Raw genomic sequence first — 57,671 nt, 5'->3', positions numbered from 1 at the left:
ATGAGCAGCTTAAAGGCGATTCTCCGCGCAGATGGCGGGGTAAGAATTCCTCTTTCTTCATCATCATTCACCGTATCCATCATGAGCTTCTGTCTCCAGGCAAATTCAGGGTCCTCCATTCGTCTTCTCCAGTCAGGATCAGCATATAACGGCATTTCCTCTTTTTGTCGTGTAGGCAATAGGAAATCAACCGACGGAGAGGATCTGTGTGAGCCTCCTTTTGGTGCTTCTGACGATTCTCGCAAATGGCGAAGTCGCTCTAGTCGGCGTTGCTTTACTTTATCTTTTATAACCATAGAATCCCCTCCTCATAGACTTTCATTAGTACAGCCTATGTGCAGATGGACAAGATTATGTGAAAAGTCAGCCTTCGTACTGCTTGCAGCAATAGAAAAAGCCCGCGGCCTTGGTAAGGTCACGGACTTCACATAGATAAGCCATTAAAACAATTCAGGCGCGCGCTCCTGATGCAGCTTCACACTCATGACAAGGCCTAGTGAAAGCATATTGATTAGAAGCGAGGTCCCTCCATAACTGACGAAAGGAAGTGTAATACCGGTTAATGGCATAATGCCAATCATCATTCCAACGTTCTCAAAAATTTGGAATACGAACATAGATACAACACCAACAACGATATATGCGCCAGCAAGCTGAGAACTTTGAATAGAAATCAGAATCATACGATAAATAAGCAAGAAATAAATAAGCAAAAGTACGGCTGAACCACGGAATCCAAATTCTTCCCCTACAACAACGAAGATCGAATCCGAATAAGCGAAAGGAATGAAATTACTGTGAACAGAGGTCCCCTTCAAGAAACCCTCACCATCCAAACCACCAGAACCAATAGCCCTTATCGCGTTGCGTACCTGATAATTATCATCATCTGACACATCCTGCGGATAAAGGAACGTATCTATCCGATCCATCCAGTGACTGAAGCCGTATCCCTTAAGCATATCAAACAAAGGATCATGAAAATGTTTATATAGCGTAAGTGTCAGGAAACCTACTCCGGCCACGAGAAGGATACTTATCAAAACTTGTGTGTATTTGATATTCCCAATCCAAAGCATACCTATCAAAATAATAACAAAAATAATCGCATTCCCTAGATCCGGCTGTATGAGAACAAGCACGAATGGGAGAAACACAGCTACCCCTACAGGAATAATATCATTTTTCACCTGAAGCAAATCCCCGCCGCGTCTGGCAAGGAGGGCTGTAATGCAAATAATCAAGATTAATTTGACGAGCTCTGCTGGTTGGAATGTCAATCCTCCGGGAAGTTCAAACCAGCCGCGGGCACCGTGAATTTTTTTACCAAAAAAATAGACGGCAATCAACGAGACAATTCCAATCCCATACAAATACGGAGCAATTCGTATAAGTACACGATAATCGAATAAACTACAGGCTAGAAAAGCAACGAGTCCTACCCCATATAAAATCAGAATTTTCGAAATGCTGATGTTAATGGTCGGATGATCGACAGATGAGCTGTAGACCATCATTGTACTTATCACCATGAAGGCAAACAGAATGACAACAATTGGAATATCAATGTTTTTCAGTTTGGCAAACACAGAACAATCATCCTATTCCAATAAACTTTTTCATTCGTTTTACCCAGCCTGTTTTGTCCTCTAGCTGCATAAGAGGCACGGTATCGCCAACAATACGCCTAGCAATATTCCGATACGCAATGGCTGCGCGTGATGAGGGGTTCATCACCGTTGGTTCACCTAGATTAGCCGCCTTAATGACGTGCTCATCATCCGGTACAATGCCTAACAAATCTATTGCAAGTACAGAGCAAATTTCATCGATATCCAGCATTTCGCCTTTTTTCACCATTTGAGGGCGAATACGGTTAATAACAAGCTTCGGTGATGATATTTTCTCATTTTCCAAAAGGCCAATAATCCGATCCGCATCACGCACAGCGGCATTTTCCGGAGTCGTCACGACAATCGCTTTATCTGCGCCTGCAACCGCGTTCTTGAATCCCTGCTCAATCCCCGCCGGACAGTCGATAATGACATATTCGAAATCATTTTTGAGTTCCAAAATAATGGTACGCACCTGTTCCGGAGTTACGGCGTGTTTGTCCTTCGTTTGAGCAGCTGGTAATAAATACAGCTCATCAAATCGTTTATCCTTAATTAGCGCTTGCGGCAAACGACAACGACCTTCCGCAACATCCACAAGATCATAGATAATCCGATTTTCCAATCCCATCACGACATCCAGATTACGTAAACCAATATCCGTATCAACCATGCATACTTTCTTCCCCAGAAGTGCAAGTGCAGTCCCCAGATTAGCGGAAGTCGTCGTTTTACCAACGCCACCTTTACCTGAGGTGACAACGATAGCCTCTCCCATATTCCTCACCCCAGACACAGTTTATATGTTAAAAATAATTATTTAATTGGAGCATCCGGCCAAATCCGATGAAGCTGATGCAGCTTATCGATTTCCATTTTGCCTTCTTTGACATAAGCAAATTCCATGAAAGCCTCCTCGATCCCCCACTCATCTGGAGAACGACTGATGACCCCGGCAATTCGTAATTGTGTAGGCCGCATATGAGACGCAGCAATGATTGCTTTCTCGTCTCCGTCTAACCCTGCGTGAGCCATACCACGAAGTGAACCCATTATATAAATGTTCCCTGTGGAGGTAATGATTCCGCCTGGGTTAACATCACCTAAATAAAGTAAATCACCTTCGTTATGAAGGGTTTGTCCTGAACGAATCATTCCTCTTAGCGTTGTTATGGATACCTTGGGCTCCGGCGGAGCCTCCACCTTAGGCGGTTCACTCTCGATGGATTGAATCAAGAGATTCCCCTTCTGCTTAATTACAGCGCGAATCTCTTCTTTCTGCTCATCGGTGGCCTCACGGTTGCCCAGTTTGACATTCACATGAATAATCGGACCCGTTAATATTTGTTGATGCGTTTTCTCAAGCTTATGTTGCAGCTCTTGCAACAGCTCTTGCCAATCGCATGCGTCATTTAGTAAAAAAACTAGGCCATCTTTGACCCCTTTAATCATAACATGGTGCTTCGCTACAGACATAATGGCATGACGACCTCCCAACCTATACATTTCGGCCCTTGTTCTAAATTCTCCTGCTTATCGCCTGGAAAATTAATCTTCCTTCGCTGAAGCTGCAAGTCGTTTGCCTTCAAGCAGTTTGCGGATGGGAACGTAGCAAATCAAGGCCACAAGTAAATTGAATAGAACACTAGGGAGCATGTAATGGGTGAGAGCAAAATTCAAATCAACGGCAATCAGTTTGAATAAGCGGTTGATCCCATAGTTGAGAAACTCAAATATTAATAATCCTAAGCTTGTAATAAGCAAATTGTAAAAAATAAGATTGGGCTGCCTGCGCTGCGCAAGGCCTGCCAAATAGCCTACGAGCCCCATGCTGAAAGAGTAAACACCCAACATTGCTCCATAGTAAGTAAAATCGTGTAATAATCCGAACAGAAGACCGTAAAGAAGAGCCGCATGACGATGATGAAAAAGTCCAATAAACATTATGAATACCAAAGGTAAATGAGGTGTTACATAGACGATCGATTGCCAAGAGGCTGGCAGCAACCATACGACTAAACTGCCTTGAAGGATAAACAGTCCGAGCAGGATGAGCCATAACACATGTCTATTCATTTGCCCACTCACCTCATTTCACTTCCGGAACTTCAACGACAAACACTTCACGGATTCGGTTGAAGGATGCTTTCGGCTTCACCATGACCTTATACGTAATGCCGAATTCCCCAGGTCCAATCGAAGAGATCGTCCCAACTTCTATTCCCTTTGGAAATACCTGCCCTAAGCCTGATGTAATAATCGTATCGCCGATTTTCATATCGTCAGCATGTTCAACCTTATTCATCACTAGTTCCCCAAGCTTGGGATCATAGGATTCAATCATTCCGAATGGCTGTGACTCACTCCCTTTGACTGTAACGGCAATTGCTTTGGAGTTGTTGTCGGTATCATTGGTCTCCGACAAAAGCTGCACATTGGAGTGAAACCCAAACACTTTACTCACTCTGCCCACTAAGCCATCGACAGTCATAACCGCCATATTCTCCTTAATCCCATCTTTGTCACCCAAATTAATCGTTACGGTGCTATTGTAGGGGTCTGGATCAATCGTGACGACCTCGGCGATTCTGTACGTATAATTGTTAGCTTGACGCTGACGTTCTGTGAAACCAAGCTCATCCAACAGACGCTTATTCTGTGATTCAAGCTCATTCAACCGTTGCGTATCTCGTGCGTATTGCGTGAGCGTCAGCTTCAGCGTCTTGTTTTCTTCATAAATGACACGCAGCTGTCTGATGTCTTCGAAGAAACCCGCTACCTGCGCAGCGGGCTTATACAAGAGTCCTTGCGTCCATGATATCGAGTCTTTGACGAATTTCTCAGGCCATGTCATCGGCCCTCGATTCCCAAGTGTTAGTCCCATTAAAATAAAGAAACAGACTAAACCGGACATAAGAAAAATAAGTCGTTTATTTCCCATGAATTTAAACAAATTAGCACCTTCTAACGAAAATTAACCCTTATACCTTGAACCAGATCCTGATTTGTTTTTGAATAAGTGAATATTCTCTAATGCACGTCCCGTTCCAATCGCAACGCAATCGAGCGGATTTTCGGCAACCATTACAGGCATACCCGTTTCTCTTGCCAGTAGTCGGTCCAAATTACGAAGCAATCCGCCTCCGCCAGTCAGCACAATACCGCGATCCATAATATCCGCCGATAGCTCTGGTGGACATTTCTCAAGCGTGACCTTTACGGCCTCCACAATGGCACTTACCGTGTCAGACAACGATTCCGTAATCTCAACGGACGTTACACTGATCGTTTTCGGTAACCCGCTTACAAGATCACGACCACGAATTTCCATCGAATCGGCCTTCTCTGTATTAAGCGCTGAGCCAATTTCAATCTTCAGTGTTTCCGCGGTACGTTCCCCAATCATGAGGTTGTAGGTACGTTTAATATATTGAATAATGGCCTCATCCATTTCATCACCAGCGATACGAATGGATCGACTGGTTACAATACCGCCAAGTGAGATAACAGCAACTTCTGTCGTACCTCCACCAATATCAACAACCATACTCCCTGTCGGCTCCCAAACTGGAAGATCCGCTCCAATCGCAGCAGCGAAAGGCTCCTCGATCGTGTAGGCTTCTCTTGCTCCCGCCTGCTTTGTAGCATCTTCAACAGCACGCTTTTCTACAGCGGTAATCCCAGATGGCACACACACCATGACATTCGGATGACGCGGAAATAACCAACGCTGCTTCTGGGCTTGTCGAATAAAGTATCGAATCATCGTTGCAGTCGTGTCGAAATCGGCAATAACACCATCCTTCATCGGACGTACGGCACGGATATTCCCTGGCGTACGACCAATCATCTTTTTGGCTGATTCACCAACTGCTTCTATTGTTTTTGTATCTGTACGAAGGGCGACCACCGAAGGCTMCCTAACGATAATTCCTCTGCCTTTCACATAAACCAATGTATTCGCGGTACCTAAGTCAATCCCCAGATCTTTCGTAAAACCACCAAACATACAAACGGCTCCTTTCCTGTAGCGTGTTCTATTATATTACATAAAGCCTTGTTCCTTCAAACTTATAAATCTCTGATCTCCAATGATAACATGATCCAACACTTCAATACCAATTATTGCTCCAGCTTCTACTAATCGACCTGTCAGACTAATATCTTCCGGACTTGGGGTAGGATCTCCACTCGGATGGTTATGTACACAAATGATCGAGGCACTGCTTCGTTTAATCGCTGCACGAAAAACTTCCCTAGGATGGACAATCGACGCGTTCAAGCTGCCCATAGATAAGGTCTCTTGTGCAATAACATGATTCTTAGTATTTAGGAACAAGCAAACAAAGTGCTCTTTCTGCAAATAGCGAAGATCCTCGCTCATTAAATTGGCGATATCTTTGGGCGAACGAATCGTTATCCGCTCCTCATATGAGCTTTTGGCTAGTCTGCGTCCTAGCTCAATACCCGCAAGAATTTGAAGAGCCTTGGCATCGCCAATCCCCTTGATCTGCGTTAATTGATCCTTGCTCATATCTACAAGACTGCGCAGCCCCCCGCTTTCACTTAAAATCCGGCTTGCCAAATGAATGGCAGATTCCGCTACCGTTCCTGTCCGTAATAAGATAGCAAGCAGTTCCGCATGACTGAGCGCCCCCGCCCCCAGTTGAAGCATTCGTTCCCGCGGTCTCTCTTCGATCGGAACTTCTCGCAGCATCAAGCTTGAACTTTCCATGTTTTCCCCTCTTCCGTAATGTAGGTTATGTTACTTATTGCTATCCCATGCATGCGGGTACAAGCCCTAAAAACAACATAAAACCCCCGGATTGTGAGATCCGAGGGCTTCTAGGATAAAGATTCAGTATTCGATTTCGGGCATTCAAATGCCCTTATTTGTTCTAGCATACTGCCAATTGTATGACCTTCAAAGTAATGTTCCATTTGCTTCTCAGCATCGTTGAAAACTTTACCCATCAATTTATCCATTTTGGATGATATCATACAAGGCTTGGACTCATCACCAGAGCACCAGCTCGGCTTCAAAGTACCTTGACATGTCAATCGGTAAATCTCCCCAAGTGTGACTTCCTCAGGCTTGCAACTCAGTATAAAACCGCCACCGATGCCTTCCTTCGTTGACACATACCCTGCTTTTCGAAGAAAGCCCATAACTTTACGAATACGGGCAGAATGCGTTGATACATTAGCAGCAATTTCTTCACTAGTTGCCATATGATCAGGTAAGTGAGCTAACAGAACAAGGCTGTGGACGGCAATTGTAAATTCGCTGTTCATGGCAGATACCTCCCAGAAGAATGCGAAGTCATGTCGCTTACTGTTATTGTAACCGTTACAGATTACTCAGTCAATCTAATTACCCTATTTTGGACTAGAATGGATAGGCTTGGAAATGTCACTACAGAACTTGAATATTGAACGTCAGCAGCAAATCACTCAACAAGGAAAGTGGAAGTCCCACAACCGTGAAATAATCCCCCTCGATCCCGCTGATAATCGTTGCCCCTATGCCTTGAATGGCGTAAGACCCGGCTTTATCTTTGGGTTCCCCAGTAGCAATATAACGCAAAATTTGTTCATCTGTCATCGGCTTCATCCGTACGTGAGTCACGCTATGCGAGACTACTTGTTGACCCGTTGCTGCATCCACACAGGCAACACCACTGTAAACCTGGTGCACATTCCCTTGCAGACCTTTGAGCATGCGGAAAGCATCTTGCTCATCGGCTGGTTTGCCTAGAATTTCCTCGTTATACACAACAACTGTGTCAGATCCAATGATAATTCCATGCTGATCTTGAACTCCTAGCATCTCTCTGACTGCCCCCGCTTTGCGTAAAGAAAGCAGCTCAACGAGCTCCGCTGGCGTTATTTTTTGTTCGACGGTCTCATCCGCGTCACTCACACGAATAATATAGGGTAGTCCGAAAGATTGGATAAGCTCCTGCCTCCGCGGCGACGATGAAGCAAGAATTAGTCTTTGATGTTCTTTGGTTTGCACGCTCAACAACTCCTATTAATAATAATCCCACTGCTTAAACGTTCAAAAACTCACTAAAGTTTCCGATATAGGAGATAAGCTCCTACTAACCCAATAATGCTGCATAGGTTTAGCTTCACCAAAAGGTTGAATTCATATTTCACAACTTGTAAATCTGCTTTAGGTTCCCAAGAAATTTGAACTGATTTGGTTAAAAATGCGAGAGCAGGAACGGACGCCAGCAGCTGGCCGATAATAATCCCAGTAATTAACCCGACGATTAAAAAAATGATCAGTGTAAATGTGCTTTTCTTCATTCCTGTCATCCTCTCCAAGTATGTACAAGCACTATTATACGGGCAATCCCCTCTTTTTTCCATGCAAAATAAGCGACCGTCAGTTGAATTAATCGATGGTGATTCTTACCTGCTTACAGCCTAGTCCAATCCTAGTATTATAGTTACCGGAGGTAATTTCAACTATGACTCTACTCAAAAGACTGATTCTGTTCACTTTACTGCTCACGATTGCATTCCCTTACCAAGCCTTCGCTTACAAGGTCGTACTTGATCCTGGGCATGGGGGAAGTGATCCTGGCGCAATCGGTGTTGGTGGACTCCGTGAAACAGATGTCAATCTGGACATCACATTAAAGGTGCGACAAGCCCTTCTTGAACGCGGTTACGAGGTCGTCATGACACGCACCAACGACACCTTCTTATCACTCGCTCAAAGGGTTGCCTTCACGAATGAGCAGCAAGCTGACTTATTCGTATCCATTCATGCCAACGCACATGCGAACAGCAACGCTAACGGAACCATGGTGCTCTATTATGATAATGCGTACCCACAAGAAGATTACCCAGCAAGCAGTGCGATGACGCAATTAACGCCTTACAGTAAAGATTTAGCACAGCATGTGCAAGATGCCTTACTCGCGCAATCCGGTACCAAAGACTTAGGGCTGACTCCAAGCGCTGTCTACGTCGCCCGAATGGGAACGATTCCGAGTATTCTAGTAGAGACGGCTTTTCTCACGAATACTAGTGATGCAGCCCTACTTGCTAGCAGCTCTATGCGTTCTAAGATGGCACTCGGCATTGCCAAAGGGATTAGCAGCTATGAACCGCCTCTTTTTACCGACGTGCTTGTGCACTGGTCCAAAGCTGCTGTTCTTCGTATGAAGAATAAAGGCATTGTCGAAGGTGTCGGCAACAATTACGAACCAGACCGTGCGCTCACGCGAGCGGAGTTCCTCACACTGATGGATCGCGTATTTACGTTCAGCAAGCTGCCAGCTGTCTGCAGCACGAACGGAAGTGTAACTTCCAATGTTTATGGCTGCGGGTCTGACGGATCGAAAAGCTATTCGGATTTATCGACTTCTCATTGGGCAAGCGCCGTTTTTGCCAAAGCTGCCAAATTAAACTTACTACAAGGGTATGCCGATGGGACGATTCGACCTAATCAGGCGATTACACGCGGGGAAGTTGCTTATTTATTCAATCAGCTTCTACAAATGACATCACCAACTGCACAACCAACGTATACAGCCGCATTCGATGATGTACCGAAGTCCATGTGGAGCGCTTTAGCCATTCTAACTTTGAAGGATAAAGGCATCATTAATGGCATATCGGACACTTCCTTTAAGCCTGATCAAACGATGACAAGGGCTGAGATTGCCGCCCTGCTCGATCGTTACATCACGAAATAACAAGAAAGCCGTGTATCCCGGGCTCCGTAGAGTTCAGGGTACACGGCTTTCTCCTTATACTACACTAATCGTCTTAAGGAGATTTTTCTGAGCAATAATGTACTGCATCAAGGCTGACTGCGCTTGCCACATCAAGGCCTGAGATGGCGTTTTCTTGTATTCTTCCATCGATTGAACGGCACTATTAATCGCACTTGTCATCTTCGTCAGCAATGGCTTAACATCCTCACCCGCTCCGTTAGTCAGTCCTGTACCGAGCGTGATTAGCGCCTGATGTGAAGTACGAATCGACTGTAAGGAGACATCCGTAAGTGCTGTGGGCTTCGTCTCCACCAAATGGACAAGTGTGAGTCCACTCATTGCAGCGACAAGCTTGTCGCCCTCAGCAATATAATTGGGCAGGGACTCGGCTTTTGAGCCAGACCAACGAATACCCGTTACCGCTGGGAAATCCACATTTTTCATAAAAACCTCGATCGTTTTATCTGCAGCCTGCACGCCTTGTCTCAAGGCAATGGCGTCGTCCTTCGTCTTTGCAAAGCCTACAAACACAGTAAGTTTATCGGAATTATCCAATGCGGAAGCAAGACCCTTTTTATTGAGCGAATCCTGAACAGCCTGAGCGCCTTGAAGTGAACTGAACACCCCATTTTGCAAGAAGGTATACGATTTAGCAGGAATTTGCACAGCTGTGACAGCTGCTGTTGTTGCTGGGAGAGCTGCATCCCCTGTACCCATTTGTGTTTTGGTCGTGGAGGCAGAAGATTGTGTATTAGGCGATGGCACTGTAATTTTAGTAGGATTCGATGTGGCTATACTCGTGCTCGTATCTCGATCCGAGGAGAACATGGAGAGCACGAAGAAACCGAATGCGATTCCCGTTACCACTGCACCCGCCACAGATGTTGCTATGCGAATCCACGGCGCTCCGGATGACTTCGCATAACGAGTTCCAGTCCCCGGATCCCGGTAAGGCTCCTTGGATGTCCAATTGGACCATTCCTCTCGATTGTCCGTAGGCGCAGGCGCAGACGCAGGATCAGGCTCCCTCTCCTGCCGAATGACCGTTGTTGGAATTGGCGCATTTAGCTGTTCTCGAGATATTTGGGTTTCCCGAATGATGCGTTCTACACGCTCTCCTTCGGATTCAATCTGGCTATGCCAGCTCCCAAAATCAGTGGTGAACGTATTCAGTGCATGCGGTTCAAATAATGATTCTACTTGCTCTCTTTCTGCTTGGTCATATGGCGTTACTTCCTTCGGGCTGCGATCTATCTTCGGTTCTATCACTTTATACTCTTCTTGATAGAGCGGTATGACGTTCTCTTCTTGTTCATGCACCCTGGCTGCTCTGCGTGTGGATTCTGCTCCTTCTTTGGGGTCGAAGCGATATGTAATTCTACCTTTGTTCATTCTCATCCCTCACTCCTCATCATATATATGGCCCGAAACGGGTACAATGCCGTATCATCTTGTCCCAATCTTCTGTTACTAGAGTATGAGAGAGAGAACCATATTATGATTTATTCAAGAAAAAAAGACCGCCTCCAGCCTATTGGCTCAAGCGATCTTCTCTCTAGGAATGTGATTCGTATTTCTTGCGCAGTGATTTAGCTAACCCATCCGCAGCCTTCCAGATGTCTCCTGCACCCATGGTGAGAACGAGGTCACCAGGTTGAACATGGTCTATCAAATACGTCAGTACTTCTTCACGTGTGGCAATGTGCTGCACATTCGGATTGCTGTTGCTGCGTATCAACTCAACTAGTTTAACAGAGTCTACACCTTCAATCCGTTGTTCGCCTGCCGGTGAATAAATATCCGTAATGATTACTTCATCCGCTTCTAGGAAGGAGCGGCTAAACTGCTCGAACAAATAGTAAGTTCGCGTATAGCGTTGCGGTTGGAACACGGCGACAATACGCTTTTTCGTTGCTTTCGCAGCAGAAATCGTTGCTTGAATTTCCGTAGGATGATGCGCGTAATCATCAATGACCAAGATATTTTCAACTTCTCCGAGTACTTGGAATCTACGCTTAGCTCCACGAAACTCTTGAATTGCTTCCGCAATGTTCTCGAAAGATAGTCCTGCTTCCAAGCAAGTAATCACTGTCGCAAGTGCATTGTATACATTATGTTTACCAGGCACGGACAGGCTGACTTGGCCAAGTGATGAACCGTTACATTCTACCGAAAAGGTTACCTTGCGATCACCTAGTAAGATGTCACGTGCGATATAATCCGCTTTCGTCTCAATCCCGTACGTAATCACTTGACTTTGAATTTCTGGTATCATTTCGCGCAGGAACTCATCATCCTGACATACAATCGCTTTTCCGCCAGGTCTTACTTGGCTCAAGAATTGTTTGTATGCCTTCTTCAAGTTCTCGAAATCACCATTGTAATTCTCCAAATGGTCGGCTTCGATATTGTTCACTAACGCAAGGGTTGGGTGATATTGCAGGAAGGTGCCATCGCTCTCATCGGCCTCCGCAACCACATACTCTCCTTTCCCTGCTTTGGCATTGCTGCCAACGTTCATAATTTCTCCACCGATAATATACGTTGGATCCGTGCCGCAAATCTCCATTACCAAAGCAATCATGGAGGACGTTGTTGTTTTCCCGTKGGCGCCTGCAACAGCAATCCCTTTACGCTCATTCATCAGTCTGCCCAGCATTTGTGAACGATGAATAATGGGAATGTTTAGTTGCTCTGCTGCTTTCAATTCTACATCGTCTTTGGCTATTGCGGTTGAATATACAACAAGATCAGCACCTGATACATTCGCCGCCTGATGACCGATAAAGACTTGAGCGCCTTTGGCTTTCAATTTCTCAGTTAATTCTTGCTGAGCAATATCTGACCCTGAGACACGGTATCCCATCTCGAGCATGACTTTGGCAATGGCACTCATGCCGTATCCGCCGATTCCTATAAAATGTACGTGTTCTGCTTGACTCACGCCGTTCTCACCATCCTTTTTCAGAATCGGTTTGATAGGTTATCCAAGAACGAACATCAGAGATTAAATACAGCGTGCCGGATACGACCGCCAGATCATCCTGCTCAGTTCTATTTGTTAATAAGGTTAGAGCCTGCTTCCAATCACGTTCAACAACAATGTCAACCTCTAGATTCATCTCACGAAGAAGACCACTTGCGATGTCGGCGAGCAGGGAAGCATCCCCTTTTTTATGAAAATTTGCTTCTGTAATTATGAGCGTATCCACCAATGGTAGTATATGCCTTAAGTAGCCTGTATGATTCTTCGTAGCTAGCATTCCTATCATCATGTGAAGCTTCTTGTAGCTATACACATTCTGAAGTGCTGCAGCTAGCGTCGCAGCCCCCTCAGGGTTATGAGCCCCATCAATAAGGATGCGCGGCTCCTGTGAAACCATTTCCAATCTACCCGGCCATTTGGTTCCCACAAGCCCCTTCTGCAAATCTACGTCCTCCACGATAGTGGCGTAATATTGACGAAGAACCTCCAGTGTCATAACCGCTACGGCAGCATTCTTCAATTGGTGTTCACCATTCAATGTAATCGACAGATTAGGAATAGGTCGAAATGGTCCGTTAAACTGAAAGCTTTGATGATCTAGCTCACTGTTCACTTCGGTCAAGTTAAATTGATCGCCTAGCGAATACAGTGTCGCTTTCTTCGCCTTCGCCGTTTGATCGATAACGCTCCAAATCGCCGCAGGCTCCACCGCTGTAATAACGGGAACTCCTGCTTTAATGATGCCCGCTTTTTCAGCAGCTACGAGTTCTAGGGTATCCCCCAGGATATCCATGTGATCATGACCGACATTCGTAATCACGGTAACAATTGGATTCACGATATTCGTGCTATCCAGCCTTCCCCCGAGTCCGGTTTCCCATACTACATAATCGGGATACGCCACTTTCCCAAAGTATAGAATCGCCAGTGCCGTTGAAATCTCAAACATGGTTGGCGGACCTACCTCTGTGGCTGCAATCTCATCCACAATTGGCTTCATCTCATTTACTAAGCGAAGCAGTACATCATCCTCAATATCGGCGCCATTGACTTGTATACGGTTCGTATACCGCACCAAGTAAGGCGACGTAAACGAGCCCACATCATAGCCGCACGCTTGAAGCACGGAAGCAAGGTAAGCGCATGTTGAGCCCTTGCCATTCGTTCCGGCCACATGAATGAACTTCAGCCTGCGTTCGGGGTTGCCCAACTTCTCCATGAGTAGATGCATACGTTGGAGGCCCGGTTTCATGCCGAGCTTCTCCATCCGTCCAACGATCCAATCAATGGCTTCCTGTGCGGATTGGAATTCACCCGCCGTGTTCTTGATTTCATCCATTGTTCTCATCCTCTTTTACTATATGATTCACCATGTAGACGAACCTAGGCAATCGTATAATTTACGTTCCTTAAGCCTTTAACTCCGCTAATCGAGCGATTACTTTGTCCCGTTTGTCTGCATAAYCAGCAAGTTTGGCTTTCTCTTCTTCGATGACTTTCGCTGGCGCCTTGGCTACAAAACCTTCATTACCCAGTTTCTTCTCGATGCGCTCAACTTCACCATGCAAGGATTGAAGTTCTTTGTCCAAGCGCGCAAGCTCTTGTGTGATATCGATCAAGCCCGCTAATGGCAAGTAAAGCTCAGCCCCAGTAATAATCGACGTCATTGCTTTGTCAGGCGCTGTCATTGTAAGGTCAATTTCAAGCAGGGACGTGTTACAGAAGCGTTTCAGGTATTCTTCATTTTTGCTGAGAATGTCCTGTGTCTCCGCACTAGCTGGTTTGATCAAGAGCTCGACTTTCTTACTCATCGGCACATTCACTTCCGCACGGATATTACGAACGGAACGAATCGCTTCCATCAAAAGCTCCATCTCCCGAATCGCATCCGGCGCTTCGAAAGCGGCATTCTCAGTCGGCCAAGCCGCGAGTGTAATCGTGTCCCCAACATGCGGCAAGTGCTGCCAAATTTCCTCAGAAATAAATGGCATGAACGGGTGAATCAAACGTTGCGTTTGATCTAATACATAAGCTAGAACCGATTGAGTCTGCTTTTTCGCCGCCGCATCCGTCCCATATAAGCTCAGTTTACTGAACTCAATGTACCAGTCACAGAGATCATCCMAGATGAAGTTATAGAGTAGACGGCCGGTTTCGCCGAACTCATAGCTATCAATTAGACGAGTCACATCACGAACGGTTTCATTCAAACGATGCAAAATCCAACGATCTGCTGTCCCTAATGGGCCTGTCAAATCAATATCTGCTGCGTTTACGCCTTCCAAATTCATCAAAGCAAAACGGGATGCGTTCCAAATCTTATTGGCAAAATTACGAGCTTGCTCAACCCGCTCCCAACGGAAGCGCAAATCTTGACCCGGCGTGCTGCTCGTAGAAATCATATAGCGCATGGCATCTGCGCCGTATTTCTCGATCACTTCCAACGGATCAACACCGTTTCCGAGTGATTTGGACATTTTACGTCCTTCGGAATCACGAACAAGGCCATGCATAAGCACATCTTTAAATGGAATTTGATCCGTAAATTCGAGTCCTTGGAAAATCATCCGCGCGACCCAGAAGTAAATGATATCGTAACCAGTAACTAGGACACTCGTCGGATAGAAACGCTTCATATCCTCGGAATCATTCGGCCACCCTAAAGTGGAGAAAGGCCATAGCGCCGAGCTGAACCATGTATCCAGTACATCGTTATCTTGGTTAAGATTCGTACTTTGACAATGGGAGCAAGCAGTAGCATCCTCACGAGCTACCGTGATTTGACCGCAATCCGCACAGTGCCAAGCAGGAATCCGGTGACCCCACCAAAGTTGACGGGAAATACACCAGTCACGCACATTTTCAATCCAGTTCAAATACGTTTTCTCGAAGCGATCGGGTACAAAATTAACACCCTTGCCTGATTTTTGCGCTTCAATCGCTTGATCCGCGAGCGGCTGCATTTTCACGAACCATTGGGTAGACAAGTAAGGCTCAATTACGGCACCACTGCGCTCACTATGTCCAACTTGATGAACGTGCTCTTCAATTTTGATCAGAACACCTTGCTCTTTCAAATCAGCAACGATTTGCTTACGGCACTCAAAACGGTCTTGCCCCTGGTATGGGCCGGCATTCGCGTTCATCGTTCCCGTTTCGTCCATAACCAGAATTTGCGGCAAATTGTGACGCTTTCCTACTTCGAAATCGTTCGGATCATGCGCAGGCGTAATTTTTACCGCGCCGCTTCCGAATTCTTTTTCAACATAATCGTCTGCAATAATCGGAATTTCACGGTTTACAATCGGCAGCAGCAAAGACTTCCCAATGAGGTGCTTATAGCGCTCATCCTTCGGATGAACAGCAACCGCTGTGTCTCCCAGCATCGTCTCAGGACGCGTTGTTGCAACAACGATCGAACCTGATCCGTCTGTTGTTTCATATTTCAAATGGTACAGGGCACCTTGTACTTCTTTGTATTCCACTTCAATATCCGAAAGCGCTGTGCGTGCCGCTGGATCCCAGTTAATAATATAGTTGCCGCGATAAATGAGACCTTTTTCAAACAAGCTTACGAAAACTTCACGAACTGCTTGCGAAAGTCCTTCATCCAAAGTGAAGCGTTCACGTGAATAATCGAGAGAGAAGCCCATTTTGGCCCATTGCTCACGAATCGTATCCGCGTATAATTCTTTCCACTCCCAGACTTTCTCCAAGAATTTCTCCCGCCCGAGATCATAACGTGTTTGTCCTTGTTCGCGAAGCTTCTGCTCTACACGCGTTTGTGTTGCAATACCAGCATGGTCAGAACCAGGCAGCCACAATGTGTCAAAGCCCTGCATCCGCTTCGTACGAATAAGAATATCTTGCAGTGTGAAATCAAGTGCATGCCCGATGTGCAGCATACCCGTTACATTCGGAGGCGGTATCACAATCGTGTAGGTTTCCGCATCTGGACGGTTGCCTGCTTTGAAGAATTCATTTTTGATCCAGTAGTCGTACCATTTACGCTCCGCTTCTTTCGGGTCGTACGTGGTAGGCATTTCCGTTTGTAATTTCGTTTCGGTCATAAAAGTACCTCCATATCTGGCTAGTTGTTATAAACACAAAAAAACCTTTCGCCCCAAAAAGGACGAAAGGTATAGCTTCCGTGGTACCACCTTCATTTCATGCGACTTGCCCCAATAGCAAATAACATGACACTTAAACAGATAACGGCTGCGACCGGAAAATGCTAATGCAGGCGAGAAATGAAACTCGGCGATTGCACTCACATTTACTGCTCCAGGGCGACTTCGATCGGATGTATCCTGAGGAACCTCTCAGCGCTGCAGTTCCACTCTCTGAAGGGCGTTCCGACTACTACTCCCTATCTTTGCAATTCCATATGTTGGTTTGAAAATGAGTTACACTATATGATATCGAATTATCGACATATAGTCAATAATTTCGACGCCTATTATAAGGATTATTTTCTAGTATTGGGCGGAAAGTTGGAATTTATACTAGGATAAACATAAAGAGCCCCCAGCCGCTATCAGCAGCCAGAAGCTCTTGCCTATGTAACATTATTTATTTGGGTAAATAAATAACTTGCCCCACAACAATATCCTGATCACCTAGTCGATTCATCAATTGAAGCTCACGCGTGGTCAGTTGATAGCGCTTCGCGATGGATTCTAAGGTGTCGTCCTTCTGAACGATACATAGTTTGAGCTTCCTGAACTCTTGTGACTCCGATCTGCTCTGAAGGAATAATCGCCGCCACTCTACCGCATCTATCCGCGATTCCGCCTCAAGAGCCGCTTGCGCCTCAGCTTCCGCAAGCCGCTTGTCGGAAAGATACGTGCCTGCCTTAGATAATAGCGATTTGATGCCATATGGGTTAACCTCCACGGCGTCCGTTGCCTTCTTGCCAAAGGCAACTTTCAGTTCCTTTTTTTCCTCTGTAACGACGGTACTATCCGCATGCGGGGTCACTTTCAGCTCGATTTGTTCAAATTCCACACCAATCGTGTCGTCCCCCGAAAAGGATTCCGGCTGAGCCGCAACGACAGTTGGTTCTGGTGCAGCTGCTATCAACGTTGGGGTTGGCGTAGGTATAGGTGTAGGAAGAACAGGTTCTGGTGGTGGTTCAATCACTTGTTGAACTTCTGGAACTGGTTGGACCTGTGGTTCTTGAACATACGGTGCTGGTGTAGGTACAGGTTCTGATACGTAAGGCATGACGGGCTCAGAGCGTGGGTACTCAATTTGATGGACAAACGTAACCTCTTCTTCCTCTCGCCAGCTTTCTTGCGGCACAGATACCATTTCTACACCTTGCAAAGATAGTACACCAGTTACATTAAGACTTCGTGTCGATAAAAGGTCGATATCAAAATTCTCGATCTCCACCTGAATATCTTCTACACGATGAATACGATTCAAGGGCAGCGTAATTTCGACAGGAATCAAATGCTCAAGTGTGCGAGGACTGCCGCCCTCTTCACTGAAGTAGTTGCCTGTAAGTAGTAGATTCCCCTTTAAGATCGCTTGATCATCCAGCGTTATTACTTGAATATGCGGAAGCAATTCTACCTCATTCAATTCTTGTATAGCCGCCAAATTCTCCTGCAAATGCACACGTTCATAAATATCAAAGCGTAACCCTGGTTGTTGTTCAGACACCGAATGAATCCTCCCTTCCGTTAATTCGAAACATAAAGCGGCTCCGAATTGTTGGGTGATATACTTGATTGTCTCTAAAAGTATATGGGTGGATGAGGCCAGGCATGACTATATTTTTAACTTAAAGACATTTGATCCAGCAAAGTCTTGAAATCTAGTGGATAAGGTGCGTGCACAACGACCTCATTTTGCGTAATCGGATGCTTGAATATCAGCCTTTCGCCGTGAAGGGCTTGTCGATGAAACGATCGTGAAGAACCTCCATATAAGATATCTCCGATAAGTGGATGTCCTAAATGGCTGAGATGGACTCGAATTTGATGTGTTCTGCCGGTTTCCAACTCCACTTCAACGAGTGCACCAGCTTTCATTTGTTGAACGACACGGTAATGTGTAAGTGCCTGATCCCCATTGGGAGCCACTCTTCGCTTCCCTGGCTGATGACGATCCTTGCCGATCGGTTCATCAATCCATCCTTCCTTTTCTTTGAAAATCCCATGAGCTAGCGCAATATAACGTCTATCGATTTGTTTTTCTCGCATGGCTTCATCTAACAGGACATGTGCCCATTCATTTTTGGCATAAAGTACAACGCCCGTCGTATCTTGATCTAGACGATGAATATGCCGAACGCCGCATGCTTGCCCTGTCGCTTCATAATAATGAGCTACCGCATTGGCAAGTGTTCCTCCTTGTCCGGCTTCAGCTGGATGGACAGACTTTCCAGCTGGTTTATTCACAACAAGAGTGAACTCATCTTCAAATAAAACGTCTAATGGGTAAGATTCCGGTTTAAACGCCGCCTTTTCCTGTGGAAAAACCTTAAGTCGAATCGTATTATTGTCTATGCGAATAAGCCCCTGGGAAGCTAATCGCAGGAAATATTTGCGAGGTACCGGGAGATACGCCGCTAATTCTTCAACAGCGCCCGGTTTGAGCGGTTTCCATTGCTCATTCGGAAGCGGTAACTCCAACCATTCTCCATTGCGCGACCAAGTAATCATGATTTCATGCCTTTACGAAATGATAGAAAGATTGCTAGCAGAATGAGTAGAAATACAAAAACAATCGCCATAAGGTCGATTGGGAAATCAAAAAAGTAATAACGTTTCATAAATAGAACGAGCTCCTTAAGAAAGAGGGATTAAGTACACTTTATTTTAACAATTACCATTACCATTTGCATGCAAAAATATGATACTATTATTTTGTATTGTTTTTTTTTCGACATTTTCTATCAATTTATTAATAGAGCAGGAGAGGTTTACCTTGGGTAGTTCAATTGCAAATCATTTTCGGAATTATAGTTGGTTGAAGCGGACTTTACTCGTTATAGCAGTATGTGCATTTCTAAGTTCTAGCTTTCTATTTCTAACCCCGCCAGGGACATTCATTCGTGAGTATTTGGCCAAAACCGTCATAACAACACAGCACCGCGACTGGGCTTGGATCTTCGTAGGCGCGCAGCGTCGTGATCAAATGGTGCTTGAGATGCAGAATTTAACGGAAGTTAACTCCATCGAGAAACAAGATATTGAGGCTGTTCAGTTTAATACAAACCGCCCAATTGAGAGTCTCGTCAAAGTAGAAGATATTTCAGGCACCCTTTGGAAGGGTAAGCGAATGTATGTATATGATCCACGTTCAATCCGTGTTGTCGTTCCTTCCAAACAAGGTGAAGGTGAACGAATTACAGCCATGGTTCAACGTACGGGTGCTGTTGCCGGTGTCAATGGCGGTGGCTTCAATGATCCTGACGGTCTTGGAAACGGATTTGCCCCAATCGGTGCTATTATGTCCGGTGGTGAAATTCTTTATACCGACCAAGAAGGAAGCAACCCGCAACAAATTGTCGGTTTCACGAATGAAGGCACACTCATTATCGGTAAATATACAATTAACGAATTACTGAAACTCGGCGTCTCTGAAGCCGTTTCCTTCTATCCGCGAGTTATCGCGAACGGTAAACCGCTAATTACAAGCGGTGATGGCGGATGGGGACGTGCGCCGCGTACAGCTGTTGGACAAAAAGCAGACGGTACGGTTATCTTTATCGTCATTGACGGCCGTCAAACGTCAAGTGTTGGTGCTACACTGAAAGAAGTTCAGGATCTTTTCTTAGAAGACGATGTCATCAACGCTGGATTCCTTGATGGCGGAGCATCTTCTGAAATGGTTTATAATAATGCACTCATTACCAAACCATCCAGCCGTTATGGCGAACGTCGCTTACCTTCAGCTTTCTTAGTATTCGATCATCCTGAGAAAGTCGAAGTGAAGAACATTTGGGCTGGCTTAACGACGATTGATGCAGGCGGTGCTTCAACTCACCCTGAATTCTTGAAAGAACAAGCAGAACTGAAGGCGCAAGGTAAATTACCTACACCAACGCCGAAAGCAACACCAACACCATCTGCTAAACCAGAAAACACGGCTGAATCAGGCAAAGCTGGCGTTACATCTTCACCTTCAAGTACCGACTCAACAAAGCCGAGCTCAACGGAAAAGCCGTCAACTGGAACACCAACGAATACAACTAGTCCTATACCAACAAATACAGGCAATCCTTCACCAACTCCTACAGCTACGCCAACGCCAAGTAGTGGGAATAATACAGGTGGTAACACGGGTAGTACGAAGCCAACGACGACAACCTCAACAACACCATCTCCCACACCGAGTGCTACTCCGAAGCCAGCAACGAATGGAGCGGAAACTTCACCGAACGCTTCAACATCAATATCAACATCTCCAACAATTAAACCTAACTAATACGTTCTATCGTGGTTAAAAAACCAGTTAGCATCCGATTTTGCGGATGCTAACTGGTTTTTTTGCGGGTGCATTCGATCGCGGCACCCAACGTCACCAACATCGTCCGAGCCGCGGCGTGTCCGTCTTCTTGTCCTTGTCCCCTTTTTCTGAGTCCCATGTAAGCTCCCATTTCCGCGACTCTTATCCCCGCATCCATACCGAGGCGCACAATTGTGCTAACTCTAAAATATACAGCTATTTTCGAGATATTTCCTTGAAATTTGGATTTAACTGTAAAACATGTAGGTAAAACGGCCTCTTTTGTTCCGTTCGGGAAAAATGGATAAAATTAACTGTAGTTTATCCATCTAAACTAAGTTTGCTCGGAAAATTCAAGAATTTAACTGTACAAAATCCATCTATTCGCCTGGAGCACACGTCCTCAAACAAAGGGACAGCCCTCACGTAGAACATTCTACGGAGGGCTGCCCTTTTCATTATAATCGTTTCAAGGCTTCGCGATGAGCCTCGATCGTCGTTTCAATATCCGAATCAGAATGCACCGTAGACACAAACATACCCTCAAACTGCGAAGGTGCAACGGAAACACCTAAATCCAGCAAGTTACCGAAGTAGGCATTAAATCTGCCAAGGTCGGATGTTTTGGCTGTGTCGTAGTTGGTGACTGCTATCTCCGTGAAAAACGGGCAAACCATGGAGCCTACACGATTGATCGTGCTGGCAATGCCGAATTCAGCCGCATTCGCAGCAAAGCCTGCTTCTAGTCTAGCTGACTTGCGTTCCAGCTCCTCATAAACATTCGGCTCGCCTAGTAAGGACAACGTTGCAAAACCAGCTGCCATGGCAAGTGGGTTGCCTGATAACGTACCTGCTTGGTAAATCGGACCCGCAGGAGCAATCTGCTCCATGATGTCTAAGCGGCCGCCATAAGCACCTACAGGAAGCCCGCCGCCAATAACTTTACCTAAACAAGTTAAATCAGGTGTTACACCGTATAAACCTTGTGCACAGTTCTTATGCACGCGGAAACCGGTCATAACCTCATCAAAAATCAACAAGGAGCCATACTGCTTAGTAATGTCACGAAGACCTTGCAGGAAGCCAGCTGCTGGAGGAACAACCCCCATATTCCCTGCAATGGGTTCTACGATAAGCGCGGCAATTTCTTCTCCGAACTTTTCAAAAACAAGCTTTACGGAATCCAAATCATTATAAGGCACAGTAATTGTGTTAGGCGCGACGCTGCTAGGTACTCCAGGACTATCTGGTAATCCAAGTGTAGCAACCCCAGACCCAGCCTTGATCAACAAAGCATCCGCATGTCCATGATAGCTTCCTTCGAATTTCACGATCTTGTCGCGCTTCGTAAATCCACGAGCTAGGCGCAACGCACTCATGGTAGCTTCCGTCCCCGAATTGACCATGCGAACCATATCAATGGACGGTACGCGTTCAATAACAAGCTTCGCCATCTCCGTTTCAAGCAACGTTGGAGCACCAAAGCTTGTACCTTTTATAGCTGTAGCCTGAATCGCTTCCAATACCTTCGGATGTGCATGTCCCACGATAAGTGGTCCCCATGAACCAACATAATCAATAAACGTATTCCCATCAATATCCGTCACTCGCGAGCCGGATCCACTCTCCATGAATAACGGTGTTAAGCCCACCGATTTAAAAGCACGAACTGGACTGTTCACTCCGCCAGGAATCAGCTTTCTTGATTCTTGGAAAGCAGCCGCTGACAGTTTGTCGATTCTGCTCGAATTTACCATAATTTAGCCCCCAATGACGTGATCTTGTGATAAAATGAGGTCATATCCTACCATTAACTACCTATAAAGGCGGTACAACCTATGCTAGAGCTTATCAAGAAAGTTCCTTTATTTGCCCAACTGGGCGAGCATCAATTAGACGCCCTTATTGAAATTTGTACAAGACGTACTTATAAACCAGGCACGATTTTATTTCAAGAAAAAGAAATCGGCTCTGTCTTCTATATGGTACTAAGCGGTTCCGTTAAAATCTACACAACAAGCCAGTCAGGAGAGGAAAAAATACTGTCTATCTGCAAAAGCAGCGAAAGCTTCGGTGAGCTTTCTCTCATAGATGGCAAACCACGTTCTGCTTCAGCTCAAACCTTAGAAGAATCCACACTCCTAACGATAACCGGGCAAAGCTTCCTTGATCTGCTTCGTAATCATTTTGACATTAGCTTAGGCATCATGCAAGAACTCAGTAACCGTCTACGCGATACGAATCAACAAGTTTATGATTTAACGTTCGTAGATGCAAGAACACGAGTCATCAAAAGTTTGATCAAAATGGCGAACTCGCATGGACTGCGTAAAGGCACCACAATCGTCATTAAGCTTGTTCTTAACTTTGATGAAATTTCTCAGCTGGCTGGTGTTCAGAAAGCTACGCTTATGCAGGTCATTCGTGATCTCGAAGAGAAGAAAATCCTGACCATCTCTGCAAGTGAATTCACTTTGGAGTTGACCAAGCTCCGTTAATGCTATTGTCTTAGAACAAGACTGGCAAGTTGATTGGCAGCTTCTTTCCCTTGCCGGATACAATCGGGCAGTCCGACGCCGTGAAACCCTGCCCCCGTGACCAGTACGCGCGGCATGGCCGCAGTCAGCTCTTTTTTGAAATCCGCGATCTCCTCTAAATGGCCAACAGGGTATTGCGGCATGGAATGCATCAACCTCGTCACTTCAACAAAACCAGGTTCAGCTGTAATCCCCAGCAGATCACCTATATCCTGTCGTGCTTTACTAATTAATTGCTCATCAGACCATGCTGGCCATTCCTGCTCACCAGAACGACCAATATAACAACGAAGCAGCACCTTGCCTTCTGGTGCCGCATGCAGCCACTTCGCTGAGGTTAACGTACACGCTGTAATGGTATAGCCCTCATGCTTAGGAACAAGGAAACCGGAGGCATCCAGTTCAAAAGGAATATCTTTACGATCGAACGCCATAATCACATTGGCTACCGATATATAAGCAATCTTTGCTAGCTTGCTTGCAGCTGGCAGCTCCGAAAGCAGCCTCGCCGCTTGATACGTTGGCGTCGTCACAATGACACCGTCAACGATTTCACGCTGACCGTCCTCAAAGACAACTTCTGTTTGTCCATCCTCTACACGACGCACGGACTCAACACCAACTCCAGCACGTAAATCCACAGTAGATAACGCGTCTACTAAACCATTAACTAGCGATTGCAGCCCTCGCTTAAACGTTACAAAGACTGAATTGCGAACAGCCGCAGGCAAATGCGCGCTTTCCTCGGACACATTTTTGCGGCTCGCCATCATCCCGAGAATTAAACTGCGGTTCTTCTGCTCCATAGCTCGAAACTGCGGGAAGGTGGACTTCAAGCTCAGCTTATACGTATCCCCGGCGTAAATCCCTGCTAGCAGCGGCTCAACAATGCGCTCAAGTACTTCCTTACCAAGTCGACGCTCTAGAAAATGTCCAAGCGACTCATCTGCGGTGACATCCCGCTTCGGCTTGATCAAGTCCATCGCAGCGCGAAGCTTGCCGAGTGGTGAAATAAGGCCTGTCTTCATAAAAGGTGTCATTTGAGTCGGAATTCCGAGAACCAAGCCAGGAGGCATGCGATGCAGCTTTCTCCCACGAACAATGTACGTTTTCTTAGCTTTCGGATTCGTACCTGTCAGCTCGTTTTCCATTCCTAAATCATAAGCTAAATCAATTATGGGACGTTTACGAGCTAGGAAGGAATCAGGCCCCTTTTCAATCACAAAGCCGTCACGCTCAATCGTATGAATTTTCCCGCCAAATGATGGTGATTTCTCGACGACAGAAATGCGAAAGGGGGAATCTCCCCCGTCGGTCTCTAACTGTTTTTTCAAATAAAAAGCAGCGCTCAGCCCCGTGATCCCGCCGCCTATAATCATATAATGAGGCACTTTATTACTCATTTCGAACTCGCTGCCTCTTGCCATTTCTTGTAAACAACATCACTTAAGGTTTCCATATATAGCGGATCCGTGTTGAGCGACTCTGTACGTTCCAAGTGAATGCCTAGCTCTTTCGCCAACCCTTGTGCTTCGATATCAATATCATAAAGAACTTCTAAATGATCAGAAACGAAACCGATTGGACAGAGGAGTATCTTATCCACGCCTTCTTCTTGCTTAATCGTACGCATGACATCCATAATGTCTGGACCTAACCAAGGCATGGCAGTCTGACCAGCACTTTGCCAACCAAACTGCCAATTCGTAAGACCAACCCGCTCAGCAAGCGCTTTGGAGGTAGCCAACAATTGATCCGGATACGGATCCTTCATTTCCAGAATTTTCTCAGGCAAGCTATGTGCTGTAAAGATGACTCTCACGTTATCCCGATCCGCTTCAGCAAATTTCCCCAAAGCTTTCTCTACACGTGTTTGCAAAGCATCAAGCAGCTTCCCATGGAGGTGATAATCCAGAACGAAAGTTATGTTAAGTCCTAGCGCTTCTGCCCTATCCTTCGCTCTCTTCACATAGCCACCGACACTCATCGTCGAGTAGTGAGGCGCTAGAACGACCCCTACAGCCTCTGTGATGCCGTCTTTAACCATTTGCTCTACACCATCTTCTACATACGGCTGAGCGTGCTTTAGGCCTTGATAGCAGACAAATTCAAGCTCAGGATGCTCTTGACGAAGCGTAGCTTCGAGTCCCATTACTTGTTTATTCGTATTTTCACGCAGCGGGAAGAAGCCACCGACAATAGCCTCATAACGCGTCGTTAATTCATGCAATTGCTCAGGGGTCGGCGGATGACCACGACGGATATGCGTATAGTACGCTTCAACTTGATCTAAACTTTCCGGCGTACCGTACGACATCACTAAGACGCCAATGCGCGTTTTGGTCATGTTAAACACCACTCTTTCCAGCTTGCTGAGTTAAAACGGAATGCGAATACGTATGAACAAACGTCGTTAATTCCTTCAATTTCTCAAGCGATGCTTCTGGGAATAAGCCATGTCCTAGGTTGAAAATAAAACCTGGCTGCTTCATCCCTTCATCCATAATGGCTTTCGCTTGCGCTTCAATCACACTCATCGGCGCTGTTAGAATATACGGATCTAAGTTCCCTTGCACCGCGTATCGATTCTGTAGTCGTTCACGCCCAACATTAATCGGTACACGCCAATCCAAACCAATCACATCAGCTTGAATCGTTGTCAGATATGGCAGCAATTCACCTGAGCTAACGCCAGGGAAATAAATTTTCGGTTCTTTCAAGTCCGATAGCTCTTTGAAAATCCGCATCATCGTAGGACGTACATAGACGTCGAAATCGGCTGGAGAGAGAGCCCCCACCCAGCTATCGAATACTTGAACAGCTTTTGCCCCATTGGCGATATGCGCGCGAAGATACGTGATAACCATATCCCCAAGCTTATCCATCAAGGCGAACCAGACTGCTGGTTCAGAATACATCATTTGCTTCGTACGGATATAGCTCTTGGAGGGTCTGCCCTCAATCAAATAGCTGGCGATCGTAAATGGCGCACCCGCAAACGAAATCAACGGAACCTCTAACTCTTTATCTAAAATACGAATCGTTTGAAGAATGTGGGACAAGTCCTTCTCCACATCAATTGGACGAAGTCGTTCAACATCTTGTGCCGTACGAACCGGCGTATGTATCACGGGACCGATATCTTTCACAATATCAAAATCAACACCCAACGAAGCCACTGGGTTCATAATATCCGAGTACAAAATCGCGGCATCTACGCCAAGCTTTTTGATCGGCATCATCGTTACTTCAGCAGCTAACTCTGGTTGCTGACAAATTTCAAGCAAGGAGTACTTTTCCTTAATCTTACGGTAGTCCGGGTCGTAGCGACCGGCTTGACGCATATACCACACAGGCAGTGTATCAACTTTTTCTTTCCGGCATGCTTTAATAAAATTATCGTTATAACTCATGAGGCACCTTCCTCTTGTTTCCATCTATTCTCATCCATTATGCCCTAATTATACCCCTCTCACAACCAACGTAAGCTTATCTATTGCGACAAAAGTATGACAAAAAGAACCACCGAACTCCGTTATACATCACAGAGGACAAATGGTTCATGATCTCCTTACTTTTGCAAGTAGCGAGCAATATCTTTGGCGAAATATGTCAAGATAATATCTGCTCCTGCACGTTTGAAGCCCATCATCGTTTCCATCACAATCGCTTCTTCATTCACCCAACCTTGCTGAGCAGCAGCTTTCACCATGGCGTACTCTGCACTCACATTATAAGCGACAACGGGCAAGTCGAAGTTATCCTTCAGCATGCGGATAATGTCCATGTAAGCGAGTGCTGGCTTCACCATTAAGAAATCTGCTCCCTCGATGACGTCGCTTGACGCTTCACGAAGGGCTTCACGACCGTTAGCCGGATCCATTTGATACGTTTTCCGATCACCGAATTGCGGTGTGGAATGCGCAGCATCACGAAACGGACCGTAGTAGGCCGAAGCATATTTAACGGAGTACGCCATGATCGGTGTGTTCTCATAACCAGCTTCATCAAGTCCAGCGCGAATGGCTTGCACATAACCATCCATCATATTGGAAGGGGCAATAATATCAGCACCTGCTTTGGCTTGCGATACAGCTGTACGAACGAGTAGCTCGAGAGAAGGATCATTCGCGACATCTGCTTGCCCTGTAATCGGATGGTGATGAATAACGCCGCAATGACCTGTATCGGTAAATTGGCATAAGCACGTATCTGCGATAATCAGTAAGTTAGGGTTGAGCTCTTTAATAAAGCGCGTTGCTTGCTGTACGATACCGTCATCCATAAATGCGGATGTTCCGGTTGCATCTTTATAATCAGGTACACCGAACAAGAGAATCGCTTGGATGCCCAATTGCGTAATTTCATCGATTTCCTCTTTCACACGATCGAGTGAGAAATGATACACACCAGGCATCGAGGCAATTTCTGACTTTACATTTGTACCATGCGTAACAAAGATCGGTTGAACGACATCGTTCACTGTCACTTGATTCTCACGTACAAGATTACGAATGGCTGCATTTCCGCGTAAGCGGCGGTTACGAACGATTGGAAAACTCATGATGGATTTCCGCCTCCTTGAATCATGCTTTGTACCAAAGAAGCCACTGTTGCTTCTTCAGCCGTATAAGTAATCGACAGTCCTGTTTGTAAGACAGTTTCTGCTGTTTTGGGACCAATAACTGCAATCTCTACGCCTTGCAACAGCGATATCGGATCTTCCATACCGAGTTGCTTTAGCGCTTCGAGTAAATTCGTAACGGTCGATGAGCTTGTAAAAGTGATGATATGAATGCTTTGATTTTGCAAAAGATGTATAATCTCTTCTCCGTCATCGGTGGTCAGTACATTCTCGTACACATCCACTTCGGTAACTTCAAGGCCGAGCTCCTTCAATTTAGACGGTAAATAATCACGTGCTAAGTCTGCTGTCGGCAGCAATACTTTCTGACCTGCGTTCAAATCCCCTTGAATGGCATCTAGGATACCTTCCCCATGATACTTAGCTGGTAGGACGTCTGCAATGATACCACGCTCAGCGAGCGCCTCAGCGGTCTTAGGACCTACTGCAGCAATCCGTGCGTTCCCCATTCTGCGAACATCAATGCCTAACTCACGCAATCTGCGGAAGAAGAACTCAACACCATTTGCACTCGTTAGCACAATCCAGTCAAACTCCTGTAGTCTCTCTAATGCATTATCCAATGCTTGCCTAGCTTCTTGACTACTTGGCGGCTGTAAACGAATGACAGGGAATTCGACGGGTTCTCCACCCAAATCATCGATCAGATCCACAAGTTCACTCGCTTGACTCCGAGCTCTCGTGACAAGTACTCGCTTGCCAAACAGCGGCTTCTTCTCCATCCAAGCCAGCTTCTCACGAAGCTTAACTACCTCACCTACGATAATGACGGCTGGAGATTTGAAGTTCGCTTCTCTTACTTTTTCTGTGATATCTGCAAGTGTACCTGTAATCGTCGCTTGATCCGCCCAAGTTCCCCATCGCACTAAGGCAACAGGCATTTCTGACGGCTTCCCACAACGAATTAACTCACGGCATATTTGCTCTAAATTGGCAACGCCCATCAGGAACACCATCGTGCCAATCGCTTTGGCCAGATGCTCCCAGTTTAAGCTGGAATACGTTTTATTCGGATACTCATGGCCCGTTACAATCGCAACGGACGACGTGAAATCGCGATGTGTGACAGGAATACCCGCATAAGCTGGAACAGCAATCGAAGAGGTGATTCCTGGGATAATGTCATACGTTATCCCGTTATCCACCAGCAGCTCGGCTTCTTCACCAACGCGACCGAATACACTCGGATCTCCACCTTTTAAGCGTGTTACCACATGCCCTTGTAAAGCCAAATCCACAAGCAACTGATTAATTTCTTCTTGCTTTAATATATGTTTATCCGGCAGCTTGCCAACAAAGATGAGTTCTGCTTCTGGTCTACGATGCTTCAATAAGCGTGGATTCGCCAGTCGATCATATACGATGACATCAGCTCTTTGGATCGCTTCCATCCCGCGAACCGAGATGAGCTTAGGATCTCCAGGACCCGCTCCAACAAGAAAAACTCTTCCTTTGTTCACAGTCATCACTCCCTGACCTCAGCTAAAATCTTCTCGGCTCCTTGTGCGATGAGCTGCTCTGCGACTAAGGCACCCAACGCTTCCGGATCATTCCCGGAAGCCGTTTCCTTCAGCATGGTCACGCCGTCCGGCGTCCCGACCATGCCGGTCAAGGTCAGCAGCGGAACGTCTCCGCTGCTGTTCTCGACGCTCGCGTATGCGCCGAGCGGCACCTGGCAGCCTCCGTTGAGTCTGCCGAGGAAAGCACGCTCCGCTCGCACCGCGAGCGCCGTTGGCTCATGCTGGAACTTGCCCAGCAAGTCCAGCACGAAAGCGTCGTTGCCGCGGCACTCGATGCACAGCGCTCCCTGCCCTACGGCAGGGAGGCATAGCTCCGGCGGCAAGTAGCTACTGATGCGATCTTGCCAGCCGATCCGGTGAAGACCCGCGGCGGCAAGCATAATCGCATCGAAGTTCTCTTCTTCGAGCTTGCGCAGCCTCGAATCAATATTGCCCCGGATCGACTCGATCCGGAGGTCCGGGCGGTGATGCTGCAGCTGGCTAGCCCGGCGCAGCGAGCTTGTGCCGACAAGCGCGCCCTGCGGCAGCTCGTCCAATGATCGGCCACCACGCGTGATCAGCGCATCGCGCGGGTCTTCACGCTTAGGAATCGCGCCTACAACGAGACCTTCGGGCAGCTCGAAAGGCATATCCTTCATGCTATGAACGGCGATATCAATCTCCCCGTCCGTCAGCGCTTGTTCGATTTCCTTCACGAACAGTCCCTTGCCTCCAACTTTGGATAACGTGACGTCCAGAATCCGATCGCCCTTCGTTACAATTTTTTTAATTTCAAATTGACATTCGATACCATGCTCTTTCGCAAGCTGTTTCAACAGTTCCACGGCTTGTCCCGTTTGCGTCAGTGCCAACGCACTTTGTCTTGTTCCTACTATTATCGTTTTCATTTCGTCTCCGCCTCCTATACGTGTTGCCTAATCTCATCGTTGAAAGACCAAGAAGGCAGTTCCATCTCTACCTGCTCTTGCGATTGCATCCAAGCTTCGCCATGTAAGGCTAAGTTGAACTTCTCTTTCCAGTCTTCAAACTTTCCTTCACGGATCAAAGGCATGAGGTCCCATGCCAGCATGTCTTTAAATAGGCCCTGCCTTGCTTTTTTATCCTTCACGCGTTCTTGGATGAATAAGCGAGTTTCACTGAGAAAATCCAAATAGATCTCATACTCATCGCCATAGGTTTTGTCGATCTCTTTGGCAATTTTACGCGCTGCTGATGGACTAGCTCCACCTGTGGAGACCGTAATGACCAACTTGCCACGACGAACAACGGAAGGCAGGATAAACGAGCTTAGTTCAGGTTTATCTACAATATTGACAAGTAAATCATGCGCATTCGCATCCTGGGCGATCTGTCTATTGACTTGTGAATCGTTCGTCGCCGCAATGACTAATGCGAATCGCGCCTCGCCATGGGCTGACCATATCGCTGCATCATAGGGCTGTCTCTTCATGATCACATCAGATCGATGCTCCATTTCTAGAATTCCAGCCGTAAACGCTAGACTGACAAGCGTCACCTCGGCTCCAGCTGCAAGCAATGATCGCAATTTCCGTTCTGCTATCGGACCCCCGCCAACAATCAAGCACCGGCGTCTTGCTAAATTCATCATTATGGGAAAAGGATGCTGCCAACCATTTAGCTCCATATCCACCCATGAAAATCCGATACAAGGTTCGAAACAACGAAATTCAACACGACGATACAGAAAGCTGCCAAGTTCCAAACAGCTAGCTTATTCCCCGAAATCTGCATGGATTTATGTTGAAATAAGTAAAAAGCATAGGCTGCCAATACGAAGAATGAATTGATTACTTTGGGATCATAGAGAAGATTGCGATTTCCTTCAAGCACAACCCACACCACACCAAGACTTAAAGCCATTAGAAGCAACGGCCCCCCGATAATGACCGACAAATAGGTATAATGCTCAATTTTCTCAAGAGATGGCAGTCTCATGACAGCCTGAGAGAAATTTTTGCTTTTCAACCTTGCATGTAAAAATATGTACATCCCTGAAAAAATTGCGGCAATTGAAAAAGCGGCATAGCTGCCAATCGCTAACGAAATATGAATGAATAATAGCTCATCATTGATGTCCCAATCGGATTTGATCGGCACGACATGCGGATTTCCAAATATATTCAGTGCAAGAATTGCAAAGCCAAGTACATTTACAAAAAAAACGAACAATTCAATTCGGAAAAAACGGTTGATAATCAATGAAATCGTTACAATCAGCCACGAAAACATAAAGAGTACGTCAGATCGAACGAAAGCCCATTCCGTCAAATGACCATATAGACTGATAGCCAAGTAAGCGGTTTGCAAAACCCATACAAACAAAAGCAGCCCCGTCCCCATCCGTTTCGCGCTTCGGCTCGCATTGGCGAAATCCGAAAAGTAAAACAGTAGGCTCAGGGCATACATATAAATCATCGCATCAAACAACCAGCTACGTGTAACCATGGCACCTCTCCTAGGCGGTTAGCGCCTTTTAATCAAGATGGGGCTAGAATATCCGCGTTTTGCAAACTACGAACGGACAGCTTCTCATTGGGCGTTTGTTTACTTTCCACTTTGTTAAAACCTGACTCTAGCTCTTGTGCTATTTGATCTGCCTGTTCTTGTTGTTTAAGCGTATCTTCTAATGCGAAAAGCTTGGTGAAAATTTCGAGAGCATCATCGCCATGGCGCTCTCCCGCCATTTCTTTGATCCGTAGGATCGGATCACGCAACACTTGATTCACAATACTCTTCGTTAATTTGCGAATCACCTTAATTTCACGCTCATCCAAATCAGTCAACTTATTCAGCATGTTCTCCATGGTTTCTTCGTGAATCTGATTCGCTTTCGTTTGCAAAGCACTAATCAGAGGGCTGACGCCAAGTGTCTTCGTCCATTGGTCAAAAGCAGAGATTTCGGTCGTAATCATGATCTCAATCTTAGCCGCTTCTTTCTTTCTCTCCTGCAAATGCTTATCCACAATATGCTCCAAATCATCAATATCGTAGAGGAACACATTAGGCAAGCCGCTAATCTCAGGATCTAAATCCCGCGGAACCGCGATATCCATCATGAACAGCGGACGTGATTTTCTTTTTTGCACATAAGTTTGAATATCCTTCTTCGTCAGAACGTATCCAGGCGCTCCAGTCGAGCTAATGATAATATCAACCTCTGGTAAATATTTCGGCATTTCCTCTAGTGTGCAAGCCACACCGCTAAATTTGCCTGCTAAATCCATAGCTCTTTCCAATGTGCGATTCACAACGATAACCTTGTTCGCACCATTTGCATACAGATGCTTCACCGTCAGCTCACTCATCTTGCCAGCACCAATAATCATAATGGTCTTGTTCACATAGCTTCCGAAAATTCGCTTACCGAGTTCTACAGCAGCATAGCTAATTGAGACTGGATTATTACTAATGCCCGTCTCTGAGTGTGCTTTCTTCGCAAGTGTTATCGCTTGTTTGAACAGCGTATTGAAATAGGAACCTGTTGCTTTCAATTGTTGAGACGCTAAAAAAGCATCCCTTACTTGACCGAGAATCTGAGTTTCCCCGATGACCATCGAATCAAGCCCCGTTGTGACACGGAATAAATGCTCAATTGATTTCTCATTCTCATACGTATATAAATGCTTCTGGAACTGATCCTTCGTCACATGAAACCAACGCTCAAGAAAATGCGTCAAGTAATGACTGCACAGCTGAGGACGATCCACGACAGCATAAATTTCGGTGCGATTGCAAGTGGCAACAATGACACATTCCAAGATGCTTTTCGTCTCTTTCAATTCCGCGATTGCCTTCGGTAGATCTTGATCTGAGAACGCAAACTTCTCACGAATTTCTACCGGGGCTGTCCGATAATTCAAACCAACTGCGATAATATGCATTGTTACCACCTGCCTTTCCGTCTATTTAGAATCATTATAGCACAGCATTTCAGACATTCCGACAAAATATTTGAATAAATTATGAATGCTTTGGTACTGATCGTTAGTTTTAACAGCTCCGTGCTCCTCTATACCTCATACATGCAGAATCCCTTATTGCAGCCCTTTTTTTCTTAAAAAGGAAGTCATTTCGCGATCTAGTTTCGATAACTCGGTATTCTGCGATGAAATGATATCGCCATTCGAAGCCATCATTTTCTCATAGACCTCATACATCTTCCCAAATTGCCTTTGGGCTTCCTTCAACGTTAATGTCTCATCCGCTTTCAGAGCTCTCACGCCACCGAGCTGCAACCTCTGTATGTACTGGCTTAGTTGGTTCATGAAGCTAAGAGAGCTTAACTCCTCTTTTCCCCCAGCTGCCAAAATCAATCGCTCATGCGTGTATTCCGCTGAGTACAGTGCTCGTCTCACTGGATCGAGCTCATTCGTACTTTTACTTTGTGAGGCTTCTTCTAGACTACTCTTCAATATTTCCATTTGAAATAAGGATACTTGGAACAGTAAATGTGTGGCATCGTGATCTTCCTTTTGATGACCTAACATTTGCGCGAGTTGATAGATGGGCCAAATGATTAGAAAGAGAACAACGACATACACCACCAATTTCCTAATGATTTTATGCTTCAAGCTTCTTCCCCCACCTCAAGTGAACTGGACATGTATCGCCAATATCATTGTATGGGTGTCTGAACAAACAAATAACCACGGATTTCTCCGTGGTTACCGTTATCTTTTGCAGAATTTTATTTAACAAGCTCTGCTTGCTTTATTTCAGGAGTTTCTACTTGTAGTTCACCCATTCCGCGAACAAGTTTCTTCGCATAGAATGTTTCTGGTTTTAGTACGGATACCATAAAGTCGATTGCTAATTGAGGGTCGACTGTCTCACCGCATGTATAACAATCAAGTGCGGCAAAACCTCTCTCAGGATAAGTATGAATGGAGAGATGACTCTCGGACAACATGACAAGAACTGTTGCTCCTTGTGGTTCGAATTGCTTGGATTGTACAGATAAAACAGTTGCTCCACATACCTCGGCAGCTTCAACCATCTGAGCTTGCAGCCATTCTGCATTGTTCAGAAGTTCAAAATCTACCCCCCAAGTATCAACAGCAACGTGTCTTCCGAAAGTTGAGTATTCTGTTTCCATCTTTCGGTTCCCCCTTCCTAGGAATAAAATGTGTGAAAAAAATTTCATCCGCTAGGACCTACGTCATTCACTTCCCGAGGGTATAATCTCTCGCAACATTCAATGTCCTGAGTGAATCCTGGTTCCTATATTGTTTCAACGAGAATAAAAATAACATCTATCGACGATAAATGCAATAGTTTTTTTTGTTAAAGGCTAACTGTCACACCGACGCCATATCTAAATTATGTCGTAATGCCTTTGCATGTGCCTGAAAACAAAGAGAGACCCAAAAATGGGTCTCCATAAATATAGCATGTATGGGTGATTATGCCTCCAAAACGAACAAACGATGTGTAAGCTCATTGAGGCGAATGTCGATCTGTTGGTGTTCATCCCTAGCCTGCAGCATGTTACGCATATCAAGAAGGTGATTGATTTGATCGTAAATCATTTCGATCTCTTGCTCAACTTCTCTCTTCTGGAACATCATCTGCATGAGGCCAATGGTATCTTTGTGCTCATAGACAATTGTCAATAGTTGACCTTTGATTTCCTCGATCTTCACCACGGTTCCGCGTTCATAATAATAAACCATCGTGTAGCTTGGGTAAATCCGATTGACTTTAGCGCTGCCTTTGAATTCCGATACTGCTTTACGCATTAAATTAGCTAATAAGGTATTACTTAATCTGCAGGATCCTGTGCATTCATATAGGCCCGATTTCTTTTCAAATGAAAGGACGATTTCTTGACCTTCGCCATCTTGAAAAACAACTTCTTGATTCCCGTTTTCCAAAACTTTGACTTGCAGTGTCACTTGATGGTCCACAAACATTTGAAAAAACTTCAACATATCGGCTTCTGTTAACTGGAGGCAGGTTTTGACATATTCAGTCGCTAACCTTTGTGCCATAAAAATCCCTCGATTCTTTGTTTTCAAGCCATTAACTATTACCTTGCTTATTATTATACTACAAGAGTCACGAATATTCCTGCCGGCAAATCATGATAATCAGCCAAATATTCTGAAAAATGCTTGATAAACTGGAATGCCATCAAATTTCCCCCAGAATACCTCGCTTTCCCGTATACTTCTTTTTGATTTCCTCTATCTTTGAACGTTATCCTTAACAATACGCAAAAAACCGCCCTGCGATTAGGACGGTTGCGGATCGATTACAGCGCTAGTTAGTACTTCTTCGGTTTGAGGATCCGGCTCGCCATAAGCAATCGCTTGCTCTAGAATTCCCCACAGTTCATCTTTGCCAAGCCCTAGCTCGGAAGAGAACATCAGTGGCTGAACTCCTTTATCCATCCCTAGTGTTTCACGTACAATCTTCAAATGTTTCGGCCATCTGCTCTTAGGAATCTTGTCCGCTTTGGTTGCAACAACAAGAACAGGTACATCCATGTGACGAAGCCATTCGTACATCGCCTGATCATCTTTGGAAGGCGGATGTCTCAGATCGACTAACTGCATCACAAGACGCAATGGCTCACGATTCAATAAATAGCTTTCAATGAATTTGCCCCATTGCTCACGCTTGGTTTTGGATACCTTTGCGTAGCCATAGCCGGGGAGATCAACGAAATATAAGTCCTGATTAATTTTATAATAGTTAAGAGTTTGCGTCTTGCCCGGTTGAGAACTGGTTCTAGCTAAGTTTTTCCGAGAAATCAAACAGTTAATGAGTGACGATTTCCCGACATTAGAACGCCCTGCCAGCGCTATCTCTGGCAAGGCATCCTCTGGATATTGGCTAGGTCCAACCGCGCTGATGATAAATTCAGCTTGATTGACTTTCATGAATGTTCAACTACTTTCTAAGTCGATCCGACGTTAACCGTCGGCTTATTTTTGATAAGCGCATGTTCCAGCACTTGATCCATGTGGCTGACAGGGATAAACGTCATCTCTGTACGGACACTTTCTGGAATTTCGATAATGTCTTTCTCGTTGTCTTGAGGTAAAAGAATTGTACGTATACCCGCACGATGTGCAGCTAGTGCCTTTTCCTTCAAGCCCCCGATGGGAAGTACGCGGCCGCGAAGCGTGACCTCTCCAGTCATCGCCACTAAGCGTGAAACCGGAATGTTCGTCAGTGCAGAGATTAATGCGGTAGCCATTGTTATACCCGCTGATGGACCATCCTTCGGAATAGCACCTTCAGGAATATGAATGTGTACATCATTCTTCTCATGGAAATCTGGGGCAATGCCGAGGACATCAGCTCGCGAACGCGTGTAACTGAAAGCTGCTTGCGCGGATTCCTTCATGACATCACCAAGTTTGCCCGTTAAGGTCAACTTGCCAGTACCAGGCAGCACAGATACCTCAATAACGAGTGTATCTCCCCCAACCTCCGTCCAAGCTAGACCAGTAACAGCGCCGATCTGATCCTTCTCTTCTGCAACATTATATTTAAACTTAACAGGACCTAAATAGTCACTTAAGTTTTCTACCGTTACATGAACAGGTGTCTCAGGGTCAGCTACGATCTTCTTAGCTGCTTTACGATTCATACCTGCAACCTGCTGCTCTAGATTACGCACGCCTGCTTCTCGTGTATATTCGCGCACGATCTTCATCAAAGCGGCCTCATCCACGACAAGTTGCTMTTCTTCAAGACCGTGATCACGTTTCTGCTTAGGAAGTAAATATTTCTTGGCAATTTGGAGCTTCTCAATCTCCGTATACCCTGGAATATATAGAACCTCCATCCGATCTAACAGAGGACGAGGAATATTATGCACAGCATTCGCCGTAGTCACAAACATCACGTTGGATAAATCAAAAGGTACTTCAATGAAATGATCGCTAAAAGTGCTATTTTGTTCAGGATCCAATACTTCAAGCAAGGCTGAAGCAGGATCTCCGCGGAAATCCATCGCCATCTTGTCAATTTCATCTAATAAGAAAACGGGATTATTCGCGCCTGCATTCTTCATACCTTGAATAATTCGACCTGGCATAGCGCCAACATACGTACGACGATGACCGCGAATTTCAGCTTCATCTCTCACGCCGCCTAGCGAAATGCGGATGAACTGTCTTCCCATCGATCTAGCAATTGAACGGGCAATCGAAGTTTTACCAACCCCTGGAGGGCCAACTAAACAAAGAATCGGACCTTTGAGTTTCTTGACTAGCTTCTGCACGGCTAAGTACTCTAGGACCCGCTCTTTCGGCTTCTCGAGACCAAAATGATCCTCATTCAATATTTCTTCTGCTTTATCTAAGTCCAAATCGTCATCGGTTTGTTTGGCCCAAGGAAGACCTAATAACCAATCGATATAATTGCGAATGATGCCGCCTTCTGCAGAAGTTGCAGGCATTTTCTCCAACCTATCGATCTCTTTCTCAACTTTCTCGCGGACCTTTTCCGGAAGCTCTGCCTCAGCTAACTGGCTACGTAACTCATCAACTTCGCCAGCACGACCTTCTTTATCCCCAAGCTCTTTCTGAATTGCCTTCATCTGCTCACGAAGGTAGTATTCCTTCTGTGTTTTCTCCATTTGCTTCTTGACACGCTGACTGATTTTGCGTTCGAGTTCAAGCACTTCCCGCTCATTATTCAAAATATTAAGCATTTTCTCGAGCCGTTCACGAACGTCAACGGTCTCGAGAATATCTTGTTTATCTTTGATTTTGAGCGATAAATGACTACAAATCACGTCTGCTAAACGGCCAGGCTCATCAATATCAGATACCGCGGCTAGTGTCTCAGGCGTTACTTTCTTTGAAAGATTGATGTAATGCTCGAATTGACTTAATACACTTCTCATCAAGGCATCAATCTCAGGATCTGAAATTTCTTGCTCCGGCAATTCTTTTACGGTTACCTCGTAATACTCGTCATTCGTCAAGTACTCTACGATTTCAGCACGTAAAACACCTTCTACTAGAACGCGAATGGTACCATTCGGTAATTTGAGCATTTGCCGCACTTTCGCGATGGTACCGATGCGATAAATATCCTCTTTCGTTGGTTCTTCTATGTTGATCTCTGATTGAGAGCAGAGGAGAATCATGCTGTCATCCACCATCGCCCGCTCGAGTGCTTTCACCGATTTTTCTCGCCCTACATCCAGGTGTAGAACCATGCTCGGATAGACTAGCAGTCCCCTAAGTGGCAATAACGGCAATCTGCGCACCTTCATTTTTCCAGGCCCCATCCTCTGCACCTCCAATAATAGGGATCCTTGAACCTTCGTTCAAAGTCTCACCTTGAAATATAAGTAATAATAGGTTTCACATGATAAATGGCTTTATTTTTGGATAAACGCTCTGTCCAGAGGACAGCGTAGTCGTTTATTTTATCGATGTGGGATTTTCTACCTACATTGCCCTTTACATTTTAACAAAACTCTAAACAAAACACCAATTGAGGGCTGACGCGCCATGTAAGGTAGCGAAAAGCCTCCCTTTAAGAGTCAATTGTATGCTGTGAATTGGCATGTAGAATGGGTAAAGTTGTTGCTGGAATCGTTCTTTCCATAGAGAAAGGTAAAGGAATCACATTATCATGAAGCTCAATGCCGAGTGCTGCAGCTAGCACTTCCTCAATTGTCTCTGCCGCGACAACTTCAACACCAGGTAAATCAACAAACAAAGCTTGCCAATTTTCTTTTGGAATAATAACACGGGTAGCACCTGCTTGGAATGCCGCCTCTACTTTGGCCACAACACCGCCAACAGGCTTCACTTTCCCATGTATGCTCATTTCTCCTGTCATGGCTAATTTGTTATCTACAGGTATTTTATGTATGGCTGAGGCGATCGCTGTAGCCATCGAAATACCTGCGGATGGTCCATCAATCGGCACCCCGCCAGGGAAATTGATATGCAAATCATAATCCGACGTATTAAAACCTAGCTTGCGAAGAACAGTTAACACATTTTCCACAGAGCCTCTTGCCATGCTTTTTCGACGAATGGTTCGAGAGCCTCCGCCCATTTCCTCTTCATCAACAACACCTGTAATATTGAATTTCCCTGTACCTGCAACCGCAATTGGAATCGCTGTTACTTCAATTTCCAATAAAGTGCCCAAATTAGGACCATAAACAGCTAAGCCATTTACGAAGCCTATTTGCGGCTGAGCAGGTACTTTGCGCTCAGGTCTAGGTGGGATTTGTGAAGAATTCACGACCCATTCAATATCAGCTGCTGTGATCGAATCCCGCTTATCGGTTAGGGCAATCCCCGCGGCTAATTGAATCACATTGACTGCCTCGCGGCCATTCGTTGCATATTTCGTTACAACTTCAATGGCATCTTCACATTTTTTAAAACCAATTTTATCAAGCGCTTTTCTTGCAATTTCGCCGACCTCACCTGGCAAAAGTGGCCGGAAGAAAATTTCCAAACAGCGTGAACGGATGGCAGGAGGAATTTCACTCGGTGTGCGAGTCGTTGCCCCAACCAAACGAAAATCTGCTGGTAGCCCATTTTGAAATATATCATGAATATAACCTGGAATATTCGCATCCTCAGAGCTGTAATAGGCACTCTCTAAGAACACTTTACGATCTTCAAGCACCTTTAATAATTTGTTCATTTGCGTCGCGTGCAATTCACCAATTTCGTCAATGAACAAAATTCCCCCGTGCGCCTTCGTTACAGCACCTGGTTTCGGTTGCGGTATTCCAGCAACACCCATCGCACCTGCTCCTTGATAGATGGGATCATGTACAGATCCAATCAACGGATCAGCTATACCACGCTCGTCAAAACGGGCCGTTGTAGCATCTATTTCTGTAAACTTGGAGTCAGGTCGAAATGGAGACTCTTGATTTTTCTTCGCTTCTTCTAATATGACGCGTGCTGCAGCCGTTTTTCCAACGCCGGGAGGGCCATAAATAAGCACATGCTGAGGATTCGGGCCGCATAGTGCCGCTTTCAGTGCCTTCAACCCTTCGATTTGTCCAACAATATCCTGCACAGAAGAAGGCCTCGTTTTCTCAGACAAAGGTTTGGTTAGCGAAATGGATCTCAACTTGCGCAATTTCTCCAGTTCTTTCCTAGACTCTCTATCCACTGCAGACTTGTTCGTCTGTTGATTTCGCAGTAAGTTCCAGAAATACAACCCGATTACAACTGCAAAAAACACTTGAATGACCATTAGAATGATACTTAAACTCATGTGTTGAACCTCCTTAAACACGTCATCTTCGATTAGGTACGTTGTATGTCTAGCCTAGTTTCCTTTGCTATTTTCCATTATTCCCGTGTAAAAGAAGGTTAATCCAATCCATGCAAACTTTTGCATCACGTATGATAGCCCCCTCGCGGAAGAAGGATAAGGGTAGTTATTCTTGTAAAAGGATGTGGCTGGATTTGAAGAAATACTTGTTGATTATTCTACTTGCACTATTTCTTTGCGTGCCTAATTCACAGTTAGCTTCGGCTGCTCGTTCTGACCCCCTTCTTCCTACCGCAGACATCATTCTCGACGTAGGACATGGTGGAATCGACAGCGGGACCATGGTTGGCAAATATGAAGAAAAAGATATGAATCTAGCTATCGCCAAGAAAACATATAAGTCACTTGTTAAAAGAGGGTATCGCGTCATTATAAACCGTACCGAGGACTATGCATTGAGTGATGACAATACATGGTMATACGGAAGCAGACATCGCAAAGATCTCGCTCAGCGTTCTGGCCTAGCCAATACCATTAAACCGAGGATGATGCTTAGTTTGCATATCAATTGGTCCAAAAAATCTAACACACGCGGACCGCTCGTCATTTATCAAAATCAATCTGACAGCATTCTGTTAGCAAGCCTCTTACAAGATTCTTTGAATCAAGTTTATGGGACGGAAGAGCTTCCTGTTCTTGGTAAAAAGTATCATGTACTTAAGTACACTAAATGCCCTTCCGTCATTGTTGAACTTGGATTTTTATCTAATAAATCGGATCGGAAGCTCCTTAATGACAGTCATCATCAAGCCAAGCTTGCCAAAGCCATTACACTTGCTGTCGAACAATATTTCACCATGACACATCCAAAATAGTCTATTTAACCATTTGTGAAATAGGAACAAAGGTTGCTTCCTTTTGAATGCTTGGAATAGCTTCATTGATGACATGAGCGGTCTTCTTCCCAGGAGGCCCTACATGGCCAATAGCAATCACTTCATCCTTGTCATGTATTAATTTTCTAAGCTTAACCATTTGCTTATTAATATGAGTGTACGTATACAGATCATCAAAAAATAACTGATTATCCGCATGCGGCACGCCACGTGAATCTGCAATTTTACCAATCAAGCTCTTTGGCGTGGTCCGACTGTCCAGTAAGATTAGATTTCGTTCTTTGCAAATCTCGATAAGGATCTTCATGATTCTTTCGTCCGCGGTCGCTTTGGAACCCATATGATTATTAATACCTATGGCATAAGGAACATCGTCGATCGCCGCAACGATTCTTTTATGAATTTCTTCGCTGGACAAGTCAGTTGTAATTGCGCCTGGACCCAGCCAGCTCTTCTTCCCTCTTACAGGTTCCATTGGAAGGTGTAGAATGACCTCTAGTCCTCTGTCATGAGCTAACTGTGCATCTTGCTTCGTTGAGGGCAAGAAGGGCATTACAGCCACAGTAAATGGGATGGGCAGCTTCAGCATTTCCGCTGTCCCTTCCATGTTATTGCCAAAGTCGTCAATAACGATGGCTACTTTCTTCGTAATCGCTCCGGTTGGCTGTTGCGGTATTAAATTGGGCTCTGCCTGTGTGAAACCTGGATTCGCAATTATTACAGCACCTGTGATTAGAGTAAGCGCTACCTGTCGACATATTGCAAACGTTGGAAATGTCTTCATCCTCTTCTCCTCCTTAAAGTTTCCATCAGAAAAACTGGCTTCATAAGCATTAGCTATTGTTTCAGAAAGTCTTCGTACTATTGAGCATGCTTTCCAGTTTTACTCATTATGCTTCACTTCCTTGGCAAATATGCGCTTAGACGTGGGCGTACAAAAAAACCGTTAAAGACTCATCGTTGAGTTCTTTAACGGTTGTTATTTCGTTCTAATATCTACTTAGTGCTGCTTGCGCCCAGGAATGACCCCAGTCTGTTCGTAGGAAGCCACAATAATATCAATTTCTTTTTTCAACTCAGTAAGTAGTTCAGCCTCAGGCACTTTACGAATCATCTCTCCATAACGGAAAAGCATGCCTTCTCCGCGAGCCCCTGCGATACCAATATCCGCTTCTCTCGCTTCACCAGGCCCGTTCACGGCACAACCCAATACAGAAACCTTAATCGGCACTTTGATCTTAGCAATATAATCTTCAACTTCATTAGCGATAGAGAATAAGTCAATATCCAGACGACCACAAGTCGGACAAGAAACCAACGTTGCGGCGTTCGTAATTAAACCAAATGTCTTAAGCAGTTCTCTGGCAACTTTAATTTCTTCAACAGGGTCCGCACTTAAAGAAATACGAAGTGTGTTACCGATCCCCATATTAAGCAAAGTTCCAATCCCCGCGGCGCTTTTCACAGCACCTGTAAAGAGAGTCCCTGCCTCTGTAATACCAAGATGGAGCGGATAATTAAACGCCTTCGCAGCCTGAGAATACGCCGCAATGGCCATAGGAACATCAGAAGCCTTCAAGGATACGATGATATCATGGAAATCGAGTTCTTCCAAAATGTTGATATGGAACAAGGCGCTTTCTACCATCGCTTCAGGCGTTGGATAGCCGTACTTTTCAAGAAGATGATTCTCAAGGGAGCCCGCATTAACACCGATACGAATCGGGATGCCACGCTCTTTACATGCCTTCACAACCGCCTCAACCTTCTCACGGCGACCGATATTACCTGGATTAATGCGAACTTTGTCTATCCCGTTCTCAATCGCTGCAAGAGCCAAACGATGATCGAAGTGAATATCAGAGACCAACGGAATATGAATTTGTTTCTTAATTTCCTTGATAGCTTCAGCAGCTTCCTTATTGTTGACCGTCACACGCACAAGTTGACAACCTGCTTCTTCTAAGCGAAGAATTTCTTCAACTGTCGCTTTGACATCAGCGGTTTTGGTAGTACACATGCTTTGCATGATTACTTCGTTACTGCCACCGATCGTTAAATCACCTACCCGAACGGCTCTGGTATCTCTTCTATGGAACATTTTGGTTTCTCTCCCCATGACACCAAACATCCTCCGTTCCAATTCCCTGAAATGGAAATCGGATTGGAGGCTGTGTGTTCGTTTATGAAATTATAGGTTAAGCACTTTCTTCCTTCTTCTTACCAGAGGGCTGTGCGCCTTCTTTGGTTGTCAAAACAGGCGTAATCTTGTTTTGCACCGTTTCTTTAGAAACGACACAAGAAGATACATCCGTTCTTGAAGGAACTTCAAACATCACATCAAGCATAATACTTTCAATGATGGCTCTTAGACCACGAGCACCGGTGTTCCGTTTAATCGCCTCTTTGGCGATCGCATCAAGTGCTTCTGCATCAAATTCGAGCGAAACGTTATCCATCTCGAGCATCTTCTGGTATTGCTTCACAAGCGCGTTCTTAGGCTCGGAAAGAATACGTACAAGCGCTGCTTCATCAAGCGGCTCTAGCGTTGAAATAACCGGTAAACGGCCTACGAACTCCGGAATTAACCCGAATCTCAATAGATCCTCAGGAAGGACCATGGATAGGTATTCACCTGGTTTCAAGTCAACTTTCATGCCATCGGTGCTAAAGCCAATGACTTTTTTCCCGATTCTGCGTTTGATAATTTGCTCTAAACCATCAAAAGCTCCACCACAAATAAAGAGAATATTCGTCGTGTCGATTTGAATGAATTCTTGATGCGGATGCTTACGTCCACCTTGTGGAGGTACCGAAGCTACTGTGCCTTCAAGAATTTTGAGAAGAGCTTGTTGTACACCCTCTCCGGAAACATCACGTGTAATGGATGGGTTCTCGGATTTACGTGCAACTTTATCAATCTCATCGATATAGATTATGCCGCGCTCTGCTTTTTCAACATCGTAATCAGCCGCTTGGATCAGTTTAAGCAAGATGTTCTCGACATCTTCCCCTACATAACCAGCTTCTGTCAAAGAAGTTGCATCAGCAATTGCAAATGGCACATTCAAAATTTTCGCAAGTGTTTGCGCAAGAAGTGTTTTACCACTACCTGTTGGCCCTAGAAGGACGATATTACTTTTTTGAAGCTCAACATCTTCAAGCTTGTTCTGGGAGTTGATCCGTTTGTAATGGTTATACACGGCAACAGCCAAGGATTTCTTCGCTTGTTCTTGACCAATAACGTATTGATCCAAGATATTACGGATTTCCTTTGGTTTCGGAACATCTTTCAGATCCAGCTCTTCTTCATGCCCTAATTCTTCTTCCACAATCTCCGTACAAAGCTCTATACATTCATCACAAATGTAAACTCCCGGTCCGGCAACAAGTTTACGAACTTGGTCCTGGGATTTTCCACAAAAGGAACATTTGAGTTGGCCTTTTTCATCGTTAAATTTAAACATGGGATCACTCCTTTATTTCAAGTCGTTTCGAGTGATAACCTCGTCGATTAACCCGTATGCCTTCGCTTCTTCAGCGCTCATAAAGTTATCTCGGTCGGTGTCTCTTTCGATCTTTTCAAGCGGCTGTCCCGTTCGGTCCACGTAAATCTGGTTGAGTTTATTCTTGGTCTTGATAATCCAATCCGCGTGGATTTTGATATCGGTTGCTTGACCTCTAACACCGCCGAGCGGTTGGTGAATCATTACTTCTGCATTCGGCAGCGCGTATCGCTTACCTTTGGCTCCTGCTGTCAAAAGCAAAGAACCCATACTTGCGGCCATACCTACACAAATCGTAGATACATCCGGTTTAATAAACTGCATGGTATCGAAGATACCCATTCCTGCCGTAACAGACCCACCAGGTGAGTTGATATATAAGTGAATATCTTTTTCAGGGTCCTGGGCGGATAAAAAGAGCAGCTGGGCAATGACCAAATTAGCCACATCGTCATCAATAGCGGTCCCGATGAAGATTATGCGGTCCTTAAGTAAACGCGAGTAGATATCGTAGGAACGTTCCCCACGAGCCTCTTGTTCTACAACCATAGGAATAAGACTCATTGTACCAACTCCTTTTGCGGCAAGCGCCATGTTCTCTCACTTGAGATTCAATTACAGTTTAACACGATTGAACAACAATGTCATTTTTCTGAATTCACCTATGTAAGCGGTAATACGTATGTACTAAGGCGTTTAGACGTAAATTAGGGTAAAAGAAAGGCACGTTGCTTGCGTACGTGCCTTTACTTACCTTATTTACACGGCTGCGGAAACATGCTTGCTATTTTGAAGCAAGAAATCAACCGTTTTTCTGATAACTAGATCGTTGCTAAGACCTTCAAGAGATCCGTTGGAAGCAAACAGCTCACGAAGTTCAGCTGTTGATTTTTGGTAAGACGGTGCATATTTCTCAAGTTCCGCGTCAACTTCTTCGTCGGAAACTGTGATGTTTTCTGCAGCTGCGATAGCTTCAAGAACAAGGTTGTTACGAACACGCTTCTCAGCATCTTCTTTCATTTGTTCTTTCAATGCGCTCTCGTTTTGACCGGAGAACTGGTAGTAGATCTCAAGCGTCATGCCTTGGGAGCGAAGACGTCTTTCGAATTCTTTCACCATGATATCAAGCTCAGCTTCAACCATCGAACCTGGAATTTCAACCTCTGCGTTAGCAGCAGCTTTCTCAACAACTGCAGTTTCAAGTGCAGCTTCGGAATCTTTCTCTTTGCGCTCTTGCATACGTTTTTGAAGCTCTTCTTTGTACTCAACAAGTGTATCGAACTCACTTACGTCTTTAGCGAACTCATCATCAAGCTCAGGCAGGTTTTTGCGTTTGATATCGTGAAGTTTCACTTTAAACACAGCTGCTTTGCCTTTCAGATCTTCGGAATGGTAGTTTTCAGGGAAGCTAACGTTAACTTCCTTCTCTTCGTCCTTACCAAGACCAACAAGTTGCTCTTCGAATCCTGGGATGAATGAGTTGGATCCAAGCTCAAGGGAATACTTCTCCGCTTTACCGCCTTCGAAAGCTACTTCATCAACGAATCCTTCGAAATCAATGATCACGACATCGCCGTTAGCAGCTTGTCCTTCTTCAAGAACAACCAATTCAGCATGACGTTGTTGCAAACGTGCAAGCTCTTCATTCAATTCTTCTTCAGACACAGAAGCGTTAACCGCTTCTACTTCGATACCTTTGTAGTCGCCAAGCGCTACTTCAGGCTTAACTGTTACTTTAGCCTTGAATTTCAAGACTTGACCTTTACCAAATTGCTCAACATCTACTTCTGGACGATCGACAGGCTCGATTTTAACCTCTTCAATCGCTTCAACGTAAACTTCTGGTAAAATGATATCTAGTGCATCTTGATACAAGCTTTCAACACCGAATTTAGCTTCAAAGATTGAACGTGGCACTTTCCCTTTACGGAATCCTGGAACATTCACTTTCGCTGATACCTTTTTAAATGCTTTATCCAAAGCATCTGCTACACGTTCTGCCCCAACTTCAACTTCAAGAACGCCAACGTTCTTCTCTATTTTTTCCCAACTTGCTTTCATTTTATGCCTTCCCCTCCAAAAATGTACCATGACATATATTTTTCACGTTAAGCTCATTATAACCATTCTTTTATACCATATAACATTTTCATTTCAAGCGAGCTTTGTTCTTAGCCAGGATCTGGGCTAAATTGCTTTACAAAAGCGGTCAGGACATTGTGCGCGCGCTTCCACTGCAGCGTCATCGCGTCCACGATTCCATAAGTCTCTAATAGCTCATCTCGATCAACCGTACCAAACAATTTGTCTTGCAAAATCGCATGCAGCGCTGAGGCCCACACATCTACCGCGCTTTCTTCTGCCCTAAGCAGCTCCGTGTAAATAGAGGTGCCATACGCATAGGCAAGAAACTCCTGCCAAGTCTGAGTCGCAAAGTAAACAAAGTCAGGTTGGCTTATTTCACTAATGTCCCCGACTCTGCGAATCATATCACGAATCCGCAATGGAAAATCCTCCGCTGTAAGCGGCGTCTCATCGATTTCCACGAGAACTGTTCGGCCATTCTTAGGAAACTCAATTAAGCCGTGCTCTCCCATTTGCTTAAGCGTCTGTAACGCTTTGAATTGAAGATGAGGATGTCTAGGCCTTTCGCAAAGCCATGTCTTCACAAATTCGCTCACCTCAGGCTGCTCGATAAAAGCAAGCTGCTCCAATGCGCTTACTTGCCCCTCAAGCGAACCTTCTTGCAGCATGTTTTGAAGCTTCAACACAAAAGCACCATCATCTGAAGCTGATTTATCATGGATATACTGGCGCAATAAGGCGGATTCTTCCTCCGAATCCTCTTCTTCTGTCACGGATGATGAGAACATCGTTTCCGGAAACATGGTGAGCAGCCAGTGCCGCAGGGCTTCCCATTGATCAGACTTATTCGCATCGACATTAGGAAATTGGAGTAAGAAAGTAAGTATCTCCAGTGCTTCTTTGTACTGCTCGGAGCGCAATAGCTTCATTAGCTCGTCTTCATAGAACTGCTCTGTCTTCGGAAAAAGGATGACATTATTAGGCGTAGGATCTGTTATAGGGATCACCTCTGTTCGTGTGTCTCGCTTGTGCCAGTTTACTCCATCATTCAAATGAATGCAAAAATATTTAAAAATGAAGTTGACTCGCATTATACGTTATGATATATTAACTCTTGCTTCGCCAAACGGATCTCGTCCAGGCGGTAAGAAGTGTCATAGGTCTCAGTAGCTCAGCTGGATAGAGCACACGCCTTCTAAGCGTGCGGTCGGGGGTTCGAATCCCTCCTGGGACGTAATAGCAAGTAGAAAGACCGCGAGAAATCGCGGTCTTTTTTGCGTGCTGGTTGATGCAGTGCTGTTCCAGACAAGCCGAAGTTAATTAATTCCTTCATAATATTAAAAAGCACCCCCGCTGCAATTGCAAGCAAGGGTGCTGCTATGACCGATAGATTCTTTCGCCTACACGGATGGCCTATTTGGCTGATGATGTCCCGGCTCCGTTGAATCGAGATTCGACTGAATACGGGATGATTGCTTCGAGTGATCGATCGCACTTTGTGTTTTCTGCATCATACTTTTCTTTTTACCCATGGTAAGCAACTCCTTCTATTTATAGAATGAACGCCACCTTAGTATGGAGGGTTTCCGTACAGACTATGCTGGTTATCGTTTCCTTCCCTCTAGCATCAAGCTGGGGAATAACAAAGAGCCTGTAGGGATGCCCCTACAGGCTCTTGCTCATGCCATAAGACGTTAGTGCATGTTGTGAGGCAAATTTTTGCCTGTATGACCGTCACCTTGTGTCCTTTTATTCTTCTCGGCTTTCCTCTGCTTCTCATGCAGCTTGCTAATGAAATGACTATCCATGAGCACTCGCCTCCTGAATAAAGAATGGCATTACCCTAAATAGAATGTCACGAAAGGTCCGTATTTAATCGCATTGCCAAATTTATTATTGCGCCTCTGAATTCAACATCGGTTAGTGCCTTTTCGTATAAAGATTCAAAAGTTGCTCGATTTTGGATAAATTCAGGCTCCGATTTAATGGCTGTTTGCGTCCAGTTAATCAATACGTTCTCAGCTTGTATGAGTTCGTTGTAGGCGCGATGCAAGCCAACCTTTTCAATAATTTCTTCCATTTCAGCTTGACCCAATTCTACGCCATCTTGTTTTGCATTTTCAATTCGAATGTCCGCTTGCGCGCTAATTTGTAAAAAGTGCTCTTTCGATGCTAAATAATCAACTTGAGCTCTTGAATATTTAATTCCCATTGTCATCACCTTCGTTTATATAATGGCAGTACTTGGATTGATTGTAACAGTCTCTTTAACAAAACACAAAAAGCACGGACTGCTCTTACTTTTGTCATGTTCTGGACAGACATTTAATACCTTCCATTCGCATACCCTTTATCATTATGCTCTCCTCAAAAGAAAGGAAGGAACGTCTATGTGCGGAATAACGGGTTGGATAGATTGGCGGAAAGACTTGACCGGGTACCCGTCCATTCTAGAAAATATGACGGAAACGCTCCAACTGCGCGGACCTGATGCCTCAGGTACCTGGATTTCACAGCATTGTGCCCTCGGACATCGACGTCTAAGTGTTATGGATCCTGAGAATGGCGCCCAGCCCATGGTCCGTAAACAAGGCGACTATACGTATACCATCGTATATAATGGCGAACTCTATAATGCCCCAGAGTTAAAAAAAGAGCTCGAGCTCCGCGGCCATCAATTTCGAACAACGTGTGATACCGAAGTGCTGCTAGTCGCTTTTATAGAGTGGGGAAAAGCATGTATAGACCGCCTGAACGGCATCTTTGCTTTCGCGGCTTGGAATGACCAAGAGCAGTCACTGACCCTAGTTCGTGACAGACTCGGCGTTAAGCCTCTTTTTTATTCCCATCAGGATAGTGTATTATTATTCGGCTCTGAACCAAAAGCCATTCTAGCTCACCCTGATTTCAAAGCAGAGGTTGGTGCCGAAGGCTTTGCAGAAATATTCGCTGTCGGACCGGCTAGAACGCCTGGACATGGGATTTATCGCAACATGTCTGAGCTGAAGCCAGGTCAATTTGCTATTTTTGATCGGAATGGCTTATCCATTCGAACGTATTGGAAGCTCGAAAGCCATCAACATCCTGATGATATCGCCGGCACAGCCGCGCAGGTACAGCAATTGCTTAATGATACGGCAGAGCGCCAATTAGTTTCAGACGTCCCTATCTGTACGCTCCTCTCAGGCGGACTTGATTCTAGCGCCCTCACTGCGCTCGCTTCGACGCATTACAAGAATAGCGGGCAAGGACCGCTTCATACCTTCTCCGTGGACTACAAGGATAACGATAAGCATTTCAAAGCGAACCTGTTCCAACCGAACTCAGACGCACCTTGGATTAAAAGGATGACTGAGCATTTAGGAACCGAGCATCATTACATTGAATTTGATACGCCAGAGCTTGTGGAATCTCTGAAGACAGCCGTGATCGCCCGCGATACACCGGGCATGGCCGATGTCGACGGGTCTCTCTATTTATTTTGCCGAGAAATCAAAAAGGAAGCAACGGTCGCGATATCTGGAGAAGCGGCTGACGAAATATTCGGTGGATACCCTTGGTTCCACAATACAGATGCACTAGAAGCGAACACGTTTCCGTGGTCACTTAAGTTAGCCAATCGGGTCGACCTGCTCGCCCCAGACTTCGTCGATTGGATTAAACCTGTTGAATACGTCAGTAATCGATACCAGCAAGCCTTAAGCGAGGTACCTCGCTTAGCTGGGGAAACGAAGCAGCAGAATCGGATGCGAGAAATGTCCTATTTGAATATTACACGTTTCATGCCTACGTTGCTTGATCGCAAGGACCGCATGAGTATGGCCGTTGGCCTCGAGGTACGCGTCCCCTTCTGTGATCACCGTCTGGTTGAGTACGTATGGAACATTCCGTGGGAAATTAAAACGTCCGGAGACAGAGAAAAAGGCATATTACGTCAAGCATTACGAGGTGTATTGCCTGAAGATGTGCTGACGAGGAAGAAAAGTCCATATCCGAAAACACACAACCCGAATTATTTAACTGCCGTAAGAAAATGGGTATTGGAAATTCTGGATGATCMTTCATCCCCTATCTTGCCTTTTATTGATGTCAAAAAGATTCGCGCACTCGCCAGCTCAGAGTCCAATGATTTCGACCTGCCTTGGTTCGGTCAGCTGATGACAGGTCCTCAGTTATTCGCTTATTTAGCTCAAGTGGATATGTGGCTGCGAACCTATAAGATCTCGATCCGATAATGTGATTGCAGAAAAAAGACCTGCGTCCACGCATTCACGTGGTTGCAGGTCTTTCTGTGTTTTAGCTCGTTTGATCAGGGAGCTGATCCAAAAACATACGCAAAGCTTTGGCACGATGACTCATTTCATTCTTCTCTTCCATCGTCAACTCAGCCATCGTTCGACCCAGTGATGGAATGTAGAATAGAGGATCGTAACCAAATCCGCTTTCGCCACGCTGCTCATGAATAATAAAGCCTTGGCAGACATCCTCCGCTTCGATCACTTCATTCGCCACAGGATCAATTAAACTAAGTGCACAAACGAAGGAAGCTTCACTAAGTAATGGAGGGTGGCCCTCCCCCGCACTCAGCTCGATCCGATCTTCCAACTCATGCAAAGCTTGAAGTAGTCTGGCATTATTGTCAGCATCCGTTGCGTTTTCTCCCGCGTAACGAGCCGAATATACACCTGGATCACCACCTAGTGCCGTAACGCATAAACCAGAATCATCAGCAAGTACTGGTACATGAAGATGGGCAGAGATGATTTGCGCCTTGATCCGCGCGTTCTCTGCGAAAGTCTTCCCACTCTCAACGATTTCCGGCAAATCCGAGTAATCCGCTAAACTTCGAACCTTATAGCCTTTAGCTCCGAAAAGCTTGGCGAACTCTTTCACTTTACCTTCGTTACGCGTTGCGATGACAACAAAATTACTTTGTAGCCGCATGCCCAGCACCTCGAATACGATCTGCGATCGGCCCTAGCACACCGGCTTGTACGTCGATCATGGTGTTAATCCCCGCTTCTGCTAGCGCCAGCAATTCATCAAGCTCTTTACGGGAAAAAGGAGCATCCTCGCCCGTTCCTTGAACTTCAACGAACTGACCTTGTCCCGTCATCACGACGTTCATATCCACTTTTGCTTTGGAATCCTCTTCATAATTAAGATCCAGCTTCGGAATATCCCCAATAACGCCAACACTGACAGCAGCGAGGAAGTCGTTAATTGGGAACTTGGCTAGGTTTTTATCATTAGCAAGCTTATTGATTGCAAATGCCATCGCTACAAATGCACCCGTAATGGATGCTGTACGCGTACCGCCATCTGCTTGAATCACATCGCAGTCCAGCGTAATGGATCTTTCACCTAGTGCTTCCAAGCTGACTACCGAACGTAGTGCTCGACCGATAAGACGTTGAATTTCCATCGTACGTCCACCGAGCTTACCTTTTGCCGCTTCACGCTGATTTCGAACTTGCGTCGCCCGCGGCAGCATCGAGTATTCGGCTGTAACCCAGCCTTTCCCTTGACCTTTCATAAAAGGAGGAACACGATCTTCGACCGTTGCTGTACAAATGACTTTCGTATCCCCGACCTCAATGAGGACCGAGCCTTCTGCGTGTTTTATATAATGAGGGGTTATTTGCATAGGTCGCAGTTCTTGATCCGTTCTTCCACCAATTCTCATAAATGTCTTTCTCCTCCTGTAGCTACATCAAAAGCTCTAATCCTTACGCCCCATTGTAACAAACTCATCAAGGAAAAGCATCCTAACACTAGTGAATATGGAAAAAACCGAAAAACCACCAGGGATTCCTCCGTTTAAGAACGTTGGAATCACCTGATGGAACGTTGGTTATCAATACGATTAAAGCTTGATCGCAGGATTAATATGCGCAGGTCTCAGGACAGGCTTACTGTAGTTTTGATTATCTGTAGACGTAATTTTCACAGCGCCATCCACCTTAATTTGCACTTGTTTAAACGTGGTGTTCTCCGTTAAAGACAAGATGACCGATTGCAACGCATCCGCTGAAGCTTTCTGATCCGTACCCAGCAGCTTGTTGGAGAAGTCCACGGTGATTAAACCCTCGCCTGGCTTAATGCTCTTCAACTCTGTTGTTGCATTGAGGACAGCTCCAAGTCCCTTCTTCTGATCTGGACCTTTAATCAATTGCTCGACAACAGCCTTTGCAACATCGTCCGTTCTCTTTATAAGGCGAGTCACAGGGACATAATATTTGTAATTTTGATCATTTTGATTTAGGAAATAGAGAGTAACCGGTGTAGCTTGACCAAATTCGGTATCCTCTGCTTTCTCTAGATTGATCCCCATCGTACGGGCTAGTGGTGCATCAAGTGGTGTTCGGCCCTTTGGCATTTCTTTCAGGTCCTTGCCATCTACCCGCAGTTGAACCTTATCGATCGTAGGGAAGTTCGTCAAGTTCCACGTGATCGCTTCAAGGAGCTTGCGCTCATCCTTCACATCGTAGTTGAGAAACTCTTTCGAGAAATCAACTGTAGCACTTTTGTCTGATTTTACATTTAAGCTAATAACCTTAGTCCCCTTCGGTAGAAGCGCTTGGAAACCTGAAGGCAGCTGACTCGTTTCTGGTCCGCCGTCCACCATGTACTCTAATGTTGTCTTTGCAACTGAGACTGTCTTCGGCAACGCTAGACTTAATGGTGTCACGAAGCCTTTGGCATCTTTCACATACACCGTCATTTGTGACGTAATATCTTCAGACATGTCGACGGTAACCGCAGCTGAAGTCGTCTTCACATCTACGTCTGTACCMGCCCCAGGAGGAGCATCGATGTCACTCTTCTTTCCACTGCCCAAAATCGAACATCCCGTGGTCAGTAGAACAATCACCCCCGCTAAAGCGGCTGAACGAATCCAATGTTGATGTTTCATTTGCTTATTTCCTCCTTCGATTTTTGCTATTCGCATGGCCTGTACGATGCTTTTTCGTATTACTATGTATACGGGGCTTTGTCCGATTTATAACTACTTTTTGTCCACCTCTTTATGAATCACAAAAAAACATAATGACGAATGGAATCATCACCAATCTTCGTCAATTCGAACTCATATGCTATACTGAATACCAGCGTGAAACTGAAATAAAAAACTACTATCAAGTGCAATAACTACTTTCTGATATTCGATCAAGGAGGTCTTATAATGAGAACATTTTTAAAGGAAAAGACCCTCATTTTCAATGAATTCCGAGAAGAGGTTTTCAGTCATTATCCACAAGCTGTCATTGAGGAAGCTGTTGCTAGATTGCTTGTTGAAATAAAAGGCATCAAGAAAATCCCCACCGACTTGATCACAACCACGCTGCTCGGGGTATTAAGTAAGACAGAAACCTTCAACGTCATGTCTACACTCATGGAGCTTCAAAAAAAGGTGAAGCATGATGCTGAGCTGCTAGCTAGCATGAAAGATCCTGCCTACAACGTTCATCGCACAATTGCGATGTCCATTTGTGGATTATACGGGAGCGGCGCGATCTCACTATTCGGTTTTATCGACTGCAAATTCCGCTTCTTTTTTCCGACGAAAAGACCTAAATCCTTCATCTCCAAGGGGATTTGTGCGATTGTCGCTTCAACCGCAAGTGTCATTATTTCGGATAGCGTGAAGATGGATTACTCCAAACGCAATCTGCAAATGCTCGAGGCCCGCGGTGTGCTTCTGGATGATATGGTCGAGATCCTTGACCAGTTGCAACGTCCTTACAATCCAGATATGCCACGCAGTCTCTGTGAAGAACATATTCTGGCGGTACTTCGCAAACAGCAAACCTTTCATGCGCTCCAACTCGCGATCAAGATTGATACCGCTGTTGAAGCCAAAGAATTCAACCCTCAATACAATCATATTGTGGGGATGGACGAAGGACTTTTCGGCGTTGATGAAAGCATCGCAACTGCCGTCCCTCTCATGTACGGAACTATTGCGCTCACGAATTTCGGCTATCTAGACAAAGCCAAAATCGGCATTATCGAGGAGCTCGACAGTGATCACGCAGATGGTAAATGCAATACGTTTATCGATGATATGGTCTGTGGAATTGTAGCGGCAGCTTGTGGTCGGTTAGCGCATAATCATACACCGACGTATAGTAAGCCGTTGAAGTAAGAGTGTGAAATGATAGTGTGCGATTAGAAACAATTACCTGATTGAAAGTGCGTAAGGGAACGTAGGGGCGCTATTTGGATGAAAATCAGGGTAAGTGCTAGGGATGGGGAACGTAGGGACGCTATTTAGAAGAAACATGGTTTTTCGGCACCATTTCGGAAGGATTAAGGGATCTACGTTCCCCCTTCTGGGTGAAATCGGCTGTTTAGGAGCAAATAGAGAATCTACGTTCCCTTACTCAAGGCTATTTAATGACAAGCCAGGATTTACGTTCGCTATTTGAGACAAAAATCCCCCTTCAACCACTAACGTTGAAGGGGGATTTCACTTATTTGGAGATCGCGACGTAGAACACGCGATCTGCCTGCGGATCCACCTGCTGGATGCGGCCTTCGGTTTCCAGCAGGATCAAGTGCGCGATCGTCTCCGACAGCGCGAATCGCATCTGGTGCACGCTCAGCCGGTCGCCGAACGTCGCCCGGCACACTTCATAAGCGCTCTGCGGCGCGCTTAACTGCCCTTCCATGAGCGCGAGCCGCTCATGGTGATGGCGCACGAGCTCCTCCGCGCGCGCGCCAAAGCCTTGCCAAGGCTCCCGGTGCCCCGGGTAAGCCATCACAACCGGCAGCCTGCCCATCTCCTGCAGGCTGCTCAGGTACGCGCCGAGCGGGTTTTCTTCCACCTGCGGGAGGAAGGAAACGTTCGGCGATATTTGCGGCAGGACGTGGTCGCCGCAAAACATCACCTGCGCCTCAGCGTCGTAGAAGACGAGATGCCCCGCGGCATGGCCGGGGGTCTCGATGGCTTCATAGACGCGATCGCCGAGGCGCACGGGCCCTTCACGCAGCAGGGTAACCTGCGGCTGCGGGGAGACCAGATCGACGAAGCTCACCATGTGCTTCGTCATCTCGATCAGCCCGGCTTCGGGGAAGCCATGCCGGGCGAATAGCTCCAGGAGCAGCGGAGACATCGGCTGCTCCGGGCCCCACAGGAGCTGCACCTGCGCGTATCCGGTCTCCGATAGGAGAACCGGCGCGCCCGTGCGCTCCTGGAACCAACCGGCCATCCCATAGTGGTCGGGATGGTGGTGGGTGAGCACGATTTGTTCCACGTGCTCATATCCGATCCCTTGCTCCTTGAGCACTTGCTCCCAGAGCGCCTCCGCTTCCGGCGTATGCAGTCCCGGATCGATCACAGTGTAACCTTTGCTGCCACGAATCAGGTAAGCATTCACCCAACGTAAGGGGAACGGCAGCGGCACCTTCACTTGCGTAATTTCATCTGTATGTACGGTCACGACATTCATATCCCGATAGTCATCCTTCCTTATGTCCAACAAAAATCATCCGACTCGAAGTATCTGGTGAATAAGCCTGACCTTCATAGTCACCATAGACATGATCAATATGTAATCCAGCTTTGGCCAGCATCGCCTCAAACTCCGGTCGCTCGTACAACTTCACCTGCTCCAAATAGTGCCGGTCTGGTTCGCCAGCTTGCGAAATCACAATGCGCTTGCGCACACAACCGTCTTCGATCGTTCTCGTCTCACGAATAGTCAAATCCTCTTCCTCCCGTTCCGATTGCGCGACCAAATTCGCGTTCACATACACGGGATTCAGAAAATCGACAATGAATCGACCCTCCTTTTTTAACAGTCGATGCATCTCATGAAGCACTTTCTCATTCTGCTCATCTTCGTCAAAATAGCCAAATGACGTAAACAAATTCACAACTGCATCAAACGGCTCACTTAGCGGCACATCCCGCATATCTCCGTGAATCCATTTCACTTGAGCTTCTCCGCCCAGCTTCACAGCTTCCTGAAGCAGCACTTCCGACAAATCAACGCCAGTTACGGTATAACCAAGCTCCGAAAGCGCCAACGAATGCCGCCCCATCCCGCAGCAGAGATCCAAAAGACGAGCCCCTTGCTTAAGCTCCAACCAGTTCATCATTTTTTTCACTTCCGTGTAAGCGCCCTGCATGTCTCTATGTTTATACACAAGTAAATAGTCATTGCCAAAACTTTCTTGGTACCACGCCATCTTTTCAACACCTTCAGCTTTATGATTAAATTTCTACGATAAAAATGTTATAAGAGCAGCCGTTGTTTCATGATCCKCAAACCTTCTAGCGCTTCTTCCTTGCTAAAATTCCCAGCCTTCAATTGCTCGTCCTCAACCTGAAGCAGTTTTTCGTAAAAAAGAAGACCTTGCTTCGGCAGCTCCGATTTCTCCGGATGATCCTCCATATCGGCAGCTCCGATTTCTCCGGATGATCCTCCATAT

The 57,671-nt window shown here is 45.6% G+C and carries 54 protein-coding genes, 1 tRNA gene and 1 other annotated feature (1 of these 56 running past the window's edge); of the genes, 7 read left to right on the top strand and 48 right to left on the bottom strand.

Annotated elements, in window-relative coordinates:
- The 11 genes from AC1DLM_RS17580 to AC1DLM_RS17530 all read right to left on the bottom strand — a co-directional run.
- Positions 1–296, bottom strand: partial view of a peptidoglycan DD-metalloendopeptidase family protein gene (locus AC1DLM_RS17580; RefSeq protein WP_477570700.1) — the beginning only. Its footprint begins 574 nt before the window's first position; only the first 296 of its 870 coding nucleotides appear in the window; it begins with the start codon at positions 294–296; its stop codon lies beyond the left edge, outside the window.
- 144 nt (positions 297–440) lie between these two features.
- A complete protein-coding gene (locus AC1DLM_RS17575) occupies positions 441–1,589 on the bottom strand; it encodes an FtsW/RodA/SpoVE family cell cycle protein (RefSeq protein WP_441989987.1) in 1,149 nt (382 codons plus the stop codon).
- Between the two features lie 7 nt (positions 1,590–1,596).
- Positions 1,597–2,391 (bottom strand): septum site-determining protein MinD, encoded by a 795-nt coding sequence (gene minD / locus AC1DLM_RS17570; RefSeq protein ID WP_056610363.1) that lies wholly within the window; start codon positions 2,389–2,391, stop codon positions 1,597–1,599.
- Between the two features lie 38 nt (positions 2,392–2,429).
- Complete coding sequence (gene minC, locus AC1DLM_RS17565) at positions 2,430–3,089, bottom strand: septum site-determining protein MinC (protein ID WP_441989988.1); 660 nt, start codon at positions 3,087–3,089, stop codon at positions 2,430–2,432.
- A gap of 72 nt (positions 3,090–3,161) precedes the next feature.
- Positions 3,162–3,689 (bottom strand): rod shape-determining protein MreD, encoded by a 528-nt coding sequence (mreD, locus tag AC1DLM_RS17560; RefSeq protein ID WP_441989989.1) that lies wholly within the window; start codon positions 3,687–3,689, stop codon positions 3,162–3,164.
- Between the two features lie 13 nt (positions 3,690–3,702).
- A complete protein-coding gene (mreC, locus tag AC1DLM_RS17555) occupies positions 3,703–4,566 on the bottom strand; it encodes a rod shape-determining protein MreC (protein ID WP_441989990.1) in 864 nt (287 codons plus the stop codon).
- Between the two features lie 21 nt (positions 4,567–4,587).
- The gene (locus AC1DLM_RS17550) at positions 4,588–5,622 is read right to left on the bottom strand and encodes a rod shape-determining protein (RefSeq protein ID WP_477570699.1); all 1,035 of its coding nucleotides are present in this window, start codon (positions 5,620–5,622) and stop codon (positions 4,588–4,590) included.
- A gap of 36 nt (positions 5,623–5,658) precedes the next feature.
- The gene (gene radC, locus AC1DLM_RS17545; RefSeq protein ID WP_171630390.1) at positions 5,659–6,348 is read right to left on the bottom strand and encodes a RadC family protein; all 690 of its coding nucleotides are present in this window, start codon (positions 6,346–6,348) and stop codon (positions 5,659–5,661) included.
- A gap of 110 nt (positions 6,349–6,458) precedes the next feature.
- Positions 6,459–6,908: an RrF2 family transcriptional regulator gene (locus AC1DLM_RS17540; protein ID WP_171630391.1), complete on the bottom strand. Its 450-nt coding sequence runs from the start codon at positions 6,906–6,908 to the stop codon at positions 6,459–6,461.
- A 121-nt stretch (positions 6,909–7,029) separates the two neighbouring features.
- Positions 7,030–7,632 (bottom strand): Maf family protein, encoded by a 603-nt coding sequence (locus AC1DLM_RS17535; RefSeq protein ID WP_477570698.1) that lies wholly within the window; start codon positions 7,630–7,632, stop codon positions 7,030–7,032.
- Between the two features lie 53 nt (positions 7,633–7,685).
- Complete coding sequence (locus AC1DLM_RS17530) at positions 7,686–7,928, bottom strand: DUF4321 domain-containing protein (RefSeq protein WP_477570697.1); 243 nt, start codon at positions 7,926–7,928, stop codon at positions 7,686–7,688.
- 164 nt (positions 7,929–8,092) lie between these two features.
- Here AC1DLM_RS17530 and AC1DLM_RS17525 point away from each other — a divergent pair, with 164 nt between their 5' ends.
- On the top strand, positions 8,093–9,328 hold the full coding sequence (locus AC1DLM_RS17525; RefSeq protein WP_477570696.1) for an N-acetylmuramoyl-L-alanine amidase: 1,236 nt from the start codon (positions 8,093–8,095) through the stop codon (positions 9,326–9,328).
- A 54-nt stretch (positions 9,329–9,382) separates the two neighbouring features.
- On the opposite strand, the gene AC1DLM_RS17520 is transcribed toward AC1DLM_RS17525, so the two are convergent.
- The 6 genes from AC1DLM_RS17520 to AC1DLM_RS17495 all read right to left on the bottom strand — a co-directional run bounded on the left by AC1DLM_RS17520 (position 9,383) and on the right by AC1DLM_RS17495 (position 19,009).
- Positions 9,383–10,741: a hypothetical protein gene (locus tag AC1DLM_RS17520; protein WP_477570695.1), complete on the bottom strand. Its 1,359-nt coding sequence runs from the start codon at positions 10,739–10,741 to the stop codon at positions 9,383–9,385.
- Between the two features lie 163 nt (positions 10,742–10,904).
- Positions 10,905–12,245, bottom strand: a complete 1,341-nt coding sequence (murC, locus tag AC1DLM_RS17515; RefSeq protein ID WP_477570722.1) for a UDP-N-acetylmuramate--L-alanine ligase — start codon at positions 12,243–12,245, stop codon at positions 10,905–10,907.
- Between the two features lie 55 nt (positions 12,246–12,300).
- A complete protein-coding gene (locus AC1DLM_RS17510; RefSeq protein ID WP_477570694.1) occupies positions 12,301–13,674 on the bottom strand; it encodes a bifunctional folylpolyglutamate synthase/dihydrofolate synthase in 1,374 nt (457 codons plus the stop codon).
- 70 nt (positions 13,675–13,744) lie between these two features.
- A complete protein-coding gene (locus tag AC1DLM_RS17505; RefSeq protein ID WP_477570693.1) occupies positions 13,745–16,405 on the bottom strand; it encodes a valine--tRNA ligase in 2,661 nt (886 codons plus the stop codon).
- Between the two features lie 55 nt (positions 16,406–16,460).
- Positions 16,461–16,720: a binding site (T-box leader), on the bottom strand.
- A 187-nt stretch (positions 16,721–16,907) separates the two neighbouring features.
- Positions 16,908–18,005, bottom strand: coding sequence for a LysM peptidoglycan-binding domain-containing protein (locus tag AC1DLM_RS17500; protein WP_477570692.1), 1,098 nt, complete (start codon positions 18,003–18,005; stop codon positions 16,908–16,910).
- Between the two features lie 116 nt (positions 18,006–18,121).
- Positions 18,122–19,009 (bottom strand): RluA family pseudouridine synthase, encoded by an 888-nt coding sequence (locus AC1DLM_RS17495; protein WP_477570691.1) that lies wholly within the window; start codon positions 19,007–19,009, stop codon positions 18,122–18,124.
- Positions 19,010–19,274: 265 nt separating this feature from the next.
- Between AC1DLM_RS17495 and AC1DLM_RS17490 the strand changes: the two genes are divergently transcribed.
- Positions 19,275–20,777, top strand: coding sequence for a phosphodiester glycosidase family protein (locus AC1DLM_RS17490; RefSeq protein ID WP_477570690.1), 1,503 nt, complete (start codon positions 19,275–19,277; stop codon positions 20,775–20,777).
- Between the two features lie 479 nt (positions 20,778–21,256).
- Here AC1DLM_RS17490 and hemL read toward each other — a convergent pair whose 3' ends face one another.
- Complete coding sequence (gene hemL, locus AC1DLM_RS17485; RefSeq protein WP_477570689.1) at positions 21,257–22,555, bottom strand: glutamate-1-semialdehyde 2,1-aminomutase; 1,299 nt, start codon at positions 22,553–22,555, stop codon at positions 21,257–21,259.
- An 81-nt stretch (positions 22,556–22,636) separates the two neighbouring features.
- On the opposite strand from hemL, the gene AC1DLM_RS17480 reads away from it, so the two are divergent.
- Complete coding sequence (locus tag AC1DLM_RS17480) at positions 22,637–23,296, top strand: Crp/Fnr family transcriptional regulator (RefSeq protein WP_171630401.1); 660 nt, start codon at positions 22,637–22,639, stop codon at positions 23,294–23,296.
- A 2-nt stretch (positions 23,297–23,298) separates the two neighbouring features.
- Here AC1DLM_RS17480 and hemG read toward each other — a convergent pair whose 3' ends face one another.
- From hemG to lonB, 15 genes are all read right to left on the bottom strand, one after another.
- Positions 23,299–24,738, bottom strand: coding sequence for a protoporphyrinogen oxidase (gene hemG / locus AC1DLM_RS17475; RefSeq protein ID WP_477570688.1), 1,440 nt, complete (start codon positions 24,736–24,738; stop codon positions 23,299–23,301).
- On the bottom strand, positions 24,735–25,682 hold the full coding sequence (hemH, locus tag AC1DLM_RS17470) for a ferrochelatase (protein ID WP_477570687.1): 948 nt from the start codon (positions 25,680–25,682) through the stop codon (positions 24,735–24,737). Before hemH ends, hemG begins: the two co-directional genes overlap by 4 nt.
- Position 25,683: 1 nt before the next feature.
- On the bottom strand, positions 25,684–26,748 hold the full coding sequence (gene hemE, locus AC1DLM_RS17465; RefSeq protein WP_477570686.1) for a uroporphyrinogen decarboxylase: 1,065 nt from the start codon (positions 26,746–26,748) through the stop codon (positions 25,684–25,686).
- Positions 26,749–26,906: 158 nt separating this feature from the next.
- Positions 26,907–27,899 carry a porphobilinogen synthase gene (gene hemB / locus AC1DLM_RS17460; RefSeq protein WP_441990004.1) on the bottom strand — a complete coding sequence of 331 codons (993 nt, stop codon included), beginning with the start codon at positions 27,897–27,899 and terminating at the stop codon, positions 26,907–26,909.
- Positions 27,896–29,446 (bottom strand): uroporphyrinogen-III C-methyltransferase, encoded by a 1,551-nt coding sequence (cobA, locus tag AC1DLM_RS17455; protein WP_477570685.1) that lies wholly within the window; start codon positions 29,444–29,446, stop codon positions 27,896–27,898. Before cobA ends, hemB begins: the two co-directional genes overlap by 4 nt.
- Positions 29,446–30,387: a hydroxymethylbilane synthase gene (gene hemC / locus AC1DLM_RS17450; protein WP_441990006.1), complete on the bottom strand. Its 942-nt coding sequence runs from the start codon at positions 30,385–30,387 to the stop codon at positions 29,446–29,448. Before hemC ends, cobA begins: the two co-directional genes overlap by 1 nt.
- 14 nt (positions 30,388–30,401) lie before the next feature.
- A complete protein-coding gene (locus tag AC1DLM_RS17445) occupies positions 30,402–31,106 on the bottom strand; it encodes a precorrin-2 dehydrogenase/sirohydrochlorin ferrochelatase family protein (RefSeq protein ID WP_477570721.1) in 705 nt (234 codons plus the stop codon).
- A 29-nt stretch (positions 31,107–31,135) separates the two neighbouring features.
- Entirely contained in the window at positions 31,136–31,966 is an 831-nt protein-coding gene (locus tag AC1DLM_RS17440; protein ID WP_171630409.1) for a cytochrome C assembly family protein, read from the bottom strand.
- Between the two features lie 32 nt (positions 31,967–31,998).
- Positions 31,999–33,402, bottom strand: a complete 1,404-nt coding sequence (gene hemA / locus AC1DLM_RS17435) for a glutamyl-tRNA reductase (protein WP_441990008.1) — start codon at positions 33,400–33,402, stop codon at positions 31,999–32,001.
- 153 nt (positions 33,403–33,555) lie between these two features.
- A complete protein-coding gene (locus AC1DLM_RS17430; protein WP_441990009.1) occupies positions 33,556–34,092 on the bottom strand; it encodes an S-adenosylmethionine decarboxylase in 537 nt (178 codons plus the stop codon).
- 116 nt (positions 34,093–34,208) lie between these two features.
- The gene (speD, locus tag AC1DLM_RS17425) at positions 34,209–34,616 is read right to left on the bottom strand and encodes an adenosylmethionine decarboxylase (protein WP_056610310.1); all 408 of its coding nucleotides are present in this window, start codon (positions 34,614–34,616) and stop codon (positions 34,209–34,211) included.
- A gap of 307 nt (positions 34,617–34,923) precedes the next feature.
- Complete coding sequence (locus tag AC1DLM_RS17420; RefSeq protein ID WP_056610308.1) at positions 34,924–35,511, bottom strand: hypothetical protein; 588 nt, start codon at positions 35,509–35,511, stop codon at positions 34,924–34,926.
- Between the two features lie 243 nt (positions 35,512–35,754).
- Entirely contained in the window at positions 35,755–36,405 is a 651-nt protein-coding gene (gene yihA, locus AC1DLM_RS17415) for a ribosome biogenesis GTP-binding protein YihA/YsxC (RefSeq protein ID WP_171630412.1), read from the bottom strand.
- 17 nt (positions 36,406–36,422) lie between these two features.
- Entirely contained in the window at positions 36,423–38,774 is a 2,352-nt protein-coding gene (lon, locus tag AC1DLM_RS17410; protein ID WP_477570684.1) for an endopeptidase La, read from the bottom strand.
- Between the two features lie 251 nt (positions 38,775–39,025).
- The gene (gene lonB / locus AC1DLM_RS17405; RefSeq protein WP_171630414.1) at positions 39,026–40,744 is read right to left on the bottom strand and encodes an ATP-dependent protease LonB; all 1,719 of its coding nucleotides are present in this window, start codon (positions 40,742–40,744) and stop codon (positions 39,026–39,028) included.
- 194 nt (positions 40,745–40,938) lie between these two features.
- On the opposite strand from lonB, the gene AC1DLM_RS17400 reads away from it, so the two are divergent.
- Positions 40,939–41,619, top strand: coding sequence for an N-acetylmuramoyl-L-alanine amidase family protein (locus AC1DLM_RS17400; protein WP_477570683.1), 681 nt, complete (start codon positions 40,939–40,941; stop codon positions 41,617–41,619).
- A gap of 1 nt (position 41,620) precedes the next feature.
- Here AC1DLM_RS17400 and AC1DLM_RS17395 read toward each other — a convergent pair whose 3' ends face one another.
- From AC1DLM_RS17395 to AC1DLM_RS17370, 6 genes are all read right to left on the bottom strand, one after another.
- Positions 41,621–42,424 (bottom strand): divergent polysaccharide deacetylase family protein, encoded by an 804-nt coding sequence (locus AC1DLM_RS17395; RefSeq protein WP_441990012.1) that lies wholly within the window; start codon positions 42,422–42,424, stop codon positions 41,621–41,623.
- A gap of 216 nt (positions 42,425–42,640) precedes the next feature.
- Positions 42,641–43,741: a flavodoxin-dependent (E)-4-hydroxy-3-methylbut-2-enyl-diphosphate synthase gene (ispG, locus tag AC1DLM_RS17390; RefSeq protein ID WP_477570682.1), complete on the bottom strand. Its 1,101-nt coding sequence runs from the start codon at positions 43,739–43,741 to the stop codon at positions 42,641–42,643.
- 97 nt (positions 43,742–43,838) lie between these two features.
- Positions 43,839–45,107: an ATP-dependent protease ATP-binding subunit ClpX gene (gene clpX, locus AC1DLM_RS17385; protein WP_056610294.1), complete on the bottom strand. Its 1,269-nt coding sequence runs from the start codon at positions 45,105–45,107 to the stop codon at positions 43,839–43,841.
- A 12-nt stretch (positions 45,108–45,119) separates the two neighbouring features.
- Positions 45,120–45,710 (bottom strand): ATP-dependent Clp endopeptidase proteolytic subunit ClpP, encoded by a 591-nt coding sequence (gene clpP, locus AC1DLM_RS17380; RefSeq protein WP_056610292.1) that lies wholly within the window; start codon positions 45,708–45,710, stop codon positions 45,120–45,122.
- A 195-nt stretch (positions 45,711–45,905) separates the two neighbouring features.
- Positions 45,906–47,207, bottom strand: coding sequence for a trigger factor (gene tig / locus AC1DLM_RS17375; RefSeq protein ID WP_441990013.1), 1,302 nt, complete (start codon positions 47,205–47,207; stop codon positions 45,906–45,908).
- 110 nt (positions 47,208–47,317) lie between these two features.
- Positions 47,318–48,238: a hypothetical protein gene (locus AC1DLM_RS17370; protein WP_477570681.1), complete on the bottom strand. Its 921-nt coding sequence runs from the start codon at positions 48,236–48,238 to the stop codon at positions 47,318–47,320.
- A gap of 153 nt (positions 48,239–48,391) precedes the next feature.
- Between AC1DLM_RS17370 and AC1DLM_RS17365 the strand changes: the two genes are divergently transcribed.
- Positions 48,392–48,465 (top strand) — tRNA-Arg (locus AC1DLM_RS17365).
- Between the two features lie 166 nt (positions 48,466–48,631).
- Here the strand turns inward: AC1DLM_RS17365 and AC1DLM_RS17360 are convergent.
- From AC1DLM_RS17360 to AC1DLM_RS17350, 3 genes are all read right to left on the bottom strand, one after another.
- Positions 48,632–48,763 (bottom strand): hypothetical protein, encoded by a 132-nt coding sequence (locus tag AC1DLM_RS17360; RefSeq protein WP_268796183.1) that lies wholly within the window; start codon positions 48,761–48,763, stop codon positions 48,632–48,634.
- A 162-nt stretch (positions 48,764–48,925) separates the two neighbouring features.
- Positions 48,926–49,039 carry a DUF4023 family protein gene (locus AC1DLM_RS17355; RefSeq protein ID WP_081787603.1) on the bottom strand — a complete coding sequence of 38 codons (114 nt, stop codon included), beginning with the start codon at positions 49,037–49,039 and terminating at the stop codon, positions 48,926–48,928.
- Between the two features lie 47 nt (positions 49,040–49,086).
- A complete protein-coding gene (locus tag AC1DLM_RS17350; RefSeq protein WP_441990015.1) occupies positions 49,087–49,443 on the bottom strand; it encodes a hypothetical protein in 357 nt (118 codons plus the stop codon).
- Between the two features lie 178 nt (positions 49,444–49,621).
- Here AC1DLM_RS17350 and asnB point away from each other — a divergent pair, with 178 nt between their 5' ends.
- Positions 49,622–51,466, top strand: a complete 1,845-nt coding sequence (gene asnB, locus AC1DLM_RS17345) for an asparagine synthase (glutamine-hydrolyzing) (protein WP_477570680.1) — start codon at positions 49,622–49,624, stop codon at positions 51,464–51,466.
- Positions 51,467–51,527: 61 nt separating this feature from the next.
- Here the strand turns inward: asnB and AC1DLM_RS17340 are convergent, their stop codons facing one another.
- The 3 genes from AC1DLM_RS17340 to AC1DLM_RS17330 form a co-directional block, all read right to left on the bottom strand.
- Entirely contained in the window at positions 51,528–52,175 is a 648-nt protein-coding gene (locus tag AC1DLM_RS17340; RefSeq protein ID WP_441990017.1) for an XTP/dITP diphosphatase, read from the bottom strand.
- Entirely contained in the window at positions 52,159–52,917 is a 759-nt protein-coding gene (gene rph, locus AC1DLM_RS17335) for a ribonuclease PH (RefSeq protein ID WP_171630425.1), read from the bottom strand. The genes AC1DLM_RS17340 and rph overlap by 17 nt, the downstream gene beginning before the upstream one ends.
- Positions 52,918–53,097: 180 nt before the next feature.
- A complete protein-coding gene (locus AC1DLM_RS17330) occupies positions 53,098–54,147 on the bottom strand; it encodes a GerMN domain-containing protein (protein ID WP_441990018.1) in 1,050 nt (349 codons plus the stop codon).
- Positions 54,148–54,417: 270 nt separating this feature from the next.
- Between AC1DLM_RS17330 and AC1DLM_RS17325 the strand changes: the two genes are divergently transcribed.
- A complete protein-coding gene (locus AC1DLM_RS17325) occupies positions 54,418–55,380 on the top strand; it encodes a phosphatidylglycerophosphatase A family protein (protein ID WP_056610274.1) in 963 nt (320 codons plus the stop codon).
- 328 nt (positions 55,381–55,708) lie between these two features.
- Here AC1DLM_RS17325 and AC1DLM_RS17320 read toward each other — a convergent pair whose 3' ends face one another.
- The 3 genes from AC1DLM_RS17320 to AC1DLM_RS17310 all read right to left on the bottom strand — a co-directional run.
- On the bottom strand, positions 55,709–56,686 hold the full coding sequence (locus AC1DLM_RS17320) for an MBL fold metallo-hydrolase (protein WP_477570679.1): 978 nt from the start codon (positions 56,684–56,686) through the stop codon (positions 55,709–55,711).
- Between the two features lie 10 nt (positions 56,687–56,696).
- Positions 56,697–57,428 carry a class I SAM-dependent methyltransferase gene (locus AC1DLM_RS17315; protein WP_477570678.1) on the bottom strand — a complete coding sequence of 244 codons (732 nt, stop codon included), beginning with the start codon at positions 57,426–57,428 and terminating at the stop codon, positions 56,697–56,699.
- 47 nt (positions 57,429–57,475) lie between these two features.
- On the bottom strand, positions 57,476–57,671 hold a 196-nt coding region (locus AC1DLM_RS17310), incomplete at its 5' end, for a DUF6483 family protein (RefSeq protein WP_477570677.1).

The organism is Paenibacillus sp. 01T442 (assembly GCF_056398345.1).
This window is presented reverse-complemented; position numbering and strand designations above follow the sequence as displayed.

Bases quoted from the DNA above. Each gene is read 5' to 3' on its own strand.
- minD (WP_056610363.1), bottom strand. From the start codon at position 2,391: ATGGGAGAGGCTATCGTTGTCACCTCAGGTAAAGGTGGCGTTGGTAAA.
- minC (WP_441989988.1), bottom strand. From the start codon at position 3,089: ATGTCTGTAGCGAAGCACCATGTTATGATTAAAGGGGTCAAAGATGGC.
- mreD (WP_441989989.1), bottom strand. From the start codon at position 3,689: ATGAATAGACATGTGTTATGGCTCATCCTGCTCGGACTGTTTATCCTT.
- radC (WP_171630390.1), bottom strand. From the start codon at position 6,348: ATGGAAAGTTCAAGCTTGATGCTGCGAGAAGTTCCGATCGAAGAGAGA.
- AC1DLM_RS17540 (WP_171630391.1), bottom strand. From the start codon at position 6,908: ATGAACAGCGAATTTACAATTGCCGTCCACAGCCTTGTTCTGTTAGCT.
- AC1DLM_RS17530 (WP_477570697.1), bottom strand. From the start codon at position 7,928: ATGAAGAAAAGCACATTTACACTGATCATTTTTTTAATCGTCGGGTTA.
- AC1DLM_RS17525 (WP_477570696.1), top strand. From the start codon at position 8,093: ATGACTCTACTCAAAAGACTGATTCTGTTCACTTTACTGCTCACGATT.
- AC1DLM_RS17520 (WP_477570695.1), bottom strand. From the start codon at position 10,741: ATGAACAAAGGTAGAATTACATATCGCTTCGACCCCAAAGAAGGAGCA.
- AC1DLM_RS17510 (WP_477570694.1), bottom strand. From the start codon at position 13,674: ATGGATGAAATCAAGAACACGGCGGGTGAATTCCAATCCGCACAGGAA.
- AC1DLM_RS17495 (WP_477570691.1), bottom strand. From the start codon at position 19,009: ATGATTACTTGGTCGCGCAATGGAGAATGGTTGGAGTTACCGCTTCCG.
- hemL (WP_477570689.1), bottom strand. From the start codon at position 22,555: ATGGTAAATTCGAGCAGAATCGACAAACTGTCAGCGGCTGCTTTCCAA.
- AC1DLM_RS17480 (WP_171630401.1), top strand. From the start codon at position 22,637: ATGCTAGAGCTTATCAAGAAAGTTCCTTTATTTGCCCAACTGGGCGAG.
- hemG (WP_477570688.1), bottom strand. From the start codon at position 24,738: ATGAGTAATAAAGTGCCTCATTATATGATTATAGGCGGCGGGATCACG.
- hemH (WP_477570687.1), bottom strand. From the start codon at position 25,682: ATGACCAAAACGCGCATTGGCGTCTTAGTGATGTCGTACGGTACGCCG.
- hemE (WP_477570686.1), bottom strand. From the start codon at position 26,748: ATGAGTTATAACGATAATTTTATTAAAGCATGCCGGAAAGAAAAAGTT.
- hemB (WP_441990004.1), bottom strand. From the start codon at position 27,899: ATGAGTTTTCCAATCGTTCGTAACCGCCGCTTACGCGGAAATGCAGCC.
- cobA (WP_477570685.1), bottom strand. From the start codon at position 29,446: ATGACTGTGAACAAAGGAAGAGTTTTTCTTGTTGGAGCGGGTCCTGGA.
- hemC (WP_441990006.1), bottom strand. From the start codon at position 30,387: ATGAAAACGATAATAGTAGGAACAAGACAAAGTGCGTTGGCACTGACG.
- AC1DLM_RS17445 (WP_477570721.1), bottom strand. From the start codon at position 31,106: ATGAATTTAGCAAGACGCCGGTGCTTGATTGTTGGCGGGGGTCCGATA.
- AC1DLM_RS17440 (WP_171630409.1), bottom strand. From the start codon at position 31,966: ATGGTTACACGTAGCTGGTTGTTTGATGCGATGATTTATATGTATGCC.
- hemA (WP_441990008.1), bottom strand. From the start codon at position 33,402: ATGCATATTATCGCAGTTGGTTTGAATTATCGGACAGCCCCGGTAGAA.
- speD (WP_056610310.1), bottom strand. From the start codon at position 34,616: ATGGAAACAGAATACTCAACTTTCGGAAGACACGTTGCTGTTGATACT.
- AC1DLM_RS17420 (WP_056610308.1), bottom strand. From the start codon at position 35,511: ATGGCACAAAGGTTAGCGACTGAATATGTCAAAACCTGCCTCCAGTTA.
- yihA (WP_171630412.1), bottom strand. From the start codon at position 36,405: ATGAAAGTCAATCAAGCTGAATTTATCATCAGCGCGGTTGGACCTAGC.
- lonB (WP_171630414.1), bottom strand. From the start codon at position 40,744: ATGAGTTTAAGTATCATTCTAATGGTCATTCAAGTGTTTTTTGCAGTT.
- AC1DLM_RS17395 (WP_441990012.1), bottom strand. From the start codon at position 42,424: ATGAAGACATTTCCAACGTTTGCAATATGTCGACAGGTAGCGCTTACT.
- ispG (WP_477570682.1), bottom strand. From the start codon at position 43,741: ATGTTCCATAGAAGAGATACCAGAGCCGTTCGGGTAGGTGATTTAACG.
- clpX (WP_056610294.1), bottom strand. From the start codon at position 45,107: ATGTTTAAATTTAACGATGAAAAAGGCCAACTCAAATGTTCCTTTTGT.
- clpP (WP_056610292.1), bottom strand. From the start codon at position 45,710: ATGAGTCTTATTCCTATGGTTGTAGAACAAGAGGCTCGTGGGGAACGT.
- tig (WP_441990013.1), bottom strand. From the start codon at position 47,207: ATGAAAGCAAGTTGGGAAAAAATAGAGAAGAACGTTGGCGTTCTTGAA.
- AC1DLM_RS17360 (WP_268796183.1), bottom strand. From the start codon at position 48,763: ATGGGTAAAAAGAAAAGTATGATGCAGAAAACACAAAGTGCGATCGAT.
- AC1DLM_RS17355 (WP_081787603.1), bottom strand. From the start codon at position 49,039: ATGGATAGTCATTTCATTAGCAAGCTGCATGAGAAGCAGAGGAAAGCC.
- AC1DLM_RS17350 (WP_441990015.1), bottom strand. From the start codon at position 49,443: ATGGGAATTAAATATTCAAGAGCTCAAGTTGATTATTTAGCATCGAAA.
- AC1DLM_RS17340 (WP_441990017.1), bottom strand. From the start codon at position 52,175: ATGCGGCTACAAAGTAATTTTGTTGTCATCGCAACGCGTAACGAAGGT.
- rph (WP_171630425.1), bottom strand. From the start codon at position 52,917: ATGAGAATTGGTGGAAGAACGGATCAAGAACTGCGACCTATGCAAATA.
- AC1DLM_RS17325 (WP_056610274.1), top strand. From the start codon at position 54,418: ATGAGAACATTTTTAAAGGAAAAGACCCTCATTTTCAATGAATTCCGA.
- AC1DLM_RS17320 (WP_477570679.1), bottom strand. From the start codon at position 56,686: ATGAATGTCGTGACCGTACATACAGATGAAATTACGCAAGTGAAGGTG.
- AC1DLM_RS17315 (WP_477570678.1), bottom strand. From the start codon at position 57,428: ATGGCGTGGTACCAAGAAAGTTTTGGCAATGACTATTTACTTGTGTAT.